Origin of the sequence: Rhodococcus sp. ARC_M12, from assembly GCF_022810385.1 — a bacterium.
Classification (GTDB): Bacteria; Actinomycetota; Actinomycetes; order Mycobacteriales; family Mycobacteriaceae; genus Rhodococcoides; species Rhodococcoides navarretei.
In genome coordinates, this window is record NZ_JALGQI010000025.1 from 1 (window position 1) to 42,387 (window position 42,387).

Genomic DNA, 42,387 nt, shown 5'->3' on the forward strand with positions numbered 1-42,387 from the left:
CGATCGCGCCCAACAGGCCTACTACGACCGACACCCCGAACGGTTCCGCCGCCGCCCCTGCACACCACAACCGCCCGCAACCGTCGGAATCAACAACAACCGACTCCAGACAGCTTGACATTGAGCGGCACCTGACGAATGCGCGCGCGTTTGCGCCCCTACCCGATCCACCCGAGAACCGGCCGGCACCCAACTCGTCCCCTATGACCGTCAACTACTCGCAGCGAAGCCAGAACACCCCCGTCCCCCGCAAACGCGCGCGCGTTTGCCATACGCGCGCAAAACAGTGCCCGCCGGACTGGCAAATCCGCGCGCACCTGACGAATGCGCGCGCGTTTGCGCCTACCCGATCACTCGGCTCCCTTGCGCGGCGAGTCATCCCCCGTCACCGAATCCGGCTCCTCGTAGGTGACCGTGATGTCCTGGAATCCCTTGTTGCGCTGCGCTTCTGCCTGGCCGGTATAGGAGTTCTTGTCACCCTCGGTGAGTTCGACGTTGTCGGTGAACGGCGTCAGCAGCGCCCGGGGATGCAGGTGATCGACTCGCACGGCGTTGATTTCGATGCACAGCACGATCAGCACCGATGCGACGTACAGGAAGCCCAAAAGGCCGAGGACGATCGCGAAGATCCCGTTGCTGACGCTGGCATTGCCGACGACATAGCGAATGTAGATGCCGCCGAACGATTGCAGTGCCTGCCAGATCACCGCGGCGATCGCAGCACCGGGCAGGACCTCGCGCACGGTCAGGGCGCGCGCAGTCCCGATTCGGAACGCAGCAGTGAAGACCACTGCGTTGACCACGACCGCTCCGACGAGTGCCAGTGCACCGCCGGCAAAGCCGAACACGCCCGAGGACGCGACGCCGTTGAGGACGGTCAGGCCGATGATGGCGGTGCCGACGGTACTGAGCAGCACCAGCCCGCGCAGCCGGCCCTTGATCGGGTCCGGTTGTTCGTTTCGCGGGACGGACCATGCGGTGTTCATTGCGTACTGCGCGGCCAGAGACACGCCGAGTCCGCCGTACAGCGACCCCACGACGCCAATGACGATGGCTGTCGTCCCTCCGCTGAGCCGGTCCGGCTGAGCGAGTTGATCACCGATGACGGGGATCTGACTCATCGCCGAGTCGATGATGCGGGTCTGCAGTTCCGGGTCGCCGGCCAGCACGATCCCCAACACCGTCGTGAACAGCAGCAGTAGCGGAAACAGCGAGAGGAACGAGTAGTACGCGATCAGCGCTGCAAGATAGCCGCCTCGGTCGTCGAGAAACTTGTACAGCACTGCCACCGGGAAACCCGCCGACGGGTGTTTGCGCTGATAACTGTCCACTCTCGCGACCATCATCGGTCGAATGTATCCACAGCGGACCGTCAGGAAACGTAGGTGGCATGTGTGACCCAGATCTCAGCATGCGAACGTGCGCTTTCGCCGACGGGCTCCGACCAACTCTTCAGTACCAACAGGGCACGAGGAAAGGAACTCACATGAGCTTCATCGACAAGGCCAAGAATGCAGCAGAAGACGCCATCGGCAAGGCGAAGGAAGTTGTGGGCGACGCCACGAACAACAACGACCTCGAGGCCGAGGGCAAGAAGGACCAGGGTTCCGCAGGCGTGAAGAAGGTCGGCGAGAACATCAAGGACACCTTCAAGTAGTTCGTACTCGCGAGGGCCGTCGATCTCTTGATCGACGGCCCTCGCTATGTTCTCGGGTGCCGCGGCCGACGCTCATCGGTTCTACGTACAACCTTCCCGACGACAACGTATAAAATGCACGAAGCCGACAGTGTCGGCCGATACGGGCGTCCAGCAGAAGGCGCATGATCGTGGATCTCTCCGACGAGAGGGCGGCAGGGGTCCCATGCGAGAGGACCGTGTGCATGCCGCACTCTTCAATCGAAGACAACACCGCCGCATCGGCTGACGCCTCCACTCTGGCCCAGTTCGCCCGCTCGCTGCGCGAAACCCGGCGCTCGATGCCGCAGACACTGGACGAGATTCTGCGCACGGCCATCACGATGATCCCGGGTGCGGTCACCGGGTGCATCACCACGGTGAACAAGGGCGAGCGGACGGTGGTCGCCTCCACCGATCCGGTCGCAGAGAAGCTCTGTCGCCTGCAATACGAGCTGGGGGAAGGCCCCATTCCCACCGAGGTTCATCACCTCGACGTCGTCGTCGCCGACGATCTGACCGACGAGAATCGCTGGCCACAGTTCGCTGCCTCCGCCGTCGAAGAGGGATTCAAATCGCTTGCTGCGTTCCAGCTCTTCAGCAATGCCGACGACATCGGTGCGCTGGTCCTCTACAGCGACGAGACACGCGCATTCAACGCCGATGCGGTGGTCATCGGTGAAGCTCTGGCGGCCCACGCGGCCATCGCGATGCTCAGCGCCCGCGACAACGAGCAGTTCCGGACCGGTCTGGCCAGTCGAGACATCATCGGCCAGGCCAAGGGCATGATCATGGAGCGTTACGACCTCGACGCGGTTCAAGCGTTCGACCTTCTGGCCAAGCTGTCCCAGCAACAGAATCTCCCGCTGCACCGGGTGGCTCGTGATCTGGTGGAGACCGACCACCCGACGAACTCGACCTTCTGACGACCCGACGGGGTTTCGATTCGCTGCTCGCGAGGAATGGCTGTCAGTGGTATCGGCAGGCAACAAGCGATACCCGCGGGCGGTTATGTCGTTGAGACAACAGCGATCGACCGCCCGTCGCTACCGCTCTGGTTGACATCTCGGACACCACCATGTTCGACGCCTGTCCGGGTCACCCGGTATCTCGGCAACCACTCGAATCGGCGTCCCACACCGCAGGCACGGCTGTCCGGCTCGACCGGCAACCCAGTGCGAGCGACCCTTTCGAGTGTCTCCGGTGGTCACCTGCATCGCGCCCGGCACTGTCGCCGAATGACGCATCGCTCGTTCGAGCAGCGCTACCAAACGCTGCGCGTCGACATCACCCGAGGGCGTCCACGGCCACAGCCCGCGGAGAAAGCACAGCTCGTTGGCCCACAAGTTTCCCGGACCGGCGATCACCCGCTGGTCCAGCAGCGTCGAAACGATCGGCCGCCTTCCCTGAGCGGTGATGTTGGCTGCTCCGAGTTCGGCGTTGAACACCGGATGCAACGGGTCCGGTCCGAGATCTGCGATCAACGCATTCATGTCCCCGGTCCATCCGTAGTCGACCACCGGCAGCAAAATTCCGTAGGCCGTCGGCCCGTCGACCACGGCGAGCCGAACGCGCACGTCGGGCCGTACGCGCTGCGGAATCGATCGGCCGGCCCGCACCACCGTCCACGATCCGCTCATTCGTAGATGCGTGTGCAGCGTTGTGTCGTCGTCGAAATCGGTGAGGAGATGCTTCCCGTGCGTCCGATGCGCGACGACGCGTCGCCCGGCCAGATTCTCCACCGCGTGCGCGGGCACCTGCAGCCTTCCGGCCCGCAACAGTGCGCCATCCAATGCTCGACGCAACCTCGCGGCCAACACGAACACGGTGTCACCTTCGGGCATGATCTCTGGGTATCCCGCTCGAACGGAACGCAATCGCCCCCGCGGGCGGCAATTCTGCATTCGTCGCCCCTTCTGTAGCAGATTGCTACACTGGAAATTGCCGCCGAAAAGGGAGTAGCCGTGACCAACGTCGCAGACCGGGTGACTCGTTTCCCATCGGACCTCGTGGACGATGCTGCTGCCGAAGGTGCGCGAGAGAACCGCTCGGCAAGACAACAATTGGAACACTGGGCCCGCATCGGCCGTGAAGTGTCGACTCAGAGGGGAATCCCTCGCCGACGAGTCGAAGCCGCGCTCGCCGGCCGAACTCCTCTTTCCGACTTATCGCCGGAAGAGGGAGTTGTGTTCAACGCCGAGACGGCGGCAGCACTCGAAGAATCTCTCACCAGCGGCAACCACCTCGCCGAGCGCACCGCGCAGGGTCGAACGACCGTGTTCCTCGATGATCACGGTCGGGTTGTGAAGCACCTTCCCGACGGTACCCAGATCGTGTTGTGAGACGTCTCGATCTGATTGTCGGACCGAACGGATCAGGCAAGACGACGTTCGTCGAGCAGAGATTGTTTCCGATCTTGCCGATGAGCACCTTCGTCAACGCCGACATCATTGCGAAGCAGAACTGGCCGGATTCTCCGGAACACCAATCTTACGAAGCAGCCAAAATCGCTGCACACATTCGTGATTCGCTCGTCGAGCGAGGTGAGTCGTTCATCGCCGAGACCGTGTTCTCGCATCCGTCCAAGCTCGATTTCGTCGCCGCGGCGAAGCAAGCAGGTTATGTCGTTGTGCTTCACGTGATCATGGTCCCTGTCGAGTTGTCTATTGCGCGAGTTGCTGTGCGGGTCGAAGAAGGGGGCCACCACGTGCCGGAGGACAAGATTCGCGAGAGATACACACGATTGTGGCCCTTGGTTTCACGGGCGATCGATCTGGCAGATCAGTCGACCGTGTACGACAACTCGCGGCCGGATGTGACCGCAATCGTCGCTCGCTACGTCGAGGGCGACGCTGTCGGCGACACGCACTGGCCGGCGTGGGCCCCGAAAGAGCTCATCGACAGACCGTGAGCCTACGGTGCCACCGACGACCGAAGAATTCCCGACGGCGTCGGCCGCAACACCGATGCGAGTTCGGCCAGGGGAACCGGCGCCTCGACGAGGGCTTCCCACGGGTACGTCGCACCGGTGTCGTGCAGGAAGGCAACGGCCTGGTGGAGGTGCCGCGGCTCGTAGTTGTGGATGCCGGTGATGGTCAGCCAGTTTCGGACCACTGCTTCGGGGTCGACGGTGATCGGCAGGCCCGGAGCGACCGATCCGGCGAGCACGAGCCGCCCACCGACATCGAGCCGCTCCGACGCCGCCTGCACAGCCGAGGACGATCCGGAGAAGTCGATCGCCACATCCGTCCGTGCACCGTCGTCCGCCGCGGCCCCGAACGCACGAGAGTTACTTTGCCGCTCCGGATCTCGATCGAGAACCGACACCGATGCTCCTCGCTCGCTCGCCGCCGCGGCGGCGGTGACCCCCAGCATTCCGGCCCCGACGATCAGTACTCGTCGGCCGTCGAGATCACCCGCCGCCTCGAGAGCCGCCATCACCGTCGCCGTTGCACAGGCAGCGGGCGCGGCGACGGCATCGGGCATGGTGTCGGGAACCCGAGCCACCGTGGTTCCACGCGGGACCACGATATGTCGGGCATAGGAGCCGCTGAGAACCCAAGGGCTCTCGGCGGACTCGTGCCCCACCTTGCGCACAGCCGAGCATTTGGCCGTGAAGCCGGACGTGCACCGGGCGCACCGACCGCAGGGCACGGTCACCGACCAGACGATCCGATCACCCACCTCTGCAGACGACGTCGCATCACCGACGCCAACCACGCGACCGACGGCCTCGTGCCCGAGTACCGACGGGCACGCACCGGTGCGTCGTCCCGACACCGTGTGAAGATCGCTCCCGCACACCGTCGCGAGGTCGACGCGCACCAGCAGGTCACCCGACTCGAGCGCGGGAATCTCGATGTCCCACATGTCGATCCCGCTCCCCGTCCATACGGCGGCCTGTGTCAGACCAACAGTGATCTGATCCATCCGGAGATCCTTTCCACGATGTACACGACGACGAAGATGACGAGAACGATCGCACCGGCGACGTCGAAGTTCAGGGTCCGAATCGACTCGAAGAGCAGGAAGCCGATACCGCCTGCACCGACTATCCCCAGGATGGTGGAGGTACGAATGTTCACGTCGAGCAAATACAAGCTCGAACCGACCATCCCCGGAATCGCCTGCGGAACCACGGCACTCAGTGTCCGATTCCACCAACCACCGCCGACCGACGCCACTGCTTCGAGGGGACCGGGATCGATCTCCTCGATCGCGTCGGCGACAAGTTTGCCGAGGAATCCGACGGATCCGATGGCCAGTGCGCAGGTTCCCGCCACCGGGCCGAGTCCGAGCGCCGCGACGAACACGACAGCAAGGATGAGTTCGGGGACAGCGCGAACGAGCAGGATCCACGATCTCGCGATCCAGTACACCGTGGGGTGCGGAGTTGCGTTGCGCGCAGCCAGAACTCCGACGGGTATCGACAGTACGATACCGATTGCGGTGGCCACGACTCCGATGGCGACGGTCTGTACGGCGGCGTCGAACAGGTCCGCTCCCAGCGCGGAGAAGTCCGGTGGGACCATTCGCCCGAACACCTCGATCGAGGGCCCGATCCACGTCAGAAGCGAGCGCGGATCCAAATCGAGAACAACGAACGACGCCACGACCGCGAAGACGAGCACAGCCGACGCCCCGATCCGCATCAGTCGATCGCGCTGCGGACCGGCCGTGGACGGCACGAGCAGCATCCGGCGAAGGGCCATCGCTGCCAATTCCATCGCGGCGATGATCACCAGGATCACCAGCACGATTCCGAGAGCGCGCGGGTAGATCAGTCCACGCAGCGCGTCCTGCAGGGCGAATCCGATACCGCCCGCCCCGACGAAGCCGAGGACCACCGACATGCGCAGGTTGATGTCTATTCGATAGACGAAGGCTCCGATCCACGCCGGAACGACCTGCGGTACAACGGCGTTGGTCATCTCTCGGTAGTAGCCGGCCCCGGCGGCCCGGAGCGCCTCTCGCGGTCCCACGTCGGTCTCTTCGATGGCGTCGGCGAACAGCTTGCCGAGCATACCGATGGAATGCAGTGCGAGAGCGAGGATGCCGGGTAGCACCCCGATTCCCAACGCCCTGACGAACAGCACCGCGAACAGCAGATCCGGCATCGCCCGGCAGAAGGTGATGACAGCGCGAGCGATGCTGTACAGAACCGGGTGCGGCGAGGTGTTCCGTGCCGCGAGAAACGCCAACGGTACCGAGACGATCGCTGCGAGCACGGTGCCCAGGACTGCCATCAGCAATGTATCGAGTGCGAGAGAGACGATCCTGCCGGTGTCGTCGCCCCGGGGCGGCAGCATCCGCTCGAGCAGGTTGCCGACATCCTCCAGACCGTCGATCAACGTCGTCGGCGCGAAATCGATGTAGCCCGCCGAGAGCACGGTGAGAACGAGGGCGGCGACGCCCAGCGCCGGGAACAGCCATCGAGGTCGCCGCGGACCATTCTGTGCTGCAGTGTTCGTCGGCTTCGGATCGACGGTGACGGTCATGTCGGTGCCACCGTGGTCATGTTTCCGGGGTCGGGCGCGATCCGCTGATAGATCGGCATGATGTCCTCACGCTGGAGGCCGTCGGCCGGGCGATCGAGCACCACCCGACCGTCTCGGAGACCCACGAGTCGATGCGCCCAGCCGAGCGCGAGATCGACCTGATGCAGGGTGCACACCACGGTCAGCTTCTCCTCGCTGCACACCCGCTGCAACAGATCCATCACCGCGCCCGCGTTCTCCGGGTCGAGCGAGGCAACCGGCTCGTCCGCGAGCACGATCCGCGGACGCTGCATCAGGGTGCGGGCGATCGCCACCCGTTGCTGCTGCCCGCCCGACAGCGTGTCGGCACGCCGTTCGGCGAAGTCCGCCAACCCGACTCGGTCGAGGCACGCCCGGGCTTCCTCCCGCATTGCTTTCGGATAGGTCAGCGCGCCGTATCGCGGAATCGACAGGCGGCCGATGCCCCCCCACGAGTACGTTCTCGAGGCAACTCAACCGACCGACGAGGTTGAAGTGCTGAAAGATGAACCCGACATCTCGGCGCAGTTCACGTACACGGCGGCGGTTCGCAAGATCGACACGAATGTCGAGGGCGGAGACGCTCCCCGAGGTGACGGGATGCAGGCCGTTGATGCACCGCAACAGTGTCGACTTCCCGGAGCCCGAAAGCCCGAGCAGAACCAGCATTTCACTGCGGTGCACGTCGAGGTTCACATCCTGCAACGCGGTGGTCGACCCGAACGTCTTCGTCACGTTGCGGATGCTGACCACCACGTCACGGGGGTCCATCGGTGCGGACTTCATCAGCCCGCGCACTTCTCGGAACCGGTGACCTCGCATACGTGGCGCACGCCGTCGTAGTCGCTGTCCTCGGCCGGCACGACCCCCCAAGCGTCCTCATCGGTGATCCGGCATTCCTCGGCGCAGATGCCGTCCGCGATGAAAGCATCCGAGTTCATGCCCTCGCTGAAGACGTCTTCGAGCTTGGCGATGGCCTCGGTACCCAGATCGTTGTTGGCGGCGAAGAGCGAGCCGGCGATCATCTCGGACTTCCACACCGTCTCGAGCTCACCGGGTGCCAGTTCACCGTTGTCGATCATCGTCCGGTCGACCATGGTGTCGAACGCGAATCCGGCGTCGCAGTCTCCGGCCTTGACGGCAAGTGCCGATGCATCGTGTCCGCCGGCGTAGATCGGGGTCATCGCCGCGGAGATGTCGGCCTCGGAACCGGAGGCGATCACGTTGTTCTCGATCAGTCCCGCTGTGGGGTAGAGGAATCCGGAGGTGGAGCTCGGATCGACGAAGCAGACTTTCTTTCCCGCATAGTCGGCGAGGCCGTTCACCGAGGCGTTGTCCGAGCGAGTGATTCCGTACGACTGGTAGCCGGGAGGAGTCCCTTCGTCCTGGACGACGGCCCCCAGCGGTGTCATGTCCGCACCGTTGATTCCGGCGACGACGTAGGCGAAGGGTCCGAAGAACGCGATGTCGACGTTCCCCGCGATCAAGCCCTCGACCACACCGGCGTAGTCCGAGGCCTGGATGAACTCGACGGTTGCTCCGGTCTCGTTCTCCAGCCGCTCGATGACGGGGTCGTAGCTGGCTTTCAGGTCGGTCGAGTTCTCGGCGGGAATTGCGGCGAGGGTGAGGGTTTCGGGGAATCCCTGTTCGGTGGTGGCTCCGTCGGAGGAGCTGGAGCAACCGGCTGCGACCAGAGCCGCAGCAGAGAGCATGGCCGCGGCGGTACCGGCACGACGGCGAGAGGTGATGATCATGGCGTGGTGTCCGTTCGGGGTGTGGTGGATGATCAGGGCAGAACGATGGGGGGAAGGTCGGCGACGCTGTCCAGAACGTGAGTCGCACCGGCCTCGCGCAGCTGGTCCTCGGAGTGAGCTCCGCTGAGCACACCGACCAGCAGAGATGCGCCGGCTCGGCGACCGGACAGAATGTCGCTCGACGTGTCACCGACGACGGCGACCGAGGAAATGTCGGTCACCTCGGCGAGCAGTGCGGCCGAGAGCACGAGATCGGGGTGCGGACGGCCACGACCGGCGCTCCCGGGTGCGAGGAAGGCGTCGGGCAGATCCCGCCAGCCGAGCGCATCGATGATGCGATTCTGGGTGGGTACCGAAAATCCGGTCGTCAGGACGACGGTGATTCCGGACTCGCGAAGCTTCGTGATCGCCTGGGCTGCACCGGGTACGGGTGAGACCCCGTCGTCGATGCGCGCGTCGTAGGCCGATTCGAAGGCGCGGTTGGCGGCCTGGGCGCGGTCCTCCGTTCCGAACAGGGCACGGAAGACCTCGATCTTGGACTGACCCATCGTGTCCAGGACGTAGCGACGGGCGGCATCGCGTTCCGGACCGGCGTCGGCAAGTCCGACTGCGGTGGCAGCGGCATCGAACGATTCGAGTACCAGACCGTCGTCGGTGACAGTGGTTCCGGCCATGTCGAGGACGACGAGTTCGATGGCGGTGCTGGCGTTCGGGCTGGTGGAGTTCGGCATGGGCACGAGACTGCCGTTTGGTATAGACCATCGCGTGGAACCCCGGTGAACGGATCGTGAACGTCGAGCGACAATTAGGTCTAGACCAATTGATGCTATGGTCGATACATGGTTGTGGACTCCGAACCTCGCGTTCTCAAGCACCAGATCGTGCGGAGAAGTCTGGACGCCATGCTCGACGGCATGTCGGCAGGCGACGCGTTTCCTTCCGAGCGTGATCTCGCCGAACGATACGACGTGTCCCGCGAGACACTGCGTCAAGCAATCCGAGAGCTGTTGGTAGCCGGTCGAATCGAACGACGGGGCCGTGCGACGGTGGTTGCCGAACCCAAAGTGGTGCTGCCGTTGGCGATCGGCTCGTACACCGAGGCCGCGCGCGAGAAGGGTATGACCGCTACTCGAATTCTGGTCGGCTGGGACGTGTTCCGAGCCGACGACGTTCTGGCGGATCTACTCGGAGTCGAGACAGGTTCGGAGGTGGTGCAACTCGAACGCGTCTTCACCACCGGCGACGTTCGAGTGGGACTGGAAACGACTCGCATACCCGCGTATCGAATCCCGGGGTTGCAGAGCAGTTTCGATCACCGTTCGTCGCTGTATGCCGAATTGGCAGCACGGGGAGTCACTTTCGGACGCGTCGTCGATACCATCGAAACCGTCCTCCCCGACGCCCGAGAAGCAGCACTGCTCACCGTCGACACCCGGACACCGATGTTTCTGCTCGGCCGGGTCTCCTACGACACGGACGGGGTTCCTATCGAACACCGACGGTCGCTCTATCGCGGAGACCGGATGACCTTCACCGCCGTCATGAACGCCTGACATGACCTCTCGAGAAAGACGCTGCTCATGACATCCACTTACGACGTCGTCGTCGTCGGGGCCGGCATCGTCGGCCTCGCACACGCCTATCACGCTCACCGGCGGGGACTCACCGTGGCGGTCGTCGATCATGCCGATCGCGTCGCAGGTGCCTCGGTGCAGAATTTCGGACACGCCTGCATCACAGCGCAATCCGATACTGCACTGGCCTACGCCCGAGCCGGCCGCAGCCACTGGCTCGACCTCGCCCGCACAGCAGGCTTCTGGGCTGCGGAATCGGGGACACACTGCGTAGCCCGGCACGAGGACGAGTTCGCGGTGCTCGAGCAGTTCGCCGAACTGCGGGGTGCGGAGCAGGCACAACTGCTGGACCGCACCGCGACACTGGACCGACTTCCCATTGCCGACACCGATGTGGTCGGCGGCATGTATCTGCCGCTCGACATCCAGGTGGACCCACGTGCAGCCGCCCCCGCCATCGCACGTTGGCTCGAGAGCTCCGGCGTGGATTTCCACTGGCGCACTGCGGCAACGTCGTTCACCCCGGGCGTCGTCCACACCTCGCGCGGCAACCTGCATGCCGGCACCACGTTCGTCACCGTCAACCACGACATCGATCGCCTGTTTCCCGAAAGCGCCGAACGCAGCGGACTGGTGCGGTGTCGACTGCACATGCTGCGCGCCACCCTGCCGCTGCGTGCTCCGCTCCCCTCTCCCCTGTTCACCGGCTGGTCACTGCTCCGGTACTCGGGCTTCGAGAACCTGCCCGCCGTCGCAGACGTCGCCGCTCGCCTGCAGGCCGAGTATCCCGGCTACGTCGAACTCGATCTGCACCAGATGTACACCCCACAACCGGACGGGTCGATTCTCCTGGGCGACACCCACGTTCGCGAGATCACCACATCACCGTTCCAGAGCGAGGAGGGATTCCAGGTGCTGCTCACCGAAGCGAAGGCGCTGTTCGGCGTCGACCGCGTCGACGTCACCGAGCGCTGGCAGGGCACCTATTGCTCGGCACCGGGTTCGGAGTTCCTGCTCGAAGAACCCGTTCATGGCGTGCACATCGTCACCGTCACCACCGGGATCGGTATGACCACCAGCATGGGACTGGCCCTGGCCGGAGTGGACAACGCTCTGATGCGGGCCTGATCACCCGAACAAGCTCTGACCTAGATAGCCACCTTCCGCTACTCCCGGCAGTATTGCGAACACGGCAGACCCGATCGGCGTCGTCCATTCGTTCAGCGCATCGAATTCGTCGAGGCGCTGTTGAATCGGCAGGAACTGGGTGAGCACATCGCGCTGATAGCTCGCGAACAGCAGACCGGAGTTCGAGACCGACCCTGGATCCGGTGGATCGTCGTAGTTGTACGCGCGCCTGAAGATTCGCTCGCCGTCGTGAGCGTGCCGCGCCCGAGCAATGTGGGACGACGGCGGGATGACCGGAATACCGAATCGATCGGTCGCGTCGAACTCGGCCTCGTCGAACTCGGCGGTTCCGGTCAACGGCGCACCGGTGTCGAGGGTTCGCCCCACCGACAGTTCCCGGCCGGGTCGGTCCAGCTCGTCCCAGGTGTCCATCTCGATTCGGATGCGCCGCAACACCATCGACGTTCCATGCTTCATCCAGGGCTGATCGCTACCGTCATCCCAGACCAGACCGTCGAAGTCCATGCTTCCTGCTGCGGGATTGACGGTGCCGTCGACCTGTCCCATCAGATTGCGCATCGTGGTGCCCGATTCCTCGGTACCCCGCGAGCGCCGGAATCCGCGCTGTGTCCAGGCGATCGTCACCAACGAGCGAACGTTCTTGGTGAGTACCCGCACTGCGTGTGCCACGGTGACGGGATCGTCCGAGCACACCTGCAGCAGCAGATCGCCGCCGGTGAATCCCGGTTCCAGACGGTCGATTCCGAAGGCAGGCAGCGGTGCCAGCCACGACGGCCGCCGGTCCGGCAGACCGATCGCATCGAACACACCGGCACCGAGGCCGACGGTCACCGTCATGCGGGCGGGCCGAAGCGCCAGTTCGGCTTCGGTATCGGCCAGCGCGGGCGCACCGGCAGTCAGCCGCCCGATATCTTCGGTCCACACTTTCAGGATCCCGATCAGCTCGTCGCGCCCGACACGATCCTGCAGATTCAACCCGACGAACGTCGAGTGTGCCTGCGGCGGAACGGTATCGATTCCTGCCTGATGCAGTCCGCGCCACGGCACCGTGTTGCTTCCGGTGACCGTCTCCTCAGCTCGGTCGGTCATTCCGTAACCGGTCGCGGCTCCCACGCCCGCGACGCCGAGCGCGGCGACGCCTCCGCCGAGGAGGCGTCGCCGGCTCAGCGAACGTGGTGACCGGTTCTCGTTCTCAGCCACCGTGCGCCGGCGCAGGGGTCGCCGACCCGTCCATGTTCATGTTCATGGTGCCGGGCTCGTAGTTCTCCTGAGCACCGGCGAAGTCGCGGACCTGAGCGGTGAACGTCGTCGACGACGCATCCTCGAACTCGAGGGTGAACTCTGCGTCGGCTCCGGGGGTCAGCGGCGATGTCACGTCCATCAGCATCAAGTGATCACCGCCGGCGGCGAGCACATGCGTGCCGCCCGCCGGAATGACGAACCCGCCCTCCTTGGGCCGCATCACCATGGCACCGTCGGCCCCGGTTGCCATCTCGTGCAGTTCCATTCGGCTCGATGCCGGTGATGATGCACCGACCACGTGGACATCGGAGTCGCCGGTGTTCTGTAATTCGGCGAATGCCGCCGTCATACCGGAGTCGGCCGCTTTGACCCATTGCTCGCGGACGACGACGGAATCGGATTCCTTCGCCGCGGCGGCCGGCTCGTTGCTCGAGCATCCGGTGAGAATCAGGCCGGTGACCGACAGTGCGGCCATCAGCGTCGAGGTACGTCGGGACAGGTTCATACGAGTTCGCTTTCATGTTGGGAAGCAGTGGAATTGGCTGTTCTGGTTCGTGCTCGACGGACCGATCCGAGGATCATGTCGACGGCGAGGAACGCAACCAGGCTGAGCCCGAGGAGTGGGACGAACCAGCCGACAGCGACCGCGACCACCGACAGTACGACCGCCGCGATCGGCGAGATGCGGCGAGTACCGCCACGTAGCGGCGGCCGCCCCGCGGTGAGACCGGTCGCCTTGGTGGGGCGGCGTTTCCACCACATCATGTAGCCGCGCACGATGACCGATGCAAGGGCGACTGCGAGAGCAAGCAGGGCAAGCTGATTGGCCACACCGAAAAGCGTGCCCATGTGCAGCTGAATACCCCAGGCCGACAGCTTGGCCGCCAGTGGCCAGTCCGAGAAGTACTGAGTGTCGATCACCGTGCCGGTACTGCCGTCGATCGAGACGGAGTTGTTCGACATCACCCAGGGCTGACGCGTTTCGGCGACGACGAACGCCGTGTCGTCCGACGCCGGGATCGACGCCTCCACTGCTCCGTCGACGGCGTTGGCTTGTGCAATGTCGAGGACCGAATCGATACGCCCGACGTTGTTTTCGATTGTCGACGCATCGGCCGGCATCTCCATCGAATGCCCGGCGTGACCGGAATGGTCGCTCGTCGCCGCGTCGGACGAACCGATCGTCTTCGTGACGGCGGGGGTGGTCCAGCTCAGTGCCGACCGCAGCTCGGTGACGTTCTCACCCGCGTAGGTGGACCAGGTCAGACCGGTGGCGGACAGGAAGATCAGACCGACAGCAATCCAGATACCAGCCACTCCATGCCAGTTCAACGACCGGTTGCGCCCCTTCGACTGTCGATCGAAGGTGAGCAGTCGAGCCTTGTCGCGATTGCGTCGATAGCGCTCGAACCACAGGTAGAGGCCACCGAGCGCGATCACCCACAACCACGAGGCCGCCAGTTCGCTGTAGAGGCGACCTGGCTCCCCCAGATGCAGGTGCCGATGCAACTCGGATATCCAGGTACGCAACGGCAATGCGCTGGACGAGCCGTAGACCGCCAGTTCGCCGACGGACGTCGCGGTGGCAGGGTCGACGAAAACGGCCAGCCGCTGGGATTCGCCGAGGCTCGGGTCGGTGAACAGCACCCGAGTGGTGTCGCCTGCCTCGGCTGCGGGGCGGACGGCGGCGACGGTGAGGTCCGGCCGCTCGGCCTGGGCCGCCTGGATCTGTTGTGCGACCGGCACGGCTGGGCCGGTCGAGTCCACCTGGACGTAATCGCGGTAGACGAGTTGTTCGAGGGTCGGCGCAACGGCGTAGAGGCCGCCGCTGATGGTGGCGATCAGGATGAACGGCGCAACGAGGATGCCTGCATAGAAGTGCAGCCGCAGGATCAGCGGACGCCAGCTACGGGGACTGGTCGGGCGGGTGGGCGGGGAAGGATCGGCGACGCGTTCCATTTCCGGTGTGGACACGAGGACTCGTTTCGTGAGGGCGTGAGTGGGCGCGCGGGTATGCGCGAGGTGGCATCGCACGACGGATCGAGCCGTGCGTAGACGGCGCGAATTCACGACAGTGCGAGGTACAGGATCGAATGCGGCAACAACCCACTACCCGACGCCTGACGAGCAGGGCGAGTGAGACGGTGGGCTGTGCTCAGGCAGTACGAGCCGGTGGTCCTCGGTTCCCACAACCCGAGAGGTCGAGCAGGAGCGTCGATCCCGGGATCCGATACACCGGGAGCGGCGGAGCGATGCGATTGTCGTCGACGACGAGCGCCGTCAGCAGAGGCAAAGCCCTGCGGAGTGAGGTGACTGCACGCCGAATTCCGTGCTCGGCTCCGCGAATGGCGAGTGCGCCGACCAGGATGGCGACCACATGGGCCGCGAACATCTGCTGGGTGATCATCGGACCGTGATGGTGACCGTCGACGACGGTGAGCAGCAGGTGGCCGATCGACTGCGCTACCGCCAGAATCACCAGCAGTTGGACGCGAGGTGCACCGAGCCGCGGTGCCACTGCGGTCGCGTATCCGACGGCAGCGCACGCGAGTGCCAACAGCACGATCGCGGCGTCGGACGGGGGCATCCCGCCACCCATGGTGTGGGCAGAGGCGGTGATCAACGCCGAGAGTCCGCCCACGGAGGCACCGCGCAGAGGCGCGAATCCATCCGTTGGCGCAGACATGGACGGAAGCTTACTACCAACTACACCGAGTAGTAGCTCGAGGCACGTGGTCGCAGGAAGCCGATCCGACGGTCTTTTTCCGGACGGTTATCCTGATCTTCGGTACTCGAACGATCAACGGTCGAGCCTCGGGATCGAGAGTGGACGTACATGGCAGAGAATTCGGACGCGGCTCAAGCGCGGGTGTTCGCCGACATGCTGACCACCGAGATCGCCGCCGCGTCCACTCGAATCGAGGAGTCCCAGCAACTCGCCCGCAAGGCACAGCGAGTCGGCGATTCGCGCAGTCACGTATGGCACAGCGACGAAGCGCAGACGCAGAAGCAGTCACTGTACGAGTTGCATCGCCAGCTGGATGCCCTGAGAAATCGATTCCCCACCATGAATGCCGGCTCGGGAGCATCCATCTGAACGCCCGATCCCCCGGGAGACCGATGTTCGTCGCGGAGTGATCTGCGGGTCAGGCCTTCCCTACGACCGCGCTGATCAGCTCGGCCAGTTCCCCAGTCGCCTCCTCGGGCTTCAGCGATCCGGATACTGCCGCCTGTGACAGCGCTTCCGCTGCTCCGAAGATCGCGGTGATCGACGGTGCCGGAATCTCACCGGAGGGGCAGTACGGCTCGAGAATCGACCGGCAGCGTTCGGAGTACGCGCGTTCCGCCGAGCGTTTGACCTGTTCGAGTTCGGGCGAACCCTCCAGTGCCGCAAGCACACCCGTCAGCTCACGCCCCTGAGCCAACGCGCAGCCCACGTACGAGTCGGCGATGGCGCGGGCACGCCCGTCCAACGACGCGGCCGCGGAATCGAGGGACTCCTCCAGCATCACCGTCTGCCGGTCGTCGAATTCCGTGAACAGCGCGGCCAGGAGTTCGGCGCGCGAGGCGAAATGGCTGTACACCACCGGTTTAGCCACACCGGCATGTTCGGCGAGTCGTCCCAGCGTGAGGGCATCCGCCCCCTCTGCTCGCACGAGAGCCCACGAGACCTCGACCAACTGGTCGTATCGGTCCGAGCGAGACAGTCGCGTCCGAGCCATCGGAGACCTCCTTGCGCTATATACGAATAGTAACCTACTCTTGGTACATAGCCGTTTCACCTCACCGAAGGAACCAGCCATGACCGCACTCGTCGTAGTCTCCCATTCCGACCCCGGCTCCCTGACCCACCACGTCGCCCGATCCGTATCGGACGCGATCCGCACCGCAGGCGGCACCGTCGAGACGGCCGATCTCGCCGCCGAGGGCTTCGATCCACGATTTTCCGACGGCGATCTGAATCTGTTCCGGGGCACAGGAACGACACCCTCGGACGTGCTTGCCGAGCAAGAAAGAATCGACCGCGCCGATCAGTTGGTACTGATCTTTCCCATGTACTGGTGGTCCATGCCCGCCCTGTTGAAGGGGTGGATCGATCGGGTCTTCGTCAGCGGATGGGCCTACGACATCACCGCCGAATACGGCATCGTCAAGAAGCTGGATCGACTCACCGTCCACCTGGTCGTCCTGGCAGGCGACGACGCCGACAGCTTCGAGCGCCACGGGATCGACGTGGCCTTCCGGACGCAGATCGAACGCGGAATCGTCGAATACTGCGGTGCAACAGTCGGATCGACGACCTTCCTGCACGAAACCGATACCAGGAGTCGCGAGGATTTCGCTGCCGAGGTCGCCGATCTGGGTTCTGCCCTGGCTGCCCGAGCGGTCGGTAGCCAGAAGGTCTTCGAGTCGGTCGGTGTTCCGACGCCGTGAGCTTTCGCCGATCAGGCCTGGTCGAGCGACGGGTACTTCTCGAGCGCATCGGCCAGTAATGGACCACCGAACGGAGTCTCGCTCATCTGCTCGAAAGGCAGCCTGAACCCGGTGACGGCCTCGAAAATCCGTTCACCGAGCACGTTGCGATCTCCGACTCCCCGCGTGGCAATGCTTATCTCGTACAGATCCTGTCCGGGTGCACGACGCCTGGACGAGCTCGAGTGCCGCTCGTCGGATTGCCCCGCGCGTTCCGACGCCAAGTCGACACGAGTGCAGTATCGGCCGATCTCGTCGAGAATCGGAGCCGTCGCCGACTCCACCCGAAGGGCGAGATCGTCGGCTTCGTCCGCCGTTGCGTAGAACTGAAACCCGAACTCGATGATGGTCGACTCGTCGAAAGGCTCGGGCGGGTCGGGGGGAAACTCGGCTACAGAGGCCTGCAAGACGTCCGTGCCGCCGACTTTTCCGAGGTCGTCGCGGACGGTTTCGATCAGACACAGCATGGCGTGTCCGGACAGACGCGCGTGGCGGGCGAATATGTCGAGGCCCCCCAGCGCCGTCGGTCGATCGATATCGAGAAGAGAATCGAAGCCGGCGATGGCCAACACCGTTCCGGCACTGCTCGAGTCGCTTCCGTAGCTGTACCGCCCCACGTCTCCGAGACATTCGTTCAGTGCATCGAGATTTCGCCCGTAGTAGCCGGGAAAGGACAGTGCGGTAGCGAGGGCCGTATGCATAGCGGCAACATCGAGCCAGGAGCCGGCATCGAGGCGGTGCACCACATAGTCGAGATCTGCCAGGTGCGCGCTCGCGGTGTCGAGTCCGAAACGGTCTCGATACCGATGGACGGAACCGTTCTGTAGCAGTTGCCAATCGAAGCCCCGGGCCTGAACGACGAACAGTTCGTGATCGGTGGGGTCGAAAATGACTGCTCTGCTGGAATTTCGCTCGCACACGCGGCGTGCCGCTTGGTCCTGCCATTCGGGCATGGGCATCCATCGAGCATGTCATGGACTTTCGAAGAACTGACTCCTCGAACGCTCACACGTCGAACGACACCGAGTTTCCGCCCGCCCGCTTCGCGGCGTACATCGCAACGTCCGCTCGGCTCCAGGCTCCGCGGAAGTCACGAGCAACGGAGGTGCCCTCGAGGTGAGCACCGCCGACGCTGACGGTGACGCCTACCTCCGAGTCTGCTGCCAGCCGTGTCTGTAGATCGGTGAACTGTTCGATCGCCGCGACTGTGTCGACGTAGGTGAGGATCGCAAATTCTTCGCCGCCGGTACGCGCGGTGATGGCGGGCGGCGGGAATGCCGCGTCGATCGCCTCGGCCGTCACTCGAAGTACGACGTCACCGTGTGCGTGCCCGAACCGGTCGTTCACGAGCTTGAACCCATCCAGATCGACAACGAGCACAGCCGCTGTGCTGCCGTGCTCGTCCGGGTCGTTGCCTCGCTGAGTGATCGCCGCGTCCAATCCTCGTCTGTTCCTCAGCCCGGTCAGCGGATCGTAGAAGGCAGTGGCCGCATCGCTGCGCAACAACAACAGAAGTGACTGGGTCAGTATCGGCGCAGAGAACAGGATCAGGGTCAGAAGAATCAGATAGGCGTACGCCAGCACCACATCGGCCGAAGGCTCCATGACAGCCCTGAACAACAGTGCTCCGGTCACCGCGACGGACCAGGTCTGATGAGCCACGAACATCTTCGGATTGTGAAAAACCGCGATGTAGCTGCCGATGATCCCGAGGGCCGCTGCTCCGGGCAGCGCGACGAACGGATCGGCCAGCAGGAACAGCAGGGCCGCGATCGTGACCTCGATGTAGACGACGAACAACCTGGACATCGTCTCGGTAGGAATCGGTCCGCGGACCCACGCCAGTCCGACCAGTGTGTTCGCCGCTGCGATCGCATAGCCGGCTTTCTCGGCAGAACCGGAGTCGAAGCCAGCAGGTGTATGAGCAGCGGCGACGCAGAGTACCGCGAAGAACCAGCACCAGATGCCCACCGCGACGTGGACGTGGCTCAGCAGCGGGCTCATCCGATGGTAGGCGGCCGACCAGGCGAAATCGGCGGGAAACGACCACCATCGTCGAAGCAGATGCATGTGGATGTGGCCTTCGGGTACGAGGGTGACGTCACCACGACTCGACACTCGAGCACCGAGCCGACCCCGAGTCCCGTGGCGACGGGATCAGTCTGCCAGGGGACGCGATGCTCGCGGAAACCGGAACGATGTAATGCCTTCGCCGAGTCAGGCGGGAGTGAGACGGAAGATCGGGAATCGTCGCCCTTCGGCTGTCTCGACGTACTTCGCGAACCCCTCGGACGCGTCCAAGAATTTTTGCCAGTTCGCGTCCCACTCCTCGTCGGGGATTTCCGACACGGTCACCGAGATGGTTCGAACGTCCCCGTCGCCGGGAACCTCGATGTCGATGCCAGGGTGTGCACGGAGGTTGTGCACCCAGGCGGGATGTTTCGGCGAGCCGGCCGCTGATCCGACGATCAACCAGCTGCCGTCCTCCGAGATCGCCATCAATGGGTTCAACCGAATCTCGCCGCTCTTGGCACCGATGGAGTGCAGGACGACGAGCGCATCACCGAAGCCCGCCGTGGCCACGTGGCCGCCGTTCTTCCGAAATTCGTCGATGATCGCCTGGTTGAAGTCGGTCATGCGTCGAGTATGCCGCGCATCACGCCGGTTCGGAGTCGAACCCTCTGGACGATTTCCCTCCACGAAAGCCAAAGGTTAGCCTGTGCTCATGCGCGCCTCGGGCGCGCTGCGCCGTCGGGTGAACCCCGGCGGCTCGTTGCTGTGTGAACCCGAAGGACATTCCACGTGCTCAACGTTCGTCGCCGCGCAGGCACCCTCTCCGTCGCGGCCGCACTGGTCGGATCGCTCGTCGCGTGCGGAGCGTCCGAGGAGGTACCCGACGTGGCCGCGGCGGCCACCGATGGCGGAACCTCGTATCCGCTGACGATCGAGAACTGCGGCGAGTCGGTCACCTTCACCTCTGCCCCGCAGCGAGTGGTCTCGCTCGATCAGAACTCCACCGAAATTCTTCTCTCTCTCGGCGTGCAGGACCGAATGGTGGGCACCGCGTCGTGGACCGATCCGGTCCGCGAGAACCTCGCCGACGCGAACGCCTCGGTTCCCCGGCTGGCAGACAACGCCCCGACCTACGAGGTCGTCGTAGACACCGAGCCCGACCTCGTCACCGCGTCGTTCGGACGACACTTCGAACAGGGTGGCGTCGCCCAGCGTTCGCGCTTCACCGAAACCGGTGCCGCCACGTATCTTTCACCGACCGACTGCGACGCCGGCCGCAGCGTCAACGGGGGCAACACCCGAACGACGCCGCTCACCATGGAGTCGCTGTACCAGGAGATCACCGAACTCGCGGCGATCTTCGACGTCAACGAGCGCGGTGCCGAGTTCATCGACGAACTGAAGACCCGCATGGACGACGCCACCGCGACCACAGCGAATTCGGATGTCTCCGTGGCATTCTGGTTTGCGGACACCAAGAGCCCGTACATCGCAGGCGGACTCGGCTCGGCCGATCTGCTCGCCAGAACGGCCGGTATGACGAACGTCTTCGCCGATACCGACGACGATTGGCCCGCCGTCGGTTGGGAGACCATGGTGGATCGGGATCCGACCGTTCTCGTACTGGGCGACCTGGCGCGCAACCGTTTTCCCGGTGACCTGCTCGCCGACAAGATCGCATTTCTCGAGTCCGACCCCGTCACCAGCACGATGGCCGCCGTTCGTGACAAGCGCTACATCTCGCTGCACGGTGCGGAGATGAACCCGTCGATCCGGGCCGTCGACGGCGTCGAAAAGGTGTCCGCCGGACTGCGCGACCTGGGACTGTCGTCCTGACCACGACCGTCGCCCCGCGACCCACCGTCCAACGCTCGCAGACCTCCCTTCACCTGTGGCGTTGGGTGTTGGCTCTGCTGGGCGGTGTCGTGCTGTGTGTGGTGTCGATCTTGGTCGCCATCACCCTCGGGCCGGCGAACATCTCACTGGTCAACGTCCGCGATGTGGTGCTCAATCATCTCGGCATCACCGACGTCCCGGTGAAGGTGTCCAAGAATGCGATCGTCTGGGAGGAACGGCTTCCCCGCGCGCTGGTCGCCGCAGCCAGCGGCGTCGGGCTCGGTATCTGCGGCGTCATCATGCAATCGCTTCTGCGCAATCCGCTGGCCGATCCGTTCGTGCTCGGGGTGTCCTCGGGTGCGTCGACCGGTGCCGTCGTGGTCGGTGTTCTCGGTGTCGGCGGTGCCGCACTCGGACTGTCCGGCGGTGCCTTCATCGGCGCGCTCGTCGCGTTTGCTCTGGTGCTCTTCCTCGCCCGCATGTCCGGCAGCGGAAACGACCGCGTCATCCTCGCCGGTGTCGCGACCACCCAATTGTTCTCTGCGCTCACCTCGTTCGTGATCTTCGCGTTCGCGGACTCCGACGAGACCCGCGGCGTGATGTTCTGGCTCCTCGGATCGTTCGAGGGTGTGCGCTGGAACGACGTCGTGCTGTGCGTGACGGTGGCGGGCATCGGTGCGGTGGTGTGTTGCTACTACGCGTATGTGCTCGACGCGTTCGCGTTCGGCAACTCGGTGGCGTCCTCGCTGGGCTTCGACGTCAAGAAGGTACGCCTGGCACTTCTGATCGGAACCGCCCTGATCACCGCGACATTGGTCAGTGTGGCCGGTGCCATCGGATTCGTCGGCCTCATTCTTCCGCACGCAGCGCGACTGTTGGTGGGACCGAACCACAGCCGCCTCGTGCCCACCACTGCCATCATCGGCGCGATCTTCATGGTGTGGGTCGACGCCGTCTCCCGCGTCGCGTTCGCCCCTACCCCACTGCCGGTGGGTGTCGGCACCGCACTGGTCGGCGTTCCCGCCTTCATCGCAATCATGGCTCGCAAGAGGGGAATTCGATGACTCTGCACGCGTCGAACGTCTCGTGGAAACGCGGCGGGGCTCTGGTGGTCGACGGAGTGACGCTGCACCCCACGCCCGGCAGCACGGTGGGATTGTTGGGGCCCAACGGTTCCGGCAAGTCCTCGTTGCTGCATCTACTGGCCGGAGCGGCATCGCCCACCGCCGGTGTCGTCGAACTGGACGGCGCAGAACTCGGTTCGCTCAAACGCAAACACATCGCCCGCGCCGTCGCGGTCGTCGGACAGCACGCGCACACCGACGTCGACGTGACGGTCGGCGATGTCGTGCGTCTGGGACGTATCCCGCATCGCGGGGCGTTCGGTGGAAGCGACTTGGACGACGACGCAGTGGACGATGCGCTCGCGCAGACCGGACTCACCGACAAAGCAGATCGATTGTGGCGCACGCTGTCCGGTGGTGAGCAGCAGCGAGCGCACATCGCACGCGCACTCGCCCAGCAACCCCGCGAGATGTTGCTGGACGAGCCGACCAACCACCTCGACATCCATCACCAGCTCGAATTGTTGGCCCTCGTCGCTCGTCTCCCGATCACCAGCATCGTCGCGCTGCACGACCTGAATCTGGCCGCGATGTTCTGCGACGAGGTGTTGGTGCTCCAGGACGGCAAGGTCGTCGCAGGCGGTGCCCCCGCGGAGGTGCTGACCGAAGAACTCATCGCCGAGGTGTACCGAGTGCGGGCGCGAGTGTCCGTGGACGGCGACGACGGACGGGTGCACATCCGTTTCGATGCGGCGGCCGGGTACGAGACCTTCGACGGGAAGAAGAACGCCAGCGTGGCGGCAGCATCTCGCCACTGATCGGCATCGGACTGCAGAGCCCCAGGGGATTGGGTGCCACGATTCGTGGTACCCCTGAACCATGAGCGAATCCACCAGACTGGGCGTGTCGACCACGAGCCTGCCCGCATTCGGGTTCGAATCGACCCTGGCCGACCAGGTTCCCGGCGTCACCGTGCCGTGGCAGGGCACCCACGCACCGGATCCTCGCGTGCTGATCCTCAACGACGGCCTGGCCCGGTCACTCGCGCTCGATCCGGAATCCTTGGCCACCGCCGAGGGGGCAGGCGTGCTGTCCGGGTCCATCCCTCCGGCCGACACCGTAACCGTGGCGATGGCCTATGCCGGTCATCAGTTCGGCGGTTACCAACCCTTGCTGGGCGACGGCCGAGCGCTGCTGCTCGGAGAGCTCCGCGATGATCGGGGCCGCCTGGTCGATCTGCATCTCAAAGGGTCCGGCGCAACACCGTTTTCGCGCGGTGGTGACGGGCGTGCGGTGGTGGCTGCCATGCTGCGCGAGTACCTGATCAGCGAGGCGATGCATGCTCTGCACATCCCCACCACCCGATCACTCGCTGTCGTGACGACCGGGGAGCAGGTGGTGCGAGAAGGAGGTCCGCAACCCGGCGCGGTGCTCGCCAGGGTCGCGTCCAGCCATCTCCGGGTGGGAACCTTCGAGTTCGCTGCTCGGCGGGAAGGACTCGCGCAGCCCCTCGCGGACTACGCGATCGCCCGGCACTACCCCACGTTGACCGAGCTCGAACCCGAGGATCGCTACCTCGCCTTCTTCGAGGCCGTCGTGGAGGCTCAGGCGTCCCTGGTGGCCAGGTGGATGTCGGTCGGATTCGTTCACGGCGTCATGAACACCGACAACACGACGATTTCCGGCGAGACCATCGACTACGGACCGTGTGCCTTTCTGGACGCCTACGACCCGGCAACGGTGTTCAGCTCCATCGACCACGGCGGACGTTACGCCTACGGCAACCAACCCGCCGTTCTCGGCTGGAACTTGGCGCGATTCGGCGAAACACTACTGCCACTGGTCAATTCGGAGCCGAACGACGCCATCTCCGCCCTGACCGCGGTCCTGGACACGTACGGGGATCGCTACCGACAGCACTACTCCGCCGCGATGGCGGCCAAACTCGGCCTGGGAGACGACGGCGTGGACGCGGAGCTCGTCGACGACCTGCACCGGTTGCTCACGGACCACCGCGCCGACTGGACCCTCACCTTCCGCGCTCTCGCCGAGAACCTACGAGGGAACTCGGCACCGTTCGATTCACTCGTCCCACCCGATGCATCCGGCAGTTGGCTCGCGCGTTGGCGTGCTGCGGTCGCTGTTCGCGGAGAGGGATTCTCCTCGGTCGCCGACGCCATGGACCGCGTCAACCCGGCTTACATTCCTCGGAACCATCTGGTCGACGCCGCTCTCCAGGCTGCGACGAACGGCGATCTCGGACCCTTCGAGCGCTTGCTCGAGGTCGTCACGTCGCCGTTCGGGCGACGCGAGGACCGGTCGGAGTACGCCCTGCCTGCGCCCGGAAACTTCAGCGCCGGCTTTCAGACGTTCTGTGGTACCTGACGATGTGAAGGGCAGCGCGATCAGGCAGGCGCAGCGAAGAATTCGAGGGCGATGTCGTCGGGATCACGGAACGAGATTCCAGACCCGTAGTGCGCGTGCTTGATTCCGCTGTGAACGATGCCGAGTCGGTCGAGCGTCGACACCCATGACGCCAGATCGTCCTGTGTGCAACCGAACGCGATGTGGTCCACACCCGGTCTCTTCTCGTCGAAGGCACCTGAGACCTGAGCCTCGCCGTGGGTGTGCAATCCGAAGAGCATGCCGCCGTCGAGCGCAAACACGGTGTGGTGATAGTTGCCGGATTCTTCGTCCTCGTCGAGAACGGGCGGCGCGTCGAACAGTCGTGCGTACCACTCGGTGCTGGCGGCAAGATCGGATACGGTCACGGCCACGTGGGAGAGACCGGGGAATTGCGGCATGCGCTGGTCCTTTCGTCGTCACCGTCCACGTTAGGCACCAACGTCTGCGTGCTACCGACGATCAGGGGAATACTGCCCATTCGGCGGGGTTCGGCCCAACCATCCCTGGTACCTCATCCCTGCGGCGGCTCCATGAATTCGATGGTCTCACCGTCCGGGCCCACTGCGTACATGACTCGGGTGCCCACCTTGGCACCGCCGGCAATCGGTTGTGGAGTTCCCTGCGCCGTCCATCCGAACTCGGCGATACGCGTCAGGACCGCATCGATGTTGTCGACCTCGAAAGCGAGATGTGCGAAACCCGGATCGTAGGGTCGAGACGACCCTCGCTCTCCCTGCACGTTGCGGTATTCCAGCAGCTCGACCGTCTGATCCGCAACGGAGACCACCGCCATCCGGACTGCGGCCCCGTGTGCTCCGGTGACCTCTCCGAGAAACTCTCCACTCATCTCACCCGTGCGTTCGAGGGACGCTCCGAGACCGTCGATCCAGAACCTGAGGGCGTCATCGAGGGAACCGACGGAGAATCCGACGTGGTCGGAGCGACGGAGTCGAAAGGACCGGCCCTGGAAGTCTTCACCCGGTGCGTTCACGAGGTGCGCTTCTGTTCGGCTCGTACGAGGCCGCCGCCGACGATCAATCGTTGGATCTCACTGGTGCCCTCGTACAGTCGGAGCAGCCGTACATCACGGTAGATACGTTCGACCGGCACCTCCCGCATGTATCCCGCACCGCCGTGGATCTGGACGGCCAGATCGGCGACCTTGCCGACCATCTCGGTGCAGAACAGCTTCACGGCAGACGGAGCGATGCGCCGATCGGTGTTCTGCACCCATGCCCGAGCCGCTTCACGAACCATCGCCCGGCCCGCCATCACACCGACCTGCTGATCGGCGATCATGGCCTGCACCAGCTGGAAGTTTCCGATCGGCTCGCCGCCTTGAGTCGAGGCCGCGGCATACGACACCGATTCGTCCAATGCGCGCTGCGCCTGGCCGACGGCAAGCGCGGCGATGTGTACTCGCCCGCGTGCCAGTGACGTCATCGCCGCCTTGTACCCGATATCGCCGGTACCGCCCACCAACGCGTCGGCCTCGACACGCACGTCGGTGAAGTTCACATCGGCTGTGCCGGAGCCCTGCTGCCCCATCTTCGCGTCCTTGGCACCGACCTCGATTCCCGCCGTGTCAGCGGGAACCAGGAACACCGCGATACCGTTGCCGCTCTGCGGTTTCGGATCGAGTCTCGCGAAGACGACGAACATGTTTGCGATCGGCGCGTTGGTGATGTATCGCTTGCTGCCGTTGATGACCCACCCGGTGCCCTCGACCTTCGCAGTGGTCTTCAAGCCCGCCGGATTGGATCCGGCCCCGTCCTCGGTCAGCGCGAAGGAGGCAACGATGTCGCCGGCTGCCATGCCCGGCAACCATGTCGCCTTCTGTTCCTCCGTGCCGAATCCGACGAGCACCTGCCCGGCGATCCCGTTGTTGGTGCCGAACATCGATCGCAACGCCAGCGAGGTGTAGCCGAGCTCCATCGCGAACTCGACGTCCTGGATCAGGTTCAGGCCCAGACCGCCCCACTCCTGCGGAAGCGCATAGCCGAACAGCCCCATCTCCGCAGCCTGCGTCCGCAGATCCTCGGGGATCGAATCGGTGTTCATGATCTCGAGTTCACGCGGAACCACCCGTGACCGAACGAAATGCGAGATCTGCTTCAGCACGTCCGCGAAGACGTCGTCGGGTACATCGGGGTTCAGCGTGTCCATGGGACAACTATCAGCTAAGGCGATGCACTTCGTCTACTGACCGACTGGCCTTTCCTGCCAACGAGCGGATCGACGGCGGTCGACGAGTCCGACGAGCTGATCGACTTTCATCGCTGACTCGCCCGTCGACCAGACGATGCGCCGAAATCATCGAGGGCCCGCTCCAGGTCGAGGACGTCCGCATATTTGGCCTGCAGATCCAGCAAGTTCGACTCGTGCATTCCGGGTTCGCGGTCGCCGCACGCATCGGCGACCACGAGTGGCCGGAAGCCGTGCTGCAGTGCGTCGGTGGCACTCGCACGGATGCAGCCGCTCGTGGTCAGCCCACAGATGTACAGCGTGTCGATACCGCTCGCTGTGAGTGTGGCAGCAAGTGAGGTGCCGAAGAATGCACTCGCGTACTGCTTGGTCACCACGGTTTCGCCCGCGAGCGGACGGGGTTCCGCCGGAAAATCGCCGAGCTCCGAGCCTTCCTCGAAGATCTTCAACGCCGGGATCTTGGACATGAACAGGCCGCCGTCACGTCCACCGGGCTGATAGCTGACCCGGGTGAACACGACCGGAACACCGGCGGACCTGGCGGTCGAAACCAGTTGTGCCGCAGCTGCTACCGCCGCATCCACCGGAGCACGCAGGGGCGAGCCGTCCACCAGGTAGGCCGCGACGATGTCGACCACCAGAACCGCGGGGCTACGGCCCGGGCCCAGCTCACCCGCAAATCCCGATTCCCGGTACGACCCGAGGGTGTCACTCACGCTCGCACGGCCTTTCTGACGTTCACCGGCGGACGGGGCGCGGGAAGGCCGGTTTCGGCCTCGCACCGCTCGAGAATCACGTCGATCGACGGTCCCTTGTCGAACACCTCGATCTCCCCGCGCGCGGCCGACATCTCGCTGCGAACAGTCGCGGAGGCGGACGAATCGACGACACCGCCGTCATCGCAGACGATCCCGTACCCGATCCGAGCACCCTCGGTACTGACCAGACCCCGCCGAACTTCGAGACCGACCAGTTCGGGATCTCGGGTCAGCGGGTCACCCCAACCGCCGCCGCCCCACGTGACGAAGTGCAGTACATCGCCTCGTCCCACCGGCACCTCGTGGATCTTGCTGGCCAGTACCTCGACCTCACCCGATGCCCGAACGATCCACTTCTTCCCTCTCGCACCGGGTTTGCCGCCGTTGACTCCCCACGGATATGTGAGCCACCGGTCGTCGTGGATGGCAATGGTGCCCGGTTCCTCGAAGTAGTAGGCCACGTCGACGCCGTTGCCGCCGCGGTGCAGTCCGGCACCACCTGTATCGGTGACGGTCTCCCACCGCTCGATGCGCAGCGGGTAGTAGGACTCGAGGTACTCGCAGGGGATGTTGACGAACGACGGCCACAGCGAGTGCCCGTCGGGTCCGTCTCCCATCGGACGACCGGGGATGCCGCCGAATCCGATGGAGTACAGCTGGAACCATTCCCCGTCTCGCGCACCCCCGTCGTAGTGACCGGAGTACATGAAGTGCGGCGAGGACGAGAAGCCGGCGGCGTTGAGAATTTCGGGATTGTTCTTGCCCAGCAGCCCACCGAAAAGGTCGAAGACGCGGCCGATTCCGTGATTGCGGCCGTTGAGTGCGGCCGGATAGCGCGGCTTCCAGAACGAGTCCTCGGGAATGGTCACGTCGATCAACGGATAGAAGCCGTCGTTCCAGAGAATTTGCGGATCGGCCACGGTGATGACGTAGATACCGAAGAACATGCGCACGAGGTTCTCGTTGATGAAGTAGTTGATCGGACCGACGGCCTGGGGCGCGGCCTTGCTGAAGTCGAGGTGGATCTTCTCGCCGTGTCGAGTCAGCTCGATCGTCAGTTCGTAAGGGCCGTAGCCACACCCGTCATCGCAGATGAAGTCGCTGAACTCGATGGTCTCGCCGTCGACGAACAGCATCGCGAGCAGCACCTTCATGGCCTGATAGTTCCGGTCGAGCAACGCGTCGAGCGCCGACAGGTACACGTCCACACCGAACCGGTCGCAGAGCTCCACGATGCGCCGCGATGCGGTGGTGCACGCCGCGACGAGTCCGTTGAGGTCTGCCCGGTTCCAGTCCGGTTTGCGCACCTGGTTGAGAATGATGTCCAGGGCGGTCTCGTTCAATTCGCCTGCGCTGTAGAGCTTGAAGGGCGGAATGATGACGCCCTCCTCGAAGATGGTGTGCGCATCGGTCGGCATCGACGACGGCGTCTTACCCCCGACGTCGGCCATGTGCCCGAACATCGACGACCAGCCGACGACGCGTCCACTGTGGAAGATCGGGAGGACGATGAGCCAGTCGTTGGCGTGGCTGATCGCGGCACCACAGGCGTACGGATCGGAGGTGAGCAGGATGTCGCCCTCGCCGACGGTGCCAGAGAAGTTGTCGAGGAAATCGGGGACGGACAGACCGAACTGCCCGACCACCATCTTGCCGCTCGGATCCGCGATGAGCGGGAATTCGTCGTGCTGTTCACGAATACCCGGTGACAACGCCGTTCTGAACAGCACCTCATCCATCTCCGCCCGTGCGTTTCGCAGGGCGTTCTCGATGATGTCGAGCGTGATCGGGTCGACCGGAACGGTGGTGAACGGAGTCTTCGAGGTCTCGATGATGGTGGCCATCAGTTCTCCTGGAGTCGCGTGGTGCGGTGGGTATCGTCGGTGTCGACAGGCGCGATGAGAAGGCAAGCACTCCGGTGGACCGTCGCTGCGTGACCGGACAGCACCAGCGTGGTGGAGTCCATCTCGGTGATCACCGCGGGGCCCGTGACGACGTTGCCGGCCAACAGTTTCGAGCGGTCGTAGATGCCGGCCTTCGTGTGCTGCCCGTCCATCCACACGTCGTTCGTGGTGATCAGCGCCGCGGACGGATCGTCGGTGCCCTCCGCCAACGGCTGGAACGCCACCTCGGGACGTGGACCACTGACCGTGACCCGAAGATTGATGACCTCTCGTTCGTTCTTCAGCAGGAACGAGAACAGTCGCTGGTGTTCGGCATCGAAAGCAGAGCCGAGGGTGGACAACAGCTCACCCGAATCGAGGGCGGCCGCGTCGATATCGACGGGAATCTCGAAGCCCTGGCCCTGATAGCGCAGGTCCACTTGATATTTGGCGGTCTGCTGGTCTGCCTGCACCCCCTCGGCAGAGAGCCTTTCCGACGCCGACTCGGCCAATTCGGCAAGGGCTGTTCGCAACTCGCCGTCGTCGATGTCGGAGAAGGCGCGCACCATGGTGCGCGCGGCCTCGTCCCGAAGACACGTCGTGGCGTCGCCGTACGCGCAGAGAACCCCGGGCGACGGTGGCACGATCACCGGCCACGAACCGGTGAGTCGACCCAGAGCGTTGGCGTGCAGGGGCCCGGCACCGCCGAACGAGACGAGCGCGAAATCGCGAGGGTCGTAGCCCTGTTGCACGCTGACCAACCGCAGGGCGCCGAACATGTTCTCGTTGACGATGTCGACGATCCCTGATGCGGCTTCCTCGGGACTTCCCAGGCCGATGGCGTCGGCGATCGTCGCCACGGCGGTACGGCTCGCCTCGGCGTCGAGATCGACCTCCCCACCCGCCAACGAGGCAGGGAGATAACCGAGTACGACGTTCGCGTCGGTCACCGTCGGGTCGGTTCCGCCCTTCCCGTACGCGGCCGGTCCGGGGTCGGCACCGGCCGATTGCGGCCCGACCCGCAGTGCGCGCGTCAACTCGGGCACGTGCGCGATGGAGCCGCCACCGGCTCCGACCGTGCGCACGTCCACGCTCGTGGCGCGGACGGCAAGGTCGCCGACCTTGGTCTCACGGCCGATACGTGGTTGACCACCGAGTACGAGGGCGACGTCGGTCGACGTCCCGCCCATGTCGAAGGTGAGGAAGTCGGAGAATCCGGCTTGTTCGGCAAACCAGACGGCACCGGTGACACCACCGGCCGGGCCGGACAACAGCAACGACACCGGTGCCTCAGATGCCTTTGCCGACTGCACCAGTCCCCCGTCACTCCGGAGGATGGACAGTGGAGCCTTGATCCCCCTGTCCTGCAACGAATTGTCCAGGTTACGGACGTATCGCGATACCTCCGGTTGCACGTAGCTGTTGGCGACCGTGGTCAGAGTTCGCTCGTATTCGCGCATCTCGGGCAGGACCTGGCTGGAGATGGAGATCGGAATGCCCGGAAGCTCGTCGGCAGCCCACTCGGCGATCTGCTTCTCGTGGGTGTCGTTCGCATACGAGTTGATGAGTGAGATCGTGAGAGCTTCGATGCCGGCACCTGCCAGTCGACGCAATTGAGTCCGCGCCTGGTTCTCGTCGAGCGCCGTCACCTCGCTGCCGTCCGCCGCCAGGCGACCCACGACCTCGACGGTGTTCTCCAGCGCTGCAAGCGGTTCGGGCTTGGGCCAGATGATCCACCCCGCCAGACCGCCCGGAACGTACGATCTGGCGATCTGCAGGACTTGCCGGAATCCGTCCGTTGTCACGAGTCCGACGCGCGCACCGCGGCCCTGAAGGATGGCGTTGGTCGCGACCGTGGTGCCGTGCAGGACCTGATCGATCTCCGACGGTTCGATCCCGGCCTCCGAACATACTTTGTCGATGCCGTTCAGTACCCCGACGGACTGATCGGCGGGTGTCGACGGAGTCTTGGCTCTGAAGGTGGTACCGGTCGTTTCTTCGAGAAGCAGGACATCGGTGAATGTTCCGCCGACGTCGACGCCGAGTCGATAGCGCATGATGATCTCCCGTGGTGTGCGGTGCGATGAGTGAGGGCGATGCGGCCGAGCTCAGATGATGCCGCGGTCGACGAGCGCAGCCCGTTCGGCCTCGGTGAGACCGAGAAGCGACCCGTAGATGTCCGAGTTGTGTTCGCCGAGTTCGGGTCCTGCATGCCGGACGGCACCGGGACTGTCGCTGAGCTTGGGCACGACCCCCGCCATCGGGATCTCGCCGAAATCGGGGTGGGCCAGCCGCACGATGGCCTCACGGGCCGCGAAATGCGGATCGTCGAACATGTCGCGAGCGGTGTAGATGCGGCCGGCGGGGACGCCGGCATCGTGAAGAATGTCGAGGACCTCGTCGGTTCCGAGCTCTGCGGTCCACGCTCCGATGATGGCGTCGAGTTCTTCCATGTTGACCCCACGTGACGCGTGGTCGACATAACGAGGATCGGATACGAGATCGGCCCGGCCCATAGCGGTGACCAGGCGGGCATATACCGAATCCTGGTTCGCGGCAACCAGAATCATCTCCCCGCCCTTCGTGGGATAGACGTTGCTCGGCGCAATGTTCGGCAGCACCGACCCGGTGCGCTCGCGCTGGTAACCACCGATCTCGTATTCGGGGAGCAGTGATTCCATCATCGCGAGCACGGCCTCGTAGATCGCCGAATCCACCAGTTGCCCACGCCCCGTTCGCTCCCGATGGTGAACGGCAGTGAGGACGCCGATCGTCGCGAACACCGCAGCCAGGGAGTCACCGAGCGAGATGCCGGCCCGAGACGGTGGCAGATCGGGATTGCCGGTCACGTAACGGATTCCGCCCATTGCCTCACCGATCGAACCGAACCCGGCTCGGGGAGAGTAGGGCCCGTCCTGGCCGTATCCGGTGACCCTGGCCATGATCAGGCGTGGGTCGAGCGTGCGCAGATCCTCGTACCCGAGCCCCCATCGCTCGAGGGTGCCGGGGCGGAAATTCTCGACGACGATATCGGACTTGCCGATGATGTTGCGCGCCAGCGCTTGTCCTTCTTCGGTGCGAAGATTGCACGTCACCGACTTCTTGTTTCGCGCCACCACCGGCCACCACAGCGACTTGCCGTGGGGTTTTTCCCGGCCCCATTGCCGCATCGGGTCTCCCTTGCCCGGCGGCTCCAGCTTGATCACCTCGGCTCCGAAATCGGCGAGAAGCTGTCCGCAGAACGGCCCGGCCAACAATTGACCCATCTCGACTACTCGCAGGTCTGACAACGGCCCCGGGGTGGCTTCGCTCATTCGGACTCCTTGACTTCGTCGGGTGTGAGGGATTGGAGCAGAACGTGTTTCGCGGCACGGACGTGAGCACGCATCACCGAATCGGCCCAGATTTCGTCACCGCTGGTCAGTGCTGCCACCAGATCGCGATGGTGCGCGTGACTACGAGCGACGTCGGCCGGTGCATAGCGGTGGAAGGTACGCATCACGAGGGGGAACTGGATGACTGCGCCGAGCATCGTCAGCAAGCGAGTACTGGCGGCGGCAGTACGCACGATGGCGTGGAACTCGTCGTTCAGCTGCGCCATCAGGTCGAGTTGCTGCCCGTTGGCCGCGGCCGACTCCATCAGGTCGCACAATTCGCTCAACCTGTCGATGTCCTTGTCGCCGATGCGGCGCGCCGCCCGAGCCGCGGCCATCGCTTCCAGCGTCATGCGCAGGTCGTAGATCTCCTCGAGATCGTCTGCCGTCCAGGTGTAGACACGTGCGCCCCGGTGGGGAACGACCTCCACGAGCCCTTCCATCTCGAGTTGCCTCAGAGCCTCCCGGACGGGTGTCCGACTGGTCTCGGTCAGTTCGGCGATATCGACCTCACCCAGCCGTGCGCCGGGCGCATAGGTTCCCGCGATGATGCCGTCGCGGATGTGGGAATACACGCGATCCACGGCCCTGACCATGCAGGCCTCCATTCGATGATGGGTGATTGTTCACAACTTAGGGCTGTGGCGCTGAGTTGTCAGCGCTTCCAGAAAATTGAAACCGGCAAAATCGAGGTATTGCATGCAATACCGTTCAGGTGGAAGATCGGTCCATGACTTCCGTGCACCTTGTCGAAGTGGGCCCGCGTGATGGATTGCAGAACGAGAAGACTGCGCTGTCGGTGGATCAGAAGATCGAGTTGATCGCCCGCAGCGTTGCAGCGGGAGCCAAGCGAATCGAAGCGGTCAGCTTCGTCAACCCGAAACGGGTGCCACAGATGGCAGGTGCCGAGGACGTGATGGCCGGGATCGAGCGACGCGACGACGTGTCCTACATCGGCCTCGTGCTCAATCGCCGCGGTCTCGACAGAGCGATAGAAGCACGCGTCGACGAGGTCAACGTCGTGGTCGTCGCATCCGAGGAGTTCAGCCGGCGAAATCAGAATTGCTCTGTCGCAGAGGCAGTGTCGACTGCACGCGATGTCATTCGAGATGCAGGGTCCGCAGGCCTGGCCACCACCGTCACCATCGCGGCAGCGTTCGGTTGCCCGTTCAGTGGCGAAGTGGATCCTCGGTTCGTGGGCGAGATCCTTGCGCAGTTGGCCGACGACCGACCGTCGGAGATCGCTCTGGCGGACACTATCGGCGTCGGTGTGCCGGCACAGGTGCGCGTGTTGGCCGACACCGCACGTACACGAGCACCGGGAATCCCGCAGCGCTGGCATTTCCACAACACTCGAAACACGGGGTACGCCAACGCATTGACGGCACTGGATACGGGCGCGCAGGCGTTGGACGCCAGCATCGGCGGCTTCGGGGGATGCCCGTTCGCCCCCGCAGCGACGGGCAACATAGCGTCCGAGGACCTGATCTACGCACTCGATCGATCCGGGGTCGACACCGGTGTGCGTCAACAGGTTCTGGTCGAGGCCGCCTCGTGGCTCGGGAATGCACTGGGCAAAGAGGTGCCCGCACTACTCGGACGGGCCGGGGCTTTTCCGAGCGGGTGAGCGCACGCCGGCACCGTTCACCGGATCCGCGGCGGGCCACAACTCGGCGGCGTCGATCCTTCGAGGGACAGATCAGCGACGGGTCGCGACGAACACGTCGACCGGATGCGGCACCCGAGGTCTGCCGTCGGTGCCCGGCACCGAGACCGCATCCAGGTAGGCCCGCACCGGCCCGCGCAAATCCGGGGTCAGCCTGGCCTGCACCGCAAAGTCCAACACCTCGTCACTCGCGGAGGCGAGGTCGATCTGCGCGTCGAGTGCAATCACGTCGTCGAGGAAAATCCCGGCGTCGACGAAGGCCTTCTCGACATCGGCGCTGAACCACTGCCGGTGGCCCTCCAGCGGCGGGGCGAGGGCGACCACCAACGCGTTGAGTGCGGCCGTCGGCGCTATGGCCACCCACAGCTGGCCGCCTGGTCGCAACAGGCCGAGCGCGACACGCAGCGTCGTGCCCAGGTCCGGGACGTAATACATCGAGTGCACGAACATCACGACATCGAAGGTTTCGTCCAGCGAGGAGTCGTCGAACGGGGCGACATACGCGTCGGAGCTGAGCTCGTCCGCTCCCAGCGCGGACATGGTGGCGGCGAAGCGCTCCGCACTTCCCACCCAGGGGTCGACGCCGACGTACCGAACCGGTCGGCCGGGTACCCCCTGCACCAGCCCCGCCGCCAGCCGCGCGTCCAGCGAACCGTCACCGCAGCCCACCGACAGCACCGAGATCGGGCCATCCCCCATTCCGGTCAGCCGGCCCGCGAGGTGTTCGGCGATCAGGCGGCGCTGGTCGGAGAGACACTCGAAAGCGGCGTGCCCTCGGGCGTAGGCATCGGGCTCGAGGCCGGCGAGGGCCGCAGCGCCACGCCGCACCGCGCGTACGCCGTCGAGGAGCACTGCCGCAGTGTCGGTCGACGAAGTCGGAGCTATGTTGGACACCACACCGAGTGAACCACGACGCGCCCACGAGTGCGTTGCGGTTGGCTTCCCGAGAGGAGTGCCGTGAGCAACGGAGACACAGCCGAACGCAGTCTCGAGCATTGGAGCGAGGCCGGCCGCACGGGTATGGAGGCGTTCTACGCCCTGGCCACCGAGGACTACCACCAGCTGGCCCTGGCCGCCGACTGGCCCGCACTGCTCGCCGGACGGGCGCACGAGAACTGGTCATTGCTCGACGTGGCCTGCGGCAGCGGCAAGTTTCCCACCGCGCTGCGTCGCTACACGGACCTGTCCGCCGTACCGGAGCTGGCCTACGACCTGCTCGACCCGTCCGAGTTCTCGGTGGCAGAGGCACGCGGGGCGCTCGGGGCACCGTTCGTGGCCCGCCACGACTTGGTGATGACTCTGCAGGACCTACCCGACGATCACACCGGCTACGACGTCGTCTGGGCCACGCACGCGCTGTACGCCTTGCCGCCTGCCGAGCTGGACGCCGCAGCCGAAAGGTTCGTGTCCGCACTGGCTCCCGGCGGTCTCGGACTGATCGCGCAGGCCACGGCGGCCTCGCATTACATCGCGTTCTACGACGCTTTTCGCGCCGGCGTACGCGAGGCCACGCCGTACACGACGGCCGAACAGGTGCGTGACGCGCTGATCCGAGCCGGTGCAGACGTGCGCGACCAACGCGTCACGTACACGACCGGCACTTCCGATCGCGTTGTCGCAGAGGGCTTTCTGCAACGCTGCGCCTTCGACGACTCGGTGTCGCTGGAAGAGATGGAAGCGGCACCGGTGCTGGGCGACTACCTTGCCTCCTGCCGGGACGCATCCGGTTCCTACACCTTCTCTCATGAGGCGGCGCTGCTGTGGCTCTGACGAACGAACGGCTCCCCGAACAGAATCGCGACGGCGGTATCGATCAGGATTGGGCAGGTGACGATCAGGACTGGTGGGATTGGTACGTCACGCTGGCCGCCAATGACACGATGCCGACCGAGCTGGTCGACGGTCCCGGCCTACCCGACGTCGAGGCGGCGACGGACGCGCAGGTCGAGCGTGAGCTTGCCGAGCCGTACGACCTCGACCCTGCTGCCGTCGACGCATTCGCTCGTCACGCCTTCGTGCGGCTGCCCGCCGTGTTCTCCCCGGCCGTTGTGCGTCGGCTCGCCGAGCGCCTCGAGGAGCTGCTGCGAGCCGAGCACGGCGAGAACGTGGCCGGCAGATTCACCGCGCTGGAACAGATGTGGCTCCATGACGACTTAATGCGCGCCGTGGCGCTGTCACCGCGAATTGGCGGCGTGGCCGCGGCGTTGCTCGACGAACCGGCCGTTCGGCTCTATCACGACAACGCGCTGTCCAAGGAGCCCGGTTGCGGACGCACTCCCTGGCACCACGACGCCGAACATTTCCCGCTACAGACCACCCAGGCGGTCACTGCGTGGATGCCGATGTCGGCGATCCCCGGACGAATGGGTCCGCTGTCGTTCGCTCGCGGCCGCAAGGTGCTGGACGAGGTTGCGGATTTGGAGTTCGACAAGGTCGGCACGTCGTACGACGAGGCCGTCACGAAGCGCTTCGTCGAGCGCGACGTCGCAGTCGAGTCGACGCCGTTCGCCGTGGGCGACGTGTCCTTCCACTCCGCGCTGTGCTTCCACACGGCGGGGCCGAACCTGACGACGCAGCCGCGTCGAGCCCTGGCCAACACCTACTTCGCCGACGGGGCTCGAGTCGTGGAGTCGCCGACGCTGATCAGCGGCACGTGGCGCGAATTCCTCCCCGGCGTCGAGCCTGGGGGCCTTGCGGCTTCCGAGCTGAACCCGGTGGTCGGCCGCCGCTGATTCGCAGCTCGACCGTTTCAGTGGACACACGTACACTGGATTCGGTGGGGAAGAAATCTCAGCGCACGCAGGAACTGGGTGAACTCGGCGAGCTCACCCTTCGCGAGCTGGCGTCGGCCGCAGGTGGTGTTCGCGCCGTCCACTCGGCAATTGCACGTCGGACGTTCGCTGCCGTACGTCTCGGCGTCGGTCCCGCCGCACGACCGACACAGCTGATGCACGACGCCATTTCCGCAGGCACCTACGCGAGCATCGAGGCCGCCTGCACCGGCGCAGCCAAGGCAGTCGGTGCCATCACGGGCGGCGACGACGCGTCCGAGGACGACCCCCGCCCGTCGCCGTCGCACACCACCCTCGGCGCACAGACCATCGCGATCTTGCACGGCCTCATCGGCGACGACATGGAGCGAACCTCCCGGGTCCTCGCCTACCCGATGTCGATCCGCGTCGACGGACGCCCGGTAATTCCGAAGTACCGCGCTCTGGCCACTGCTTTTCCCGACGCGGGAGCACACCTCGTGGTGTTCCTGCACGGGCTCGTGGAGACCGAATCGGCATGGCGGCTCGGCGGGCGGCCCACCTACGGGGAGCGGCTGGATTCCGAAGCCGACACCACCTCGATCTTCCTGCGCTACAACACCGGACGTCGTATCGCCACGAACGGCGCCGACCTGTCGGAACTGCTGGAACAACTCGTGCCGGCGTGGCCCGTCCGGGTTCACCGCATCACCCTGGTCGGGCACTCCATGGGAGGACTGGTCTCACGCAGCGCCGCTCATCACGCCGCCGAGAGCGGCCATCGATGGGTGGACCTGTTGACGGACGTATTCACCCTGGGGACACCACATCTGGGTGCGCCACTCGCGCACGGCGTTCACGTCGCCACAGCAGCGCTGGCACTCACACCCGAGACCCGGCCGTTCGCACACCTATTGGCGCGTCGAAGCGCCGGAGTCCGCGATCTGATCCACGGATCGATCACCGAAGACGAGGGACACGCCAGCTACGCCGACGGATTCGACGTCGGAGTTGCCGCGGATATCTCGGTTCCGGAGGGGGTGCGGCATCATCACGCCTCCGCGATCGTCACCGGAAACCCGCGACACCCGGTCGGGATCTTCGTGGGCGACGGGTTGGTACGAACTGATAGCGCCGGCGGACGGAACACACTGCGCAACATAGGACTTCGCCCGGACGACGGTCTGGCAATCAACAGCGCGCACCACTTCACCCTGCTCAACGACGAGAGAGTCTATGGGTGGATGCGGCGTGCACTGGTCGGTGAATCCGATCCACGACTCCAGTTGTGAGCTACTGTTCGGCCAGACCTGTTGCCGCTGAGAGATATTCACGGGAGTCCCGAAACGTCTGCGCCACGCCGCGTCCCGCGATGGCCCGGTACCGACTGATCTGATCGTCGTCGAGAAGATCGAGCACCGTGCTGGAATCCGCATGCATCCAACCACCGTCTCGCACCAATTCGTGGGCCCGCTTGCCCTGCAACGCTGCAATCCCTTCGACCCTGATTCCGTTCGGATCGGTCGACACCGCGATGTAGTAGGCCTTCTTGCCCGAGTAACCGGCCTTGACCTTCGAGCGCAGCCGCAGGACGGCAGCGGCCGCGTCATCGACGGCAGACGAATGCTCGTCCGAGCCCGATTCGGCAGCTGAGAGTCGCGCGATCTCAGCATCCAGTCCGGCAAGCAAAGTGGCAAGGTACTCGAGATCGCTCATCAACTCATGATGCCCTACAACAGTGAGCTTCCGAACCAGCACTCGACGACAGGCATACTCGAGGAGCGTGCGCGCATTCCGACCCTGACGCAACGAAGGTAATGACGACATGACACAACTCGGCCTCGGCCTTGCCGCACTCGGGCGACCCGAGTACCTGACGATCGGGCACTCGGATGCTGTGGACGGGCGATTCGATCCGGCAGCCTTGGAGCAGCTGTGCCACGCAGTGCTGGACACCGCGTGGGACAGCGGAGTTCGACACTTCGACGTTGCGCGCTCCTACGGGTTGGCCGAGCGGTTCCTCGGCAGCTGGCTGTCTCGACACCCGAATCGGCGCGAGAACCTCACGGTCGGCTCAAAATGGGGATACGCCTACGTCGCCGATTTTCGGCGCAAAGCCGAAGTTCACGAGGTCAAAGAACACTCGGTGGCACGTTTGGCCGAACAGTGGCCGCAGACCCTGCACGACCTCGGCGACGCGCCAGATCACTACCTGATCCACAGCGTCACCCCGGACAGCCCTGCCCTCACCGACACGGCACTGCTCGACGAACTACGGGTCATAGCCGAGGGTGGCACCCGAATAGGTATCAGCACCAGCGGGCCGCACCAAGCCGACGTGGTGGACGCAGCGCTCGAGCTCGGACTGTTCAGCTCCGTGCAGTCGACCTGGAACCCTCTCGAACCGTCCGTCGGCCCGTCCCTGGCGCGAGCCCACGAGGCCGGTTGGTTCGTCGTCGTCAAAGAAGCAATGGCCAATGGCCGACTCGTGGCGGAGGATTCGGAGCTTGCGCGGGTCGCGGACGCAGCCGGGGTGGGCCGTGATGCCCTCGCACTGGCAATTGCACTCGCGCAACCATGGGCCGATGTCGTGCTCTCCGGCGCTGCCACCGCGGGGCAACTGAAGCAGAATGTAGCCGCGCTTTCGATCGACCGCGAGCTGATCGCAGCCAGCGATCCGGACATGGCAGAAAACCCAGAGAGCTACTGGGACAACCGCTCTCGCCTGGCATGGACGTGATCGCGTCGATACTCGCTGATACTACGGTGCCCCCGATCCGGTCCACCGCCTCGAATCAGCTCCTCCGTTTCGGATACCTGACTCCGATCGGCGTCGTATTTACGAATGTGAGGAGCTGATCCGCAGCGATGGTGAGGGCAGGGGCACGGTGGACGGTCTCCGCCGTATGGGGGTCGTGTTCGAGCTTGCCGAGCCGGTGTCTGGCGGCACAGGAGCGTTTGGGACGATTCGGGCATGACGACGAACGGGCAGACGCCCTCCGCCGATGGGTACAACGAGCAGAGTAGACACGGGCTGGATCAGCGACCCGGACTCGATGACGTTGCCAGGGGACGGCCGCCGGCGACGGAATTGGCAGCCAACGTCGTACGCGGCGGTCTGATCGGCCTAGCGGAAACGGTTCCCGGGGTCTCCGGCGGCACGGTTGCCCTGGTCACCGGCATCTACACCAGGGCCATCGCGTCGGCGAAGCATCTGACGGACATCCCCAAGGCCGTGGTGACGCGGTCCGACGTGCGCGCCGAAGTCCGTCAGGTCGATTGGTGGCTGCTCGTCACGGTCGGCGTCGGCATGCTGCTGATGGTGTTCTCGGTGGCGGGGATCATGGCGAATTTCGTCACGGATCAGCCCGTCTACTCCAAGGCACTGTTCATGGGCATGATCGCGATGTCGGTGGCGATCCCGTTCATGGAGATCACTCGTGGCGCTTTCCCCACCACCCGGTCCCGACTGTCTGCCGTGGCTCTGTTCGTCGTTCTTGCGGTCGGGGTCGTCGTTCTCACATCGTTACCCGGGGCCGAGGCGTCGAATCCGTCGCTGATTCTGGTGTTCTTCGCCGCGATGATCGCAATCTGTGCGCTCGTGCTGCCAGGCGTATCGGGGTCGTTCTTTCTGCTGGTCATCGGCCTGTATGCGCCGACGCTGACGGCCGTCGACGAGCGGAACCTGACGTACCTGGCCGTGTTCGCCCTGGGCGCTCTGGCGGGGTTGGTCAGCTTCGTTCGAGTGCTCGAGTGGTTGCTGGCGAACTACCACGATCTGGCGATGGTCGCCGCTGCCGGCCTGCTGTTGGGGTCGTTGCGTGCACTGTGGCCGTGGCAGGGCGAGAACAGAGAACTGCTGGCCGTCGGCAACGAATGGCCCGCTGCCTTGGGGTTGTTCGCCGTCGGAGTGGCGGTCGTGGCGGTGGTCGCCATTGCTCAGCGACGACTGGCAACCACGCGTACGCCCTGACCGAACCGGCAGGCGTAGCCGGCCATCCACGCCCCTCGTCGGAATCCGCACCGCCTGCAGGCACCGTGAATTCCCACGAGGGGCGTATGCGCCCGCGAACCCTCCACACCGGCCCGCACAGACACAAGAACTCCGATCCCAGGGACGGAATCGGAGCGGTGGAGCCTCCTAACGGGATTGAACCGTTGACCGCTCGCTTACAAGTATGTTGCGAGACAACCAGATACGTCCGCATGGAACCACCATGGAGCTGCTGACCTGCATCGACCGTCCAAGCGGGACCATCCGAATCCACTCTCGTAGGTACCAACATGTGACACGCTCGTGACACCGAGACCCAACTCCACCCAAATACGGTAGTTGTAAACCGACGTTGTACAACACATCCGACACCTCGGCCCACTGGCTCGAACGAACATCAGTATTCTTTGGACCGACAAACACCCGGTCGTTCGCGCAGTCCCGTTGTGGTTGTTTCGGTCTTGCCTGGCGTGAGGGCGAACGGTTGACTCGCGGCCCCGACGGGAAAGCGGTGAGCTAAAGAATGGAGCTTGCTCGGCTTCGACGCCGCCGCGAGCTCCGGTGAAACTCCGGTAAAACGGTCGGTACTGGTCGGTCGTCGTCGGTCACCACCGGATGGCAGCGTCCCCCACGCTCGGCGTTTGTGCAGGTCAGCGGCTCGTTCACCCAGTGGGCGCATCAAGCGATAGACGCAGAGCCGACGTGATCAGGTCGTCGGTTCGGTTCTGGTGGTCGCGCGATGCGCTGGCCTCACGGCTCTGCCCGACACCGACGTCGCTCTCCTCTGCGACGGACCCCTCGCCGGCTGAGCGCTCGCGGCCGGCATCCTGTCCGTGTGCCGAAAGGCCTCGCTCCGCTCGGCAACGCAGCGTGGCGTTGTGTCGCGACCTGGACGTGCGAGGTGTCAACGGTGCGTCGGCGCAACGATCGTTGTGTGCGCAGCGAGATGCTCCATGCCGCACGCGCGGCGCGCACGAACGCAACGCCCCGGAACGCCAACGACCCGTCATCGCTGCGACGCGCAACGCGTCTCCCGTCACGGCAACGGATCGCAA

The 42,387-nt window shown here is 64.7% G+C and carries 42 protein-coding genes and 1 pseudogene; 18 read left to right on the plus strand and 25 right to left on the minus strand.

Translation table 11 applies throughout. The features are described 5' to 3' along the window. Nucleotides 1-350: 350 nt before the first annotated feature. Complete coding sequence (locus MTX35_RS24270) at nucleotides 351-1,343, minus strand: YihY/virulence factor BrkB family protein (protein ID WP_243597412.1); 993 nt, start codon at nucleotides 1,341-1,343, stop codon at nucleotides 351-353. Nucleotides 1,344-1,486: 143 nt separating this feature from the next. Between MTX35_RS24270 and MTX35_RS24275 the strand changes: the two genes are divergently transcribed. Both MTX35_RS24275 and MTX35_RS24280 read left to right on the plus strand, forming a co-directional pair. Further along, a complete protein-coding gene (locus MTX35_RS24275) occupies nucleotides 1,487-1,657 on the plus strand; it encodes a CsbD family protein (RefSeq protein WP_243596365.1) in 171 nt (56 codons plus the stop codon). A gap of 224 nt (nucleotides 1,658-1,881) precedes the next feature. Beyond that, nucleotides 1,882-2,601, plus strand: coding sequence for a GAF and ANTAR domain-containing protein (locus tag MTX35_RS24280; RefSeq protein WP_243597372.1), 720 nt, complete (start codon nucleotides 1,882-1,884; stop codon nucleotides 2,599-2,601). A 120-nt stretch (nucleotides 2,602-2,721) separates the two neighbouring features. On the opposite strand, the gene MTX35_RS24285 is transcribed toward MTX35_RS24280, so the two are convergent. Further along, the gene (locus tag MTX35_RS24285; RefSeq protein WP_243597373.1) at nucleotides 2,722-3,519 is read right to left on the minus strand and encodes a DNA-formamidopyrimidine glycosylase family protein; all 798 of its coding nucleotides are present in this window, start codon (nucleotides 3,517-3,519) and stop codon (nucleotides 2,722-2,724) included. Between the two features lie 120 nt (nucleotides 3,520-3,639). Between MTX35_RS24285 and MTX35_RS24290 the strand changes: the two genes are divergently transcribed. Both MTX35_RS24290 and MTX35_RS24295 read left to right on the plus strand, forming a co-directional pair. Beyond that, a complete protein-coding gene (locus MTX35_RS24290) occupies nucleotides 3,640-4,017 on the plus strand; it encodes a ParD-like family protein (RefSeq protein WP_243597374.1) in 378 nt (125 codons plus the stop codon). After that, nucleotides 4,014-4,586, plus strand: coding sequence for a zeta toxin family protein (locus tag MTX35_RS24295; RefSeq protein WP_243597375.1), 573 nt, complete (start codon nucleotides 4,014-4,016; stop codon nucleotides 4,584-4,586). Before MTX35_RS24290 ends, MTX35_RS24295 begins: the two co-directional genes overlap by 4 nt. Before the next feature lie 2 nt (nucleotides 4,587-4,588). Here the strand turns inward: MTX35_RS24295 and MTX35_RS24300 are convergent, their stop codons facing one another. From MTX35_RS24300 to MTX35_RS24320, 5 genes and pseudogenes are all read right to left on the minus strand, one after another. Next, nucleotides 4,589-5,605 carry a zinc-binding dehydrogenase gene (locus tag MTX35_RS24300; RefSeq protein WP_243597376.1) on the minus strand — a complete coding sequence of 339 codons (1,017 nt, stop codon included), beginning with the start codon at nucleotides 5,603-5,605 and terminating at the stop codon, nucleotides 4,589-4,591. After that, nucleotides 5,581-7,173, minus strand: a complete 1,593-nt coding sequence (gene phnE, locus MTX35_RS24305; RefSeq protein ID WP_243597377.1) for a phosphonate ABC transporter, permease protein PhnE — start codon at nucleotides 7,171-7,173, stop codon at nucleotides 5,581-5,583. Before phnE ends, MTX35_RS24300 begins: the two co-directional genes overlap by 25 nt. Further along, nucleotides 7,170-7,977 (minus strand): annotated as a pseudogene (gene phnC, locus MTX35_RS24310) (phosphonate ABC transporter ATP-binding protein). The gene phnE and the pseudogene phnC overlap by 4 nt, the downstream one beginning before the upstream one ends. Further along, nucleotides 7,977-8,945, minus strand: coding sequence for a phosphate/phosphite/phosphonate ABC transporter substrate-binding protein (locus MTX35_RS24315; RefSeq protein WP_243597378.1), 969 nt, complete (start codon nucleotides 8,943-8,945; stop codon nucleotides 7,977-7,979). Before MTX35_RS24315 ends, phnC begins: the two are co-directional and overlap by 1 nt. A gap of 32 nt (nucleotides 8,946-8,977) precedes the next feature. Further along, entirely contained in the window at nucleotides 8,978-9,676 is a 699-nt protein-coding gene (locus MTX35_RS24320; protein WP_243597379.1) for a phosphonatase-like hydrolase, read from the minus strand. Nucleotides 9,677-9,784: 108 nt separating this feature from the next. Here MTX35_RS24320 and MTX35_RS24325 point away from each other — a divergent pair, with 108 nt between their 5' ends. Together MTX35_RS24325 and MTX35_RS24330 are read left to right on the plus strand one after the other, a co-directional pair. Further along, nucleotides 9,785-10,498 (plus strand): GntR family transcriptional regulator, encoded by a 714-nt coding sequence (locus MTX35_RS24325; protein ID WP_243597380.1) that lies wholly within the window; start codon nucleotides 9,785-9,787, stop codon nucleotides 10,496-10,498. Nucleotides 10,499-10,525: 27 nt separating this feature from the next. Next, nucleotides 10,526-11,647 carry a TIGR03364 family FAD-dependent oxidoreductase gene (locus MTX35_RS24330; RefSeq protein ID WP_243597381.1) on the plus strand — a complete coding sequence of 374 codons (1,122 nt, stop codon included), beginning with the start codon at nucleotides 10,526-10,528 and terminating at the stop codon, nucleotides 11,645-11,647. Here the strand turns inward: MTX35_RS24330 and MTX35_RS24335 are convergent, their stop codons facing one another. The 4 genes from MTX35_RS24335 to MTX35_RS24350 all read right to left on the minus strand — a co-directional run bounded on the left by MTX35_RS24335 (nucleotide 11,648) and on the right by MTX35_RS24350 (nucleotide 15,596). Next, nucleotides 11,648-12,868 (minus strand): Dyp-type peroxidase, encoded by a 1,221-nt coding sequence (locus MTX35_RS24335; RefSeq protein ID WP_243597382.1) that lies wholly within the window; start codon nucleotides 12,866-12,868, stop codon nucleotides 11,648-11,650. Further along, a complete protein-coding gene (locus tag MTX35_RS24340) occupies nucleotides 12,861-13,415 on the minus strand; it encodes a copper chaperone PCu(A)C (protein ID WP_243597383.1) in 555 nt (184 codons plus the stop codon). The genes MTX35_RS24335 and MTX35_RS24340 overlap by 8 nt, the downstream gene beginning before the upstream one ends. Then, nucleotides 13,412-14,884, minus strand: coding sequence for a PepSY domain-containing protein (locus MTX35_RS24345; RefSeq protein ID WP_243597384.1), 1,473 nt, complete (start codon nucleotides 14,882-14,884; stop codon nucleotides 13,412-13,414). The genes MTX35_RS24340 and MTX35_RS24345 overlap by 4 nt, the downstream gene beginning before the upstream one ends. Nucleotides 14,885-15,065: 181 nt before the next feature. Next, nucleotides 15,066-15,596 (minus strand): hypothetical protein, encoded by a 531-nt coding sequence (locus MTX35_RS24350; protein ID WP_243597385.1) that lies wholly within the window; start codon nucleotides 15,594-15,596, stop codon nucleotides 15,066-15,068. A gap of 150 nt (nucleotides 15,597-15,746) precedes the next feature. Between MTX35_RS24350 and MTX35_RS24355 the strand changes: the two genes are divergently transcribed. After that, complete coding sequence (locus tag MTX35_RS24355; protein WP_243597386.1) at nucleotides 15,747-16,007, plus strand: hypothetical protein; 261 nt, start codon at nucleotides 15,747-15,749, stop codon at nucleotides 16,005-16,007. A 49-nt stretch (nucleotides 16,008-16,056) separates the two neighbouring features. Here MTX35_RS24355 and MTX35_RS24360 read toward each other — a convergent pair whose 3' ends face one another. Next, on the minus strand, nucleotides 16,057-16,632 hold the full coding sequence (locus MTX35_RS24360; protein WP_243597387.1) for a TetR/AcrR family transcriptional regulator: 576 nt from the start codon (nucleotides 16,630-16,632) through the stop codon (nucleotides 16,057-16,059). A 79-nt stretch (nucleotides 16,633-16,711) separates the two neighbouring features. Between MTX35_RS24360 and MTX35_RS24365 the strand changes: the two genes are divergently transcribed. Next, nucleotides 16,712-17,344 carry an NAD(P)H-dependent oxidoreductase gene (locus MTX35_RS24365; protein WP_243597388.1) on the plus strand — a complete coding sequence of 211 codons (633 nt, stop codon included), beginning with the start codon at nucleotides 16,712-16,714 and terminating at the stop codon, nucleotides 17,342-17,344. Nucleotides 17,345-17,355: 11 nt separating this feature from the next. Here MTX35_RS24365 and MTX35_RS24370 read toward each other — a convergent pair whose 3' ends face one another. From MTX35_RS24370 to MTX35_RS24380, 3 genes are all read right to left on the minus strand, one after another. Continuing rightward, nucleotides 17,356-18,342, minus strand: coding sequence for a barstar family protein (locus tag MTX35_RS24370; RefSeq protein ID WP_243597389.1), 987 nt, complete (start codon nucleotides 18,340-18,342; stop codon nucleotides 17,356-17,358). Between the two features lie 46 nt (nucleotides 18,343-18,388). Beyond that, entirely contained in the window at nucleotides 18,389-19,501 is a 1,113-nt protein-coding gene (locus tag MTX35_RS24375; RefSeq protein WP_243597390.1) for a diguanylate cyclase, read from the minus strand. 99 nt (nucleotides 19,502-19,600) lie between these two features. Further along, nucleotides 19,601-20,020 (minus strand): nitroreductase/quinone reductase family protein, encoded by a 420-nt coding sequence (locus MTX35_RS24380; RefSeq protein WP_243597391.1) that lies wholly within the window; start codon nucleotides 20,018-20,020, stop codon nucleotides 19,601-19,603. Nucleotides 20,021-20,185: 165 nt separating this feature from the next. On the opposite strand from MTX35_RS24380, the gene MTX35_RS24385 reads away from it, so the two are divergent. The 4 genes from MTX35_RS24385 (at nucleotide 20,186) to MTX35_RS24400 (ending at nucleotide 24,681) form a co-directional block, all read left to right on the plus strand. Further along, nucleotides 20,186-21,232 carry an ABC transporter substrate-binding protein gene (locus MTX35_RS24385; RefSeq protein ID WP_243597392.1) on the plus strand — a complete coding sequence of 349 codons (1,047 nt, stop codon included), beginning with the start codon at nucleotides 20,186-20,188 and terminating at the stop codon, nucleotides 21,230-21,232. A gap of 98 nt (nucleotides 21,233-21,330) precedes the next feature. Then, nucleotides 21,331-22,296 (plus strand): FecCD family ABC transporter permease, encoded by a 966-nt coding sequence (locus MTX35_RS24390; RefSeq protein WP_374230352.1) that lies wholly within the window; start codon nucleotides 21,331-21,333, stop codon nucleotides 22,294-22,296. Further along, nucleotides 22,293-23,114: an ABC transporter ATP-binding protein gene (locus tag MTX35_RS24395; RefSeq protein ID WP_243597394.1), complete on the plus strand. Its 822-nt coding sequence runs from the start codon at nucleotides 22,293-22,295 to the stop codon at nucleotides 23,112-23,114. Before MTX35_RS24390 ends, MTX35_RS24395 begins: the two co-directional genes overlap by 4 nt. Nucleotides 23,115-23,175: 61 nt before the next feature. Continuing rightward, nucleotides 23,176-24,681 (plus strand): YdiU family protein, encoded by a 1,506-nt coding sequence (locus MTX35_RS24400; RefSeq protein WP_243597395.1) that lies wholly within the window; start codon nucleotides 23,176-23,178, stop codon nucleotides 24,679-24,681. 20 nt (nucleotides 24,682-24,701) lie between these two features. On the opposite strand, the gene MTX35_RS24405 is transcribed toward MTX35_RS24400, so the two are convergent. The 8 genes from MTX35_RS24405 to MTX35_RS24440 all read right to left on the minus strand — a co-directional run bounded on the left by MTX35_RS24405 (nucleotide 24,702) and on the right by MTX35_RS24440 (nucleotide 33,518). Further along, complete coding sequence (locus MTX35_RS24405) at nucleotides 24,702-25,100, minus strand: VOC family protein (RefSeq protein WP_243597396.1); 399 nt, start codon at nucleotides 25,098-25,100, stop codon at nucleotides 24,702-24,704. 113 nt (nucleotides 25,101-25,213) lie between these two features. After that, a complete protein-coding gene (locus MTX35_RS24410; protein ID WP_243597397.1) occupies nucleotides 25,214-25,693 on the minus strand; it encodes a VOC family protein in 480 nt (159 codons plus the stop codon). Continuing rightward, nucleotides 25,690-26,868 (minus strand): acyl-CoA dehydrogenase family protein, encoded by a 1,179-nt coding sequence (locus tag MTX35_RS24415; protein WP_243597398.1) that lies wholly within the window; start codon nucleotides 26,866-26,868, stop codon nucleotides 25,690-25,692. The genes MTX35_RS24410 and MTX35_RS24415 overlap by 4 nt, the downstream gene beginning before the upstream one ends. 107 nt (nucleotides 26,869-26,975) lie before the next feature. Then, nucleotides 26,976-27,623, minus strand: a complete 648-nt coding sequence (locus MTX35_RS24420) for an isochorismatase family protein (RefSeq protein ID WP_243597399.1) — start codon at nucleotides 27,621-27,623, stop codon at nucleotides 26,976-26,978. Continuing rightward, complete coding sequence (locus tag MTX35_RS24425) at nucleotides 27,620-29,509, minus strand: hydantoinase B/oxoprolinase family protein (RefSeq protein WP_243597400.1); 1,890 nt, start codon at nucleotides 29,507-29,509, stop codon at nucleotides 27,620-27,622. The genes MTX35_RS24420 and MTX35_RS24425 overlap by 4 nt, the downstream gene beginning before the upstream one ends. After that, complete coding sequence (locus MTX35_RS24430) at nucleotides 29,509-31,605, minus strand: hydantoinase/oxoprolinase family protein (protein WP_243597401.1); 2,097 nt, start codon at nucleotides 31,603-31,605, stop codon at nucleotides 29,509-29,511. Before MTX35_RS24430 ends, MTX35_RS24425 begins: the two co-directional genes overlap by 1 nt. Before the next feature lie 51 nt (nucleotides 31,606-31,656). Further along, nucleotides 31,657-32,862: a CaiB/BaiF CoA-transferase family protein gene (locus MTX35_RS24435; RefSeq protein WP_243597402.1), complete on the minus strand. Its 1,206-nt coding sequence runs from the start codon at nucleotides 32,860-32,862 to the stop codon at nucleotides 31,657-31,659. Continuing rightward, the gene (locus MTX35_RS24440) at nucleotides 32,859-33,518 is read right to left on the minus strand and encodes a GntR family transcriptional regulator (RefSeq protein ID WP_243597403.1); all 660 of its coding nucleotides are present in this window, start codon (nucleotides 33,516-33,518) and stop codon (nucleotides 32,859-32,861) included. Before MTX35_RS24440 ends, MTX35_RS24435 begins: the two co-directional genes overlap by 4 nt. 134 nt (nucleotides 33,519-33,652) lie before the next feature. Between MTX35_RS24440 and MTX35_RS24445 the strand changes: the two genes are divergently transcribed. Then, nucleotides 33,653-34,549, plus strand: coding sequence for a hydroxymethylglutaryl-CoA lyase (locus MTX35_RS24445; protein ID WP_243597404.1), 897 nt, complete (start codon nucleotides 33,653-33,655; stop codon nucleotides 34,547-34,549). Nucleotides 34,550-34,621: 72 nt separating this feature from the next. Here MTX35_RS24445 and MTX35_RS24450 read toward each other — a convergent pair whose 3' ends face one another. After that, nucleotides 34,622-35,482, minus strand: coding sequence for a methyltransferase (locus MTX35_RS24450; RefSeq protein ID WP_243597405.1), 861 nt, complete (start codon nucleotides 35,480-35,482; stop codon nucleotides 34,622-34,624). A 63-nt stretch (nucleotides 35,483-35,545) separates the two neighbouring features. Here MTX35_RS24450 and MTX35_RS24455 point away from each other — a divergent pair, with 63 nt between their 5' ends. The 3 genes from MTX35_RS24455 to MTX35_RS24465 are packed head-to-tail and all read left to right on the plus strand — an operon-like array spanning nucleotide 35,546 to nucleotide 38,630. Beyond that, on the plus strand, nucleotides 35,546-36,358 hold the full coding sequence (locus MTX35_RS24455) for a class I SAM-dependent methyltransferase (RefSeq protein ID WP_243597406.1): 813 nt from the start codon (nucleotides 35,546-35,548) through the stop codon (nucleotides 36,356-36,358). After that, nucleotides 36,349-37,320: a phytanoyl-CoA dioxygenase family protein gene (locus MTX35_RS24460; protein WP_243597407.1), complete on the plus strand. Its 972-nt coding sequence runs from the start codon at nucleotides 36,349-36,351 to the stop codon at nucleotides 37,318-37,320. The genes MTX35_RS24455 and MTX35_RS24460 overlap by 10 nt, the downstream gene beginning before the upstream one ends. A gap of 44 nt (nucleotides 37,321-37,364) precedes the next feature. After that, nucleotides 37,365-38,630, plus strand: coding sequence for a triacylglycerol lipase (locus tag MTX35_RS24465; protein ID WP_243597408.1), 1,266 nt, complete (start codon nucleotides 37,365-37,367; stop codon nucleotides 38,628-38,630). Between the two features lies 1 nt (nucleotide 38,631). Here MTX35_RS24465 and MTX35_RS24470 read toward each other — a convergent pair whose 3' ends face one another. Then, the gene (locus MTX35_RS24470) at nucleotides 38,632-39,054 is read right to left on the minus strand and encodes a phosphate acetyltransferase (RefSeq protein WP_243597409.1); all 423 of its coding nucleotides are present in this window, start codon (nucleotides 39,052-39,054) and stop codon (nucleotides 38,632-38,634) included. Nucleotides 39,055-39,163: 109 nt separating this feature from the next. Between MTX35_RS24470 and MTX35_RS24475 the strand changes: the two genes are divergently transcribed. Further along, complete coding sequence (locus MTX35_RS24475; protein WP_243597410.1) at nucleotides 39,164-40,078, plus strand: aldo/keto reductase; 915 nt, start codon at nucleotides 39,164-39,166, stop codon at nucleotides 40,076-40,078. A gap of 234 nt (nucleotides 40,079-40,312) precedes the next feature. Next, nucleotides 40,313-41,311 carry a DUF368 domain-containing protein gene (locus tag MTX35_RS24480; protein ID WP_243597411.1) on the plus strand — a complete coding sequence of 333 codons (999 nt, stop codon included), beginning with the start codon at nucleotides 40,313-40,315 and terminating at the stop codon, nucleotides 41,309-41,311. Nucleotides 41,312-42,387: the final 1,076 nt, after the last annotated feature.

What these genes read in the sequence shown, in the direction of transcription:
- MTX35_RS24270 (WP_243597412.1), bottom strand. Translation starts at nt 1,343, where the DNA reads ATGGTCGCGAGAGTGGACAGTTATCAGCGCAAACACCCGTCGGCGGGT.
- MTX35_RS24275 (WP_243596365.1), top strand. Translation starts at nt 1,487, where the DNA reads ATGAGCTTCATCGACAAGGCCAAGAATGCAGCAGAAGACGCCATCGGC.
- MTX35_RS24280 (WP_243597372.1), top strand. Translation starts at nt 1,882, where the DNA reads ATGCCGCACTCTTCAATCGAAGACAACACCGCCGCATCGGCTGACGCC.
- MTX35_RS24285 (WP_243597373.1), bottom strand. Translation starts at nt 3,519, where the DNA reads ATGCCCGAAGGTGACACCGTGTTCGTGTTGGCCGCGAGGTTGCGTCGA.
- MTX35_RS24300 (WP_243597376.1), bottom strand. Translation starts at nt 5,605, where the DNA reads ATGGATCAGATCACTGTTGGTCTGACACAGGCCGCCGTATGGACGGGG.
- phnE (WP_243597377.1), bottom strand. Translation starts at nt 7,173, where the DNA reads ATGACCGTCACCGTCGATCCGAAGCCGACGAACACTGCAGCACAGAAT.
- MTX35_RS24315 (WP_243597378.1), bottom strand. Translation starts at nt 8,945, where the DNA reads ATGATCATCACCTCTCGCCGTCGTGCCGGTACCGCCGCGGCCATGCTC.
- MTX35_RS24320 (WP_243597379.1), bottom strand. Translation starts at nt 9,676, where the DNA reads ATGCCGAACTCCACCAGCCCGAACGCCAGCACCGCCATCGAACTCGTC.
- MTX35_RS24325 (WP_243597380.1), top strand. Translation starts at nt 9,785, where the DNA reads ATGGTTGTGGACTCCGAACCTCGCGTTCTCAAGCACCAGATCGTGCGG.
- MTX35_RS24330 (WP_243597381.1), top strand. Translation starts at nt 10,526, where the DNA reads ATGACATCCACTTACGACGTCGTCGTCGTCGGGGCCGGCATCGTCGGC.
- MTX35_RS24340 (WP_243597383.1), bottom strand. Translation starts at nt 13,415, where the DNA reads ATGAACCTGTCCCGACGTACCTCGACGCTGATGGCCGCACTGTCGGTC.
- MTX35_RS24350 (WP_243597385.1), bottom strand. Translation starts at nt 15,596, where the DNA reads ATGTCTGCGCCAACGGATGGATTCGCGCCTCTGCGCGGTGCCTCCGTG.
- MTX35_RS24355 (WP_243597386.1), top strand. Translation starts at nt 15,747, where the DNA reads ATGGCAGAGAATTCGGACGCGGCTCAAGCGCGGGTGTTCGCCGACATG.
- MTX35_RS24360 (WP_243597387.1), bottom strand. Translation starts at nt 16,632, where the DNA reads ATGGCTCGGACGCGACTGTCTCGCTCGGACCGATACGACCAGTTGGTC.
- MTX35_RS24365 (WP_243597388.1), top strand. Translation starts at nt 16,712, where the DNA reads ATGACCGCACTCGTCGTAGTCTCCCATTCCGACCCCGGCTCCCTGACC.
- MTX35_RS24370 (WP_243597389.1), bottom strand. Translation starts at nt 18,342, where the DNA reads ATGCCCATGCCCGAATGGCAGGACCAAGCGGCACGCCGCGTGTGCGAG.
- MTX35_RS24380 (WP_243597391.1), bottom strand. Translation starts at nt 20,020, where the DNA reads ATGACCGACTTCAACCAGGCGATCATCGACGAATTTCGGAAGAACGGC.
- MTX35_RS24395 (WP_243597394.1), top strand. Translation starts at nt 22,293, where the DNA reads ATGACTCTGCACGCGTCGAACGTCTCGTGGAAACGCGGCGGGGCTCTG.
- MTX35_RS24400 (WP_243597395.1), top strand. Translation starts at nt 23,176, where the DNA reads ATGAGCGAATCCACCAGACTGGGCGTGTCGACCACGAGCCTGCCCGCA.
- MTX35_RS24405 (WP_243597396.1), bottom strand. Translation starts at nt 25,100, where the DNA reads ATGCCGCAATTCCCCGGTCTCTCCCACGTGGCCGTGACCGTATCCGAT.
- MTX35_RS24415 (WP_243597398.1), bottom strand. Translation starts at nt 26,868, where the DNA reads ATGGACACGCTGAACCCCGATGTACCCGACGACGTCTTCGCGGACGTG.
- MTX35_RS24425 (WP_243597400.1), bottom strand. Translation starts at nt 29,509, where the DNA reads ATGGCCACCATCATCGAGACCTCGAAGACTCCGTTCACCACCGTTCCG.
- MTX35_RS24430 (WP_243597401.1), bottom strand. Translation starts at nt 31,605, where the DNA reads ATGCGCTATCGACTCGGCGTCGACGTCGGCGGAACATTCACCGATGTC.
- MTX35_RS24435 (WP_243597402.1), bottom strand. Translation starts at nt 32,862, where the DNA reads ATGAGCGAAGCCACCCCGGGGCCGTTGTCAGACCTGCGAGTAGTCGAG.
- MTX35_RS24440 (WP_243597403.1), bottom strand. Translation starts at nt 33,518, where the DNA reads ATGGTCAGGGCCGTGGATCGCGTGTATTCCCACATCCGCGACGGCATC.
- MTX35_RS24445 (WP_243597404.1), top strand. Translation starts at nt 33,653, where the DNA reads ATGACTTCCGTGCACCTTGTCGAAGTGGGCCCGCGTGATGGATTGCAG.
- MTX35_RS24470 (WP_243597409.1), bottom strand. Translation starts at nt 39,054, where the DNA reads ATGAGCGATCTCGAGTACCTTGCCACTTTGCTTGCCGGACTGGATGCT.
- MTX35_RS24475 (WP_243597410.1), top strand. Translation starts at nt 39,164, where the DNA reads ATGACACAACTCGGCCTCGGCCTTGCCGCACTCGGGCGACCCGAGTAC.
- MTX35_RS24480 (WP_243597411.1), top strand. Translation starts at nt 40,313, where the DNA reads ATGACGACGAACGGGCAGACGCCCTCCGCCGATGGGTACAACGAGCAG.